This is a genomic window from Lederbergia ruris, assembly GCF_018332955.1.
Lineage (GTDB): Bacteria > Bacillota > Bacilli > Bacillales > Bacillaceae_C > Lederbergia > Lederbergia ruris.
This window is the reverse complement of record NZ_BORB01000010.1, coordinates 1-57,671: the sequence shown is the minus strand read 5'-3', so window position 1 is coordinate 57,671 and position 57,671 is coordinate 1. Positions and strand designations below refer to the sequence as shown.

The 57,671-nt window shown below is 40.2% G+C and carries 61 protein-coding genes (1 of these 61 running past the window's edge); 14 read left to right on the top strand and 47 right to left on the bottom strand.

Annotated elements, in window-relative coordinates:
• From atpB to KI363_RS07405, 20 genes are all read right to left on the bottom strand, one after another.
• Positions 1-710: the 5' portion of a F0F1 ATP synthase subunit A gene (gene atpB, locus KI363_RS07500; RefSeq protein ID WP_158320710.1), read on the bottom strand. It extends 4 nt beyond the left edge of the window; 710 of the gene's 714 nt are visible here — the first part of the coding sequence; it begins with the start codon at positions 708-710; the stop codon falls past the left edge of the window.
• A gap of 22 nt (positions 711-732) precedes the next feature.
• Positions 733-1,110 carry an ATP synthase subunit I gene (locus KI363_RS07495; protein ID WP_158320709.1) on the bottom strand — a complete coding sequence of 126 codons (378 nt, stop codon included), beginning with the start codon at positions 1,108-1,110 and terminating at the stop codon, positions 733-735.
• 436 nt (positions 1,111-1,546) lie between these two features.
• Complete coding sequence (gene wecB / locus KI363_RS07490) at positions 1,547-2,689, bottom strand: non-hydrolyzing UDP-N-acetylglucosamine 2-epimerase (protein ID WP_158320708.1); 1,143 nt, start codon at positions 2,687-2,689, stop codon at positions 1,547-1,549.
• Between the two features lie 131 nt (positions 2,690-2,820).
• Positions 2,821-3,450: a uracil phosphoribosyltransferase gene (gene upp, locus KI363_RS07485; RefSeq protein ID WP_158320707.1), complete on the bottom strand. Its 630-nt coding sequence runs from the start codon at positions 3,448-3,450 to the stop codon at positions 2,821-2,823.
• A 290-nt stretch (positions 3,451-3,740) separates the two neighbouring features.
• The gene (glyA, locus tag KI363_RS07480; protein ID WP_158320706.1) at positions 3,741-4,976 is read right to left on the bottom strand and encodes a serine hydroxymethyltransferase; all 1,236 of its coding nucleotides are present in this window, start codon (positions 4,974-4,976) and stop codon (positions 3,741-3,743) included.
• A gap of 198 nt (positions 4,977-5,174) precedes the next feature.
• Positions 5,175-5,726 (bottom strand): TIGR01440 family protein, encoded by a 552-nt coding sequence (locus KI363_RS07475; RefSeq protein WP_158320705.1) that lies wholly within the window; start codon positions 5,724-5,726, stop codon positions 5,175-5,177.
• Positions 5,723-6,193 (bottom strand): ribose 5-phosphate isomerase B, encoded by a 471-nt coding sequence (gene rpiB / locus KI363_RS07470; protein WP_158320704.1) that lies wholly within the window; start codon positions 6,191-6,193, stop codon positions 5,723-5,725. Before rpiB ends, KI363_RS07475 begins: the two co-directional genes overlap by 4 nt.
• A gap of 65 nt (positions 6,194-6,258) precedes the next feature.
• Positions 6,259-7,548: a methyl-accepting chemotaxis protein gene (locus KI363_RS07465; protein WP_158320703.1), complete on the bottom strand. Its 1,290-nt coding sequence runs from the start codon at positions 7,546-7,548 to the stop codon at positions 6,259-6,261.
• A 34-nt stretch (positions 7,549-7,582) separates the two neighbouring features.
• A complete protein-coding gene (locus KI363_RS07460; protein WP_246516802.1) occupies positions 7,583-8,023 on the bottom strand; it encodes a low molecular weight protein arginine phosphatase in 441 nt (146 codons plus the stop codon).
• 127 nt (positions 8,024-8,150) lie between these two features.
• A complete protein-coding gene (locus tag KI363_RS07455; protein WP_158320784.1) occupies positions 8,151-8,708 on the bottom strand; it encodes a manganese efflux pump MntP in 558 nt (185 codons plus the stop codon).
• Between the two features lie 102 nt (positions 8,709-8,810).
• Positions 8,811-9,872 carry an L-threonylcarbamoyladenylate synthase gene (locus tag KI363_RS07450; protein ID WP_212965989.1) on the bottom strand — a complete coding sequence of 354 codons (1,062 nt, stop codon included), beginning with the start codon at positions 9,870-9,872 and terminating at the stop codon, positions 8,811-8,813.
• Positions 9,873-10,024: 152 nt separating this feature from the next.
• On the bottom strand, positions 10,025-10,816 hold the full coding sequence (gene spoIIR / locus KI363_RS07445; RefSeq protein ID WP_246516801.1) for a stage II sporulation protein R: 792 nt from the start codon (positions 10,814-10,816) through the stop codon (positions 10,025-10,027).
• Positions 10,817-11,270: 454 nt separating this feature from the next.
• The gene (prmC, locus tag KI363_RS07440; RefSeq protein ID WP_212965988.1) at positions 11,271-12,134 is read right to left on the bottom strand and encodes a peptide chain release factor N(5)-glutamine methyltransferase; all 864 of its coding nucleotides are present in this window, start codon (positions 12,132-12,134) and stop codon (positions 11,271-11,273) included.
• Positions 12,135-13,205, bottom strand: coding sequence for a peptide chain release factor 1 (gene prfA / locus KI363_RS07435; protein ID WP_158320700.1), 1,071 nt, complete (start codon positions 13,203-13,205; stop codon positions 12,135-12,137). It lies immediately after the preceding gene.
• 138 nt (positions 13,206-13,343) lie between these two features.
• Positions 13,344-13,973, bottom strand: a complete 630-nt coding sequence (locus KI363_RS07430) for a thymidine kinase (RefSeq protein ID WP_212965987.1) — start codon at positions 13,971-13,973, stop codon at positions 13,344-13,346.
• A 309-nt stretch (positions 13,974-14,282) separates the two neighbouring features.
• Positions 14,283-14,486 carry a 50S ribosomal protein L31 gene (rpmE, locus tag KI363_RS07425; protein WP_158320698.1) on the bottom strand — a complete coding sequence of 68 codons (204 nt, stop codon included), beginning with the start codon at positions 14,484-14,486 and terminating at the stop codon, positions 14,283-14,285.
• Between the two features lie 224 nt (positions 14,487-14,710).
• Complete coding sequence (gene rho / locus KI363_RS07420; protein ID WP_158320697.1) at positions 14,711-15,994, bottom strand: transcription termination factor Rho; 1,284 nt, start codon at positions 15,992-15,994, stop codon at positions 14,711-14,713.
• Positions 15,995-16,518: 524 nt separating this feature from the next.
• Positions 16,519-17,805: a UDP-N-acetylglucosamine 1-carboxyvinyltransferase gene (murA, locus tag KI363_RS07415; RefSeq protein WP_212965986.1), complete on the bottom strand. Its 1,287-nt coding sequence runs from the start codon at positions 17,803-17,805 to the stop codon at positions 16,519-16,521.
• A gap of 371 nt (positions 17,806-18,176) precedes the next feature.
• Positions 18,177-19,031 carry a class II fructose-bisphosphate aldolase gene (locus KI363_RS07410; RefSeq protein WP_158320695.1) on the bottom strand — a complete coding sequence of 285 codons (855 nt, stop codon included), beginning with the start codon at positions 19,029-19,031 and terminating at the stop codon, positions 18,177-18,179.
• 144 nt (positions 19,032-19,175) lie between these two features.
• Positions 19,176-19,559: a response regulator gene (locus KI363_RS07405; RefSeq protein ID WP_158320694.1), complete on the bottom strand. Its 384-nt coding sequence runs from the start codon at positions 19,557-19,559 to the stop codon at positions 19,176-19,178.
• Between the two features lie 181 nt (positions 19,560-19,740).
• On the opposite strand from KI363_RS07405, the gene KI363_RS07400 reads away from it, so the two are divergent.
• Complete coding sequence (locus tag KI363_RS07400) at positions 19,741-20,262, top strand: DUF2529 domain-containing protein (protein WP_212965985.1); 522 nt, start codon at positions 19,741-19,743, stop codon at positions 20,260-20,262.
• 196 nt (positions 20,263-20,458) lie between these two features.
• Here KI363_RS07400 and rpoE read toward each other — a convergent pair whose 3' ends face one another.
• The 6 genes from rpoE to KI363_RS07370 form a co-directional block, all read right to left on the bottom strand.
• Positions 20,459-21,004, bottom strand: a complete 546-nt coding sequence (rpoE, locus tag KI363_RS07395) for a DNA-directed RNA polymerase subunit delta (protein ID WP_212965984.1) — start codon at positions 21,002-21,004, stop codon at positions 20,459-20,461.
• Positions 21,005-21,524: 520 nt separating this feature from the next.
• Entirely contained in the window at positions 21,525-21,725 is a 201-nt protein-coding gene (locus KI363_RS07390) for a hypothetical protein (RefSeq protein WP_212965983.1), read from the bottom strand.
• Between the two features lie 151 nt (positions 21,726-21,876).
• Positions 21,877-23,991: a (Fe-S)-binding protein gene (locus KI363_RS07385; RefSeq protein WP_212965982.1), complete on the bottom strand. Its 2,115-nt coding sequence runs from the start codon at positions 23,989-23,991 to the stop codon at positions 21,877-21,879.
• A 700-nt stretch (positions 23,992-24,691) separates the two neighbouring features.
• Positions 24,692-25,921: an ABC transporter ATP-binding protein gene (locus tag KI363_RS07380; protein WP_212965981.1), complete on the bottom strand. Its 1,230-nt coding sequence runs from the start codon at positions 25,919-25,921 to the stop codon at positions 24,692-24,694.
• A 2-nt stretch (positions 25,922-25,923) separates the two neighbouring features.
• On the bottom strand, positions 25,924-26,979 hold the full coding sequence (locus KI363_RS07375) for a FecCD family ABC transporter permease (protein ID WP_158320688.1): 1,056 nt from the start codon (positions 26,977-26,979) through the stop codon (positions 25,924-25,926).
• Positions 26,942-27,937 carry an ABC transporter substrate-binding protein gene (locus tag KI363_RS07370; protein WP_158320687.1) on the bottom strand — a complete coding sequence of 332 codons (996 nt, stop codon included), beginning with the start codon at positions 27,935-27,937 and terminating at the stop codon, positions 26,942-26,944. Before KI363_RS07370 ends, KI363_RS07375 begins: the two co-directional genes overlap by 38 nt.
• 140 nt (positions 27,938-28,077) lie before the next feature.
• Here KI363_RS07370 and cls point away from each other — a divergent pair, with 140 nt between their 5' ends.
• Both cls and KI363_RS07360 read left to right on the top strand, forming a co-directional pair.
• Entirely contained in the window at positions 28,078-29,274 is a 1,197-nt protein-coding gene (cls, locus tag KI363_RS07365; protein ID WP_212965980.1) for a cardiolipin synthase, read from the top strand.
• Positions 29,250-29,396: a hypothetical protein gene (locus KI363_RS07360; protein WP_191967336.1), complete on the top strand. Its 147-nt coding sequence runs from the start codon at positions 29,250-29,252 to the stop codon at positions 29,394-29,396. The genes cls and KI363_RS07360 overlap by 25 nt, the downstream gene beginning before the upstream one ends.
• Before the next feature lie 147 nt (positions 29,397-29,543).
• Here KI363_RS07360 and argS read toward each other — a convergent pair whose 3' ends face one another.
• Complete coding sequence (gene argS, locus KI363_RS07355; protein WP_212965979.1) at positions 29,544-31,214, bottom strand: arginine--tRNA ligase; 1,671 nt, start codon at positions 31,212-31,214, stop codon at positions 29,544-29,546.
• Complete coding sequence (locus KI363_RS07350; protein WP_158320684.1) at positions 31,211-31,654, bottom strand: YwiB family protein; 444 nt, start codon at positions 31,652-31,654, stop codon at positions 31,211-31,213. The genes argS and KI363_RS07350 overlap by 4 nt, the downstream gene beginning before the upstream one ends.
• A gap of 245 nt (positions 31,655-31,899) precedes the next feature.
• On the opposite strand from KI363_RS07350, the gene KI363_RS07345 reads away from it, so the two are divergent.
• On the top strand, positions 31,900-33,894 hold the full coding sequence (locus tag KI363_RS07345) for a transglycosylase domain-containing protein (RefSeq protein ID WP_158320683.1): 1,995 nt from the start codon (positions 31,900-31,902) through the stop codon (positions 33,892-33,894).
• 341 nt (positions 33,895-34,235) lie between these two features.
• Here the strand turns inward: KI363_RS07345 and KI363_RS07340 are convergent, their stop codons facing one another.
• Together KI363_RS07340 and KI363_RS07335 are read right to left on the bottom strand one after the other, a co-directional pair.
• Entirely contained in the window at positions 34,236-34,760 is a 525-nt protein-coding gene (locus KI363_RS07340) for a YwhD family protein (RefSeq protein WP_212965978.1), read from the bottom strand.
• Positions 34,761-34,769: 9 nt separating this feature from the next.
• Positions 34,770-35,435, bottom strand: a complete 666-nt coding sequence (locus KI363_RS07335) for a site-2 protease family protein (RefSeq protein WP_212965977.1) — start codon at positions 35,433-35,435, stop codon at positions 34,770-34,772.
• Positions 35,436-35,589: 154 nt separating this feature from the next.
• Between KI363_RS07335 and thmT the strand changes: the two genes are divergently transcribed.
• The gene (gene thmT / locus KI363_RS07330) at positions 35,590-35,775 is read left to right on the top strand and encodes a 2-hydroxymuconate tautomerase (RefSeq protein WP_212965976.1); all 186 of its coding nucleotides are present in this window, start codon (positions 35,590-35,592) and stop codon (positions 35,773-35,775) included.
• A gap of 274 nt (positions 35,776-36,049) precedes the next feature.
• On the opposite strand, the gene KI363_RS07325 is transcribed toward thmT, so the two are convergent.
• On the bottom strand, positions 36,050-36,571 hold the full coding sequence (locus tag KI363_RS07325) for a YwgA family protein (RefSeq protein ID WP_212965975.1): 522 nt from the start codon (positions 36,569-36,571) through the stop codon (positions 36,050-36,052).
• A 203-nt stretch (positions 36,572-36,774) separates the two neighbouring features.
• Positions 36,775-38,076 carry an HD domain-containing protein gene (locus KI363_RS07320; RefSeq protein ID WP_158320677.1) on the bottom strand — a complete coding sequence of 434 codons (1,302 nt, stop codon included), beginning with the start codon at positions 38,074-38,076 and terminating at the stop codon, positions 36,775-36,777.
• A gap of 404 nt (positions 38,077-38,480) precedes the next feature.
• On the opposite strand from KI363_RS07320, the gene KI363_RS07315 reads away from it, so the two are divergent.
• Positions 38,481-39,197 carry an RsfA family transcriptional regulator gene (locus tag KI363_RS07315; RefSeq protein WP_158320676.1) on the top strand — a complete coding sequence of 239 codons (717 nt, stop codon included), beginning with the start codon at positions 38,481-38,483 and terminating at the stop codon, positions 39,195-39,197.
• A 393-nt stretch (positions 39,198-39,590) separates the two neighbouring features.
• On the opposite strand, the gene lipL is transcribed toward KI363_RS07315, so the two are convergent.
• Complete coding sequence (gene lipL, locus KI363_RS07310) at positions 39,591-40,424, bottom strand: octanoyl-[GcvH]:protein N-octanoyltransferase (RefSeq protein WP_158320675.1); 834 nt, start codon at positions 40,422-40,424, stop codon at positions 39,591-39,593.
• Between the two features lie 13 nt (positions 40,425-40,437).
• Positions 40,438-41,430: a phosphate acetyltransferase gene (pta, locus tag KI363_RS07305; RefSeq protein WP_212965974.1), complete on the bottom strand. Its 993-nt coding sequence runs from the start codon at positions 41,428-41,430 to the stop codon at positions 40,438-40,440.
• Positions 41,431-41,623: 193 nt separating this feature from the next.
• On the opposite strand from pta, the gene hemQ reads away from it, so the two are divergent.
• Complete coding sequence (gene hemQ, locus KI363_RS07300; RefSeq protein WP_212965973.1) at positions 41,624-42,373, top strand: hydrogen peroxide-dependent heme synthase; 750 nt, start codon at positions 41,624-41,626, stop codon at positions 42,371-42,373.
• A gap of 302 nt (positions 42,374-42,675) precedes the next feature.
• On the opposite strand, the gene KI363_RS07295 is transcribed toward hemQ, so the two are convergent.
• Positions 42,676-42,912 carry a hypothetical protein gene (locus tag KI363_RS07295; RefSeq protein ID WP_212965972.1) on the bottom strand — a complete coding sequence of 79 codons (237 nt, stop codon included), beginning with the start codon at positions 42,910-42,912 and terminating at the stop codon, positions 42,676-42,678.
• A 151-nt stretch (positions 42,913-43,063) separates the two neighbouring features.
• Here KI363_RS07295 and gerQ point away from each other — a divergent pair, with 151 nt between their 5' ends.
• Entirely contained in the window at positions 43,064-43,519 is a 456-nt protein-coding gene (gerQ, locus tag KI363_RS07290) for a spore coat protein GerQ (RefSeq protein WP_373306747.1), read from the top strand.
• Between the two features lie 101 nt (positions 43,520-43,620).
• Here gerQ and KI363_RS07285 read toward each other — a convergent pair whose 3' ends face one another.
• Positions 43,621-43,992 carry a DUF423 domain-containing protein gene (locus KI363_RS07285; RefSeq protein ID WP_158320671.1) on the bottom strand — a complete coding sequence of 124 codons (372 nt, stop codon included), beginning with the start codon at positions 43,990-43,992 and terminating at the stop codon, positions 43,621-43,623.
• Between the two features lie 273 nt (positions 43,993-44,265).
• A complete protein-coding gene (locus tag KI363_RS07280) occupies positions 44,266-44,556 on the bottom strand; it encodes a YwdI family protein (protein ID WP_158320670.1) in 291 nt (96 codons plus the stop codon).
• 180 nt (positions 44,557-44,736) lie between these two features.
• Here KI363_RS07280 and KI363_RS07275 point away from each other — a divergent pair, with 180 nt between their 5' ends.
• Positions 44,737-45,060, top strand: a complete 324-nt coding sequence (locus KI363_RS07275) for a YflT domain-containing protein (protein ID WP_158320669.1) — start codon at positions 44,737-44,739, stop codon at positions 45,058-45,060.
• A gap of 48 nt (positions 45,061-45,108) precedes the next feature.
• Here KI363_RS07275 and KI363_RS07270 read toward each other — a convergent pair whose 3' ends face one another.
• From KI363_RS07270 to mobA, 5 genes are all read right to left on the bottom strand, one after another.
• Entirely contained in the window at positions 45,109-45,894 is a 786-nt protein-coding gene (locus KI363_RS07270; RefSeq protein ID WP_158320668.1) for a YhfC family intramembrane metalloprotease, read from the bottom strand.
• Between the two features lie 62 nt (positions 45,895-45,956).
• Positions 45,957-46,976, bottom strand: a complete 1,020-nt coding sequence (locus KI363_RS07265) for a ThiF family adenylyltransferase (protein ID WP_212965971.1) — start codon at positions 46,974-46,976, stop codon at positions 45,957-45,959.
• A 37-nt stretch (positions 46,977-47,013) separates the two neighbouring features.
• Entirely contained in the window at positions 47,014-47,241 is a 228-nt protein-coding gene (gene moaD / locus KI363_RS07260) for a molybdopterin converting factor subunit 1 (protein ID WP_212965970.1), read from the bottom strand.
• A 1-nt stretch (position 47,242) separates the two neighbouring features.
• Positions 47,243-47,698, bottom strand: coding sequence for a molybdenum cofactor biosynthesis protein MoaE (locus KI363_RS07255; protein WP_212965969.1), 456 nt, complete (start codon positions 47,696-47,698; stop codon positions 47,243-47,245).
• A 1-nt stretch (position 47,699) separates the two neighbouring features.
• Positions 47,700-48,281 (bottom strand): molybdenum cofactor guanylyltransferase, encoded by a 582-nt coding sequence (mobA, locus tag KI363_RS07250; protein ID WP_212965968.1) that lies wholly within the window; start codon positions 48,279-48,281, stop codon positions 47,700-47,702.
• Between the two features lie 82 nt (positions 48,282-48,363).
• Between mobA and KI363_RS07245 the strand changes: the two genes are divergently transcribed.
• Positions 48,364-48,939: a YdcF family protein gene (locus tag KI363_RS07245; RefSeq protein WP_246516799.1), complete on the top strand. Its 576-nt coding sequence runs from the start codon at positions 48,364-48,366 to the stop codon at positions 48,937-48,939.
• 177 nt (positions 48,940-49,116) lie between these two features.
• On the opposite strand, the gene KI363_RS07240 is transcribed toward KI363_RS07245, so the two are convergent.
• The 5 genes from KI363_RS07240 to KI363_RS07220 all read right to left on the bottom strand — a co-directional run bounded on the left by KI363_RS07240 (position 49,117) and on the right by KI363_RS07220 (position 53,718).
• The gene (locus tag KI363_RS07240; protein ID WP_212965967.1) at positions 49,117-49,851 is read right to left on the bottom strand and encodes an ABC transporter permease; all 735 of its coding nucleotides are present in this window, start codon (positions 49,849-49,851) and stop codon (positions 49,117-49,119) included.
• A gap of 1 nt (position 49,852) precedes the next feature.
• On the bottom strand, positions 49,853-50,563 hold the full coding sequence (locus KI363_RS07235) for an ABC transporter permease (RefSeq protein WP_158320662.1): 711 nt from the start codon (positions 50,561-50,563) through the stop codon (positions 49,853-49,855).
• The gene (locus KI363_RS07230; protein ID WP_212965966.1) at positions 50,560-51,474 is read right to left on the bottom strand and encodes an ABC transporter ATP-binding protein; all 915 of its coding nucleotides are present in this window, start codon (positions 51,472-51,474) and stop codon (positions 50,560-50,562) included. The genes KI363_RS07235 and KI363_RS07230 overlap by 4 nt, the downstream gene beginning before the upstream one ends.
• Positions 51,475-51,661: 187 nt before the next feature.
• Entirely contained in the window at positions 51,662-52,912 is a 1,251-nt protein-coding gene (locus tag KI363_RS07225; protein WP_212965965.1) for a sensor histidine kinase, read from the bottom strand.
• 134 nt (positions 52,913-53,046) lie between these two features.
• Complete coding sequence (locus KI363_RS07220; RefSeq protein ID WP_212965964.1) at positions 53,047-53,718, bottom strand: response regulator transcription factor; 672 nt, start codon at positions 53,716-53,718, stop codon at positions 53,047-53,049.
• 207 nt (positions 53,719-53,925) lie between these two features.
• Here KI363_RS07220 and pdxK point away from each other — a divergent pair, with 207 nt between their 5' ends.
• The 4 genes from pdxK (at position 53,926) to bshB2 (ending at position 57,443) form a co-directional block, all read left to right on the top strand.
• A complete protein-coding gene (pdxK, locus tag KI363_RS07215; protein ID WP_212965963.1) occupies positions 53,926-54,747 on the top strand; it encodes a pyridoxine/pyridoxal/pyridoxamine kinase in 822 nt (273 codons plus the stop codon).
• 132 nt (positions 54,748-54,879) lie between these two features.
• Positions 54,880-56,316, top strand: a complete 1,437-nt coding sequence (locus KI363_RS07210; protein ID WP_212965962.1) for a carbon starvation CstA family protein — start codon at positions 54,880-54,882, stop codon at positions 56,314-56,316.
• Positions 56,317-56,391: 75 nt separating this feature from the next.
• Complete coding sequence (locus KI363_RS07205) at positions 56,392-56,742, top strand: YojF family protein (protein WP_158320656.1); 351 nt, start codon at positions 56,392-56,394, stop codon at positions 56,740-56,742.
• 17 nt (positions 56,743-56,759) lie between these two features.
• Positions 56,760-57,443, top strand: coding sequence for a bacillithiol biosynthesis deacetylase BshB2 (bshB2, locus tag KI363_RS07200; protein ID WP_158320655.1), 684 nt, complete (start codon positions 56,760-56,762; stop codon positions 57,441-57,443).
• Positions 57,444-57,671 lie beyond the last annotated feature (228 nt).

Below are 57,671 nucleotides of genomic sequence, written 5' to 3'. Positions count from 1 at the left end.
TGGTCGGAACTCACTTTATGTGAGATGTAAACCATCGTTAACATTGTAAAAATAAAGGCCTGTAGTGCACCTACAAAAATACTAAATCCTTGCCATACCATGAGTGGTATAAAACCACCAATTGTGCCTACTATTCCAGTAGAAGCCATAAGTGCTAATAAAGAGATCAAGACCTCTCCGGCATAGATGTTACCGTAAAGACGTAGCCCCAAGCTAATCGTATTGGCCACTTCTTCAATAAGTTTAAAAGGAAACATAAATCCTACTGGTCTAAAATAATCCTTCCCATACTCTTTGAATCCTTTCATTTTCACACCGTAATAATGTGATAAAGCGATCACCATCGCGGATAGTGTTAAGGTTATGACGGGGTCAGCTGTTGGTGATTTCCACCAAAGATTATCATGAACAACGACAGCTGCTGGTAACCCTAGCATATTCGCTACAAAGATAAACATGAGTAGCGTGATCCCTAGTAGATGAAAGTTACCACCTGTCTTCCAATCCATATTACTATTAATAATACCTTTTACGAAATCCATAATCCATTCCATAAAGTTCTGCATGCCCCTTGGTTTCATTTCTAGTTTCCTTGTGGCAATCACAGCAATAAGAATGACGATCAGAGCCGTAACGGTAATCATTAACACATTGGAAAGGTTAAACCAAAGCCCCGCTATCTTGACTAATGGTGCTTCATGTTCTTCCAAATCAGATTCACCTCTCTTCCCATTACTTTCGGGATTTGAAAATTTGCTGGACAATAAAATCTATCATAATAACTGCATAAGCAGTCACTATTCCAATTATAACACTTATCAAATGAAATACATCAGGGAATTTCATTGCCACATAAACGGCTAATATGACAGCAGCCATTCGTATCAACATTCCCATACCATATACCTTTTTTCCCTCTGTAACAGCCAGTCCAAGTCTTTTTGTTTTTCGATAAAGATTCCAGTGATTGTAGAGACTTACGGAGGTCCCTAAAATTAGACCCATAAATATAGTTTTATATTCTGTAAATCCCCAGCCTAATACATAGATGGCTAGAAAATAGAGCATATATTTACAATGTCTAATAAATACTTGTTGAAGTTCTGACATTTAGATATCTCCCAAAGTCGTGAGCTTGGAGGCTAACCTGTAGAAAAACAGCAGAATGGCGAAAGCTTGCCGACCACCAGAAAAACGTTACTTAGATCTCTACTATTTTTACTTAGTAAAATGGAATAAAGATCACATCTAACTGAGATTCTGATTCGACGAACTACGACATAATGTGCGTAAAAGGTATGACCTTATACACAGAAAATGAACCCCTATATGTAAGTGGTCCCATTGCCTAATATTACGTGGATTTGACTGTTTATCTACAGCCTTTTTCAGCATACAATAGCACTATATCAAAGTCAATTGATTTTCTATTAATTTAGGATACAATGTTTTTATTTTATTCTAAATTTGTTCACAAAATTACCATAAAATTCTTTCCTTATTTTTGGCATTTAGTGACTTCGATCTACAATCACCCTAACACCCTTTACTCAAAGGTTTCTGGTCTTTTCAGACTTTGATTAAAATGATATAAAATAGCCTCACAAATTCTTTCAGAAGCTCGCCCATCTCCATAAGGATTAGAGGCATGAGCCATTCTATTGTATTCCTCTTGATTCGTCAGTAATTCATTCGCAAACTCATAAATCTTATCCTCATCTGTTCCTGCAAGTTTTAAGGTCCCTGCTTGAATACCCTCTGGCCGCTCTGTTGTATCCCTAAGCACAAGAACTGGAACACCTAGGGAAGGGGCTTCTTCTTGAACACCACCGGAATCTGTCAAAATTAAGTGAGCTCGATCGGCAAAATTATGAAAATCAATCACATCTAAAGGGTCAATCAAATGGATACGCTTGTTTTCCCCTAATATTTCTTCAGCTAATTCCCGAACGACCGGATTGAGGTGAACAGGATAAACGACTTGTACATCGGAATGCTGTTGCACAATTCTTTTAATCGCCCGGAACATATTTTTCATTGGCTCACCCAGGTTTTCGCGCCTATGCGCGGTCACGAGAAGAAGTCGGTCCTCACCAATTCGGTCAAGTACTTCGTGATGATAGTTTTTCTTCACGGTCGTTTGTAAGGCATCAATCGCTGTGTTCCCTGTAACAAAGATGCTTTCACTCCGCTTATTTTCCTGCAATAGATTATTTGCAGCGGCCTCGGTTGGCGCAAAATGCAGGTCCGCCAATACACCTGTCAATTGTCGATGAATTTCTTCTGGAAACGGCGAAAGCTTATTCCAAGTCCTTAAACCTGCCTCCACATGACCTACCTCTATCTGGTTGTAAAAAGCAGCTAAACTAGCGATAAAACTCGTCGAAGTGTCCCCATGAACAAGCACAATATCCGGCTTTGCTTCCTTCATAATTCGATCTAATCCCGTCAACCCTCGAGTGGAAATATCAATTAATGTCTGCCGATCTTTCATAATATTTAAATCGTAGTCAGGATGGAGAGCAAATATCTCTAAAACTTGATCCAACATTTGGCGATGTTGGGCTGTTACCGTTAGAATCGATTCAAATTGAGTGACTCTCTTTTGAAGTTCTAAAACTAACGGAGCCATTTTTATCGCTTCTGGCCTTGTCCCGAAAACAGACATGACTTTGATTTTCTTCTCCATTTTCAAATCACTTCCTTCACCTTAGAAAAGTGCCTATACCCGATTAATGAGTGCTATCATTCAAACGGTTTCAGGCCTCTATATAAAAATTAACCCGGCAGATTCTCCACCTGGATTAATTTTTACGTTCATTACTTCGTTCCAAATAAACGATCACCGGCATCTCCCAAGCCCGGAATAATATAGCCTTTTTCGCTAAGTTTTTCGTCTAATCCCGCAATATATATATCTACATCTGGATGAGACTTTTTCATCGCTTCGACGCCTTCCGGAGCAGCAATGAGACACATGAATTTAATATTTTTAGCACCACGCGCTTTTAAAGAATCGATCGCAGCAACGGCTGAACCACCGGTTGCAAGCATAGGATCGACGAGAATTAATTCTCGCTCCTGAACATCACTTGGTAATTTCACATAATATTCTACAGGTTTAAGTGTTTGAGGATCACGATAAAGACCAACATGGCCTACCTTTGCAGCAGGAATAAGATTTAGTATTCCGTCTACCATCCCAATTCCAGCGCGAAGAATTGGCACAATTGCTAGCTTCTTCCCAGATATCACCTTAGCTTTCGCAGAAGCTACAGGCGTTTCTACCATAACTTCTTGAAGGGACATTTCTCTCGTAATTTCAAACATCATTAAAGTTGCTACTTCATCTACAAGCTCCCGAAATTCCTTTGTCCCCGTGTTCTTATCCCGAATATATGTAAGTTTATGTTGAATGAGAGGGTGATCAAACACATATACTTTGGCCATGGTATCTCTCCTTTAAATTTAAATATTGCCGAACCTATTTGATTTTTTGCCTTAGCTTCAACAGTCCTTGATTATTTTACAGAAAAGGAAGTGGTAGAGCAAGGGAAATAATTAGAAGTTCCTTTTGAATCCTCTTGCATAGGTTTAGTATGTTCCATTTGTTTGAAATCGACTAAAGAAATAAGCATTCGTAATTTTTGGTGTTCTCAGGTTTACTTGCGATAAAACCAGCCAGGAGCAATTTTGCATAGTAAAAATCCGCCCCCTAAAAAGAGAAGCGGATTTCCAATTTATTCATATAATGGGAATTTTGCTGTGAGGTCCGCTACACGTTGGCGCGCCTCCTCTAACTTGGTTTCATCTTCGTGATTCTTTAAAACCAATCCAATAATCGAAGCAATTTCATCCATTTCTTCCAGTCCAAAACCACGGGATGTTACCGCAGGTGTACCAATTCTAATTCCACTCGTTGTAAACGGACCTTCTGGATCAAAAGGAATAGTATTTTTATTCACCGTAACGCCAATATCATCTAATACTTTTTCTGCTACTTTTCCTGTTAATCCAACCGAACGAAGATCAATTAAAAGCAAATGATTGTCTGTGCCATCTGAAACGAGTTTTAATCCTGCTTTTTTAAGGGACTCACCAAGACGCTTTGCATTATCAATCACATTCTGACTATATGTTTTAAACTCGTCTGTCAATACTTCACCAAAAGCTACTGCTTTAGCTGCAATCACATGCATAAGTGGGCCACCTTGAATGCCAGGGAAAACAGATTTGTCGATTTTCTTACCGAATTCCTCTTTACATAAAATCATTCCACCACGAGGGCCTCTCAATGTTTTATGAGTGGTCGTTGTAACGAAATCGGAATAAGGAACTGGGTTTGGATGATGGCCAGTCGCGACAAGGCCTGCTATATGTGCCATATCCACCATTAAATATGCACCAACTTCATCTGCAATCTCACGAAACTTCTTAAAATCGATTGTCCGAGGATAAGCACTGGCTCCAACAACAATCAATTTCGGCTTATGTTCCACAGCTTTTTGACGAACATCCTCGTAGTTAATATATTGAGTTTCCTCGTCTACACCATATTCTACAAAGTTGTATAAAACGCCACTGAAATTGACAGGACTTCCATGGGTGAGATGGCCGCCGTGTGAAAGATTCATTCCAAGCACCGTATCACCTGGCTCTAGAATCGTAAAGTAGACAGCCATATTGGCCTGTGCTCCTGAATGTGGTTGAACATTGACATACTCTGCTCCAAAGATTTCCTTCGCTCTATCCCGAGCAAGGTTTTCGGCGACGTCTACATATTCGCAACCACCATAATAACGACGGCCCGGATATCCTTCCGCATATTTATTCGTTAGGACAGAACCTTGAGCTTCCATCACAGCAGGACTCACAAAATTTTCTGATGCAATGAGTTCAATTTTTGTTCGTTGACGTTTTAATTCATTTTGAATCGCTTCATACAACTGTGGATCTTGTTTGGCAATGATGCTCATTTCTCATTCCCCCTATTATTTGACCGAATCAACTTTTGGATATTCTTTCTTATTCTACCATGTAAAAAAATCCTTGCAAACAAAAATTTGGATTATCTTCCGTTATTTCTTAACATTCCCATCTAAAAACCAAATAATGTTCAGGTTTTAAGAAAGAGGGGGTGCCTCAATAGGAGGAACGGCTAAAGAATTTATTTACTATTCATAAATAGCCCGTGCTCCACCTATTAATTTCGGCCGAGTGATAGCGCTCGTGACATGAGCATGTCCAATTTTCTTTTGTTCTATTCTCACTGGAACCGCGACGGGTTTTAAATGCATGCCAATAAAAGTATCCCCTATATCAATCCCCGCATTAGCTTGTATAGATTCTACTACAACGGGATCTTTGAGATGTTGATAAGCATAGGTTGCCATGGAGCCTCCTGCATGAGGAGCCGGGATAACAGATACCCTTTCCCAACCCTTTTTTTCAGCAATCTCTTTATTTATAACCAAAGCCCTATTTAAATGTTCACAACACTGAAAGGCTAGTGCGAAGTGTTCCTCATTTGCATATTTTTGGAGCGCTTCAAATAGAACCGATGCGACCTCCATTGTGCCGGATGTTCCAATTTTTTCGCCGATAATTTCTGATGTTGAACACCCAATAACTAGAACGTCTCCTCGTCCAAGTTGAAAATGTTCTTTGCAACCTTGTATAAGCTGATCCACTTCTTGGATCCACTTACCTCTAGAATCGTTGCTCATTCCCCTTTTTCACTTCCCGAAGAGGCTTCTATTTCCTCATACTTGTTAATCTTTTCAATTCTATTTTGATGCCGTCCACCTTCAAATTCAGTCAATAGCCAAGTCTTGGCAATTTCGCTAGCTAGCCCTGCCCCAATGACTCTTTCTCCCATAGCCAACATATTGCTATTATTATGGAGTCGGGTCATTTTAGCACTGAAAACGTCATGTACGAGCGCACAACGAATTCCTTTTACTTTATTAGCTGAAATACTCATACCAATGCCTGTTCCACAAATTAGGATCCCACGATCAAATTCACCATTCGCTACCTTTTCAGCTACAGGCATTGCATAATCAGGGTAGTCAACAGATGTTTCACAATCGCAACCGAAATCTTGATATTCTATTCCTAGTTCCTCTAATAATTCACGAATTACTTCACGAATATGAATTCCACCATGGTCTGACGCTAGTGCTACTTTCATTTTTAGATTGCCTCCTTAAAAGTAAGGACCGTTCTTATATAAACGGTCTGATCATCATAATACTATTATAAGTAAAAACGGGCGATTGTGTCTTTTAATTTGCTGGCCTGATTTTCTAAAGCCATCGCTAATTGGTCGATTTCTTCCATGTCTTGAGCTTGCTTATTTGCAACCCGTGCTACTTCTTCCGCACCTGCCGAGGTTTCTTCAGCAATCGCAGCAACCTCTTCTGCTTGTCCTGAAGTTTCTTGGACATTTTCCATTTGCCGATCGACTAGCTGTAATATATCAGCGACAGATGTGGCCGATTGATGGATGGTTTCTGTCATTTTTGCAATGACAAGATTGGTTTGTTTTCCTCTCTCTACCTCTTCATCCGCAGAAGTCACTTGCTCAGAAATTTGTTCTACTACCTGTTTAACCTCTGTTTGAATATTATGTAGGAGCTCTGTAATCCCATGTACGGCATTTGCACTTTCATCTGCTAGTTTTCTAACTTCTTCTGCAACGACTGCAAATCCCTTTCCATGTTCTCCTGCCCGAGCTGCTTCAATTGAAGCATTTAGTGCTAGCAAGTTTGTCTGATTGGCAATGTCTCCCACGAGATGAATAATTTCCCCCACCTTAGAAGCATTGTCTTCTAATCTTTTAACAGACTTAAGGGATTGACCATTTCTATCCGCTAATTGGCCGATCCCAACTACAAGGGACTCCACTACTTTTTGGCTTTCTTTTAATTCTGTCACCATTTCTTGAGAGATATTTTCTGACCTTCTTGCCTTTTCTTGTACAAGCTGGGCGAGCTTGGTAATGTCTTCTACTGATTCCGCTGTTGCCTGAATAGCAGCAGCTGAGCTTTCAGCACCAGAAGATATTTCCGAGATCGTATGGGCGACACTTTCCGCCTCTTCTGAAACCTTTTTAGACTTTTGCGAAATCGCAATCACATTTGTATTTGTTTGGGTAACACTTCCTTCAATCTGCTGTACAATTTCACGTAAACTACCCAACATTTGGTTGAAAGCAAGACCTAACGCCCTAATCTCGTCATCTGTTTTTCCTACCGCAACATCCGTCCCAATATCTCCCTCTCCAGCCTTCGATGCAGCCTCTTTCAACCTTTGAAGTGGCTTCGTCATGATGGTGGCGCTTAAATAAGCTAGAATCCCAGACCAAATGATTCCTAATAATAAGGTAATAATGGTAAACGCATGCTCATTTATATATGGATCAACAAACGGATAAACAAAATATAAGAAAATAGCACTCGTTGAGAATGTAATCACTGCCAATGTAGTCGTAAATACGACTAGTTTTTTCTGTAAACCAAAACGATATCGCTGCTTCTTTGTCATACTCCCTACTCCCGTCAATAATAAGAATTTCGTTTTATTCCGTAAACATCTTGCTAATTAACTCATTTAATTCCGCAAAAGTCCTTCGATAGACAGCGTCATCTCCTCCATAGGGATCCGCAATATCTAGTGAATGTTCCCCTTCCCCGATAAATTCCTTGAGTGTAAAAATTTTATCAGCATAAGCCGGATAGGAATTCATAACTAGGTCTTTATGCATAGTTGTCATAGTGAAAACATGGGTAGCCCAATCCAGATCATCCTTATTCAATGCTCTAGATTGATGCATACATTTAATTCCATTTTCCTGTAAAACTCGAATTGTATTCTGGGCAGCATTTTCTCCTTCGACAGCAAATAAACCTGCTGATTTCGCCATTCCCTTCTCTCCCCATTGATGATTGAAGATTGCTTCAGCCATCGGACTTCGGCAAGTATTACCGGTACAAATAAAAAGCACCTTCCATCCGTTCAATGTATGATCCCTCCAAATTCTTCACATGCCCATATCTTTCCTACACATAGGTCAAAAGGCCGCATATTGCTTTGTAAAGATTATGCCATACTTCCACAAAAAAAGACAGCATTTTCCAGCTGTCTTTTCACCACGGAAACGGCACTAACAACTTTATTCCATAAGCAATGAGGATAATTCCTCCTAATAATTCACCGTATACCCCGAGCATGTTTTGCATTTTACGGCCAATTAGCAAACCACACCATGTCATTCCAACCGACATAGCGGAAAAGCAAATGACAGCGAGCGCGGCCTTTGCGCCAAAGATCCCGAGGCTTAAACCTGCTGAGAAACTATCAATACTGACTAAAAAGGAAAAGAGTAATACCCCCCAACCAACAGGCATGAAAGTTGAACCAGCATCAGATCGAAATATAGTAAGTACCATTTGCAGTCCCAATATAATGAGTAAGATTCCACCTATATAAATGGCAATCCCTCCAAAAGTACCTGACAATAAATGACCAGCAAATATTCCTAGTAACGGCATTAATAAGTGAAATATGCCCACGACTAGCCCAATATAGAATATCTGTCTTAATCTTATTTTATATGCACCCATACCAATCGATATCGAAAAAGCATCCATACTTACCGCAAAGGCCATGATCATAACTGTCACTATCTCCGCAAGCAATCTAATTTCCCCTTTCCCTTCGGACATGCCTATAAGGGAAACATATGCGGAAATGTGTAAGACTAGAAGGTGGTTAGCAGATAAAAATAATTATATTAGACGATAAAATCATGAATCCTGTTTTTCTTGAATCACCCAATGATGGCCAGCTGCTTTTTCAAGGCGATTCATGATCGCCACCCCTACGTCCGATTGAGGAAATATTTCTGAATAAATGAGATCAACATTAGATTGATCAAATTCACGTAAAGTGTGATAGAGTTGATGGGCTACATGATCAAGGTTGTTTCTACTGCCGACATCAAGTACAAGGTCAGCCTTATACTTCGACTGTGTTTCTGTTGAAGCTAGCATCCCCACTTTAAATCCCTGCTTGCGTTTCTCATCAATTAAGCTTTGAATCCATCCCACTTCCCCATCTACTAAATATAATGGGGCACTAGGGGAATAATGTTTATATTTCATCCCAGGTGCTCGCGGTACATCCGTTTTTTCCAGCAAATGAGAAGCAACTTCAATTTTATCCTTTACAACCCTTTCTAACTCTTCCTTCGTAATTCCACCAGGTCGCAAAATGACCGGAAACGGGCCAGTGCAATCTAAAACCGTCGATTCAAGACCTACACCTGTTGCGCCACCATCTAAAATTCCTGCAATTCTTCCATCAAGATCCTGTTCAACGTGCTTGGCAGTTGTCGGACTTGGTTTACCTGAACGATTTGCGCTTGGTGCTGCAATTGGAAGTCCGGATGTACGAATTAAAGCTAGAGCAACTGGATGACTAGGCATGCGAATCGCTACAGTATCCAATCCTGCTGTCACTAAATCAGATAAAACTCCAGACTTTTTAGGGAAAATCAAGGTAAGAGGTCCCGGCCAAAAAGCAGTTATCAACAATTTCACTTGCTTCGATATTCCCGCTACTAGTTTTTCTAACTGTTGATATTCGGCTATGTGGACAATAAGTGGATTATCAGATGGTCTGCCTTTCGCCGCGAAAATTTGAGCGACAGCTTCATCTGAATATGCATTTGCCCCTAATCCATACACTGTCTCGGTTGGAAAGGCCACAATTTGATTGTCCCGTATGTACTGGGCAGCTTCAGCAACCTGTGGATAATCTTCGAAATTATCCACATTATTTTCCACAGACCAGTGAGTCGTGTTCATAATTTGTTCCCCATTTCTATTCAATCTATAAATGCCGTTATATTTGGTTTTTTTGTTGATAAGTAACAAAAAGGCGAACTAGTTATACACATTTGTGGATAACTAGTTGGTTATTGTGGATAAAACCTGTTGATTTTGTGTATAAATGGTATTTAAAAAATTTTATCCCATAATTCAACTAGGAAAAACTTCACTTCTACTTCGTCTTCTTGGCTGACCACTACGCCCGCTTTCGTTTCGTTATCCACAGTTTCTTTGTTATCCCCAGATCCCTCTGGATCCAGCTCTGTTTCTACATCCTGTTCATCCTTCTTTTCAGCATTCTCTTGCTTTTCAGGTGCTTCCAATTCCTCCTCCGATGGGGATTCTGTTGGTTCCTGTTCAACGGCTTCTTCTGATTCTTCACTTACTGCTAAACTATTAGAGAAATCTAAAAAGCATAACGGCGGAAAGAGTACACACCACCAATTCGCTCCTTTTCCCTCTCCGATTGTAATCACAATCGCCTCATATGTTCCTGCTGGATAAAGATATTGCCCATAAAGTTTTGTCGGAAATTGCGCTTCACCAAAGTTCACTTGTACAGTATCATCTATATTTGCTTCTTTTAGTTTTTGTTCGGCAATTTCTTCAATGATATCTAAACGCGAAATCATCAACGCCCTAGCTTCGTCAAGGGAAGTTAATTCCGCCACCCACTCATTAATCTCTTCATTTACAGCATCCCGAATTTCCCGTTTAATCGCCTGATCCTTTTCTTTGTCACTATTCGCCAATATACGTAAACGAATCGCTTCATCAGGAATGACCAAAGGATCTGTTGCCTGCGCTACTTCCATTTTAGGTAAGATTAGGCTTGCCACTGTCCCGATAACTAAAACCAATATATACATCCACGCAATGTTTTTTTGATAGAATCTCTTTTTCATATATTCCTTTTTCATATCCATCTGCCCCCTCTACAAAAGCAGTATAGACAGAAAAATAGAATCGTATACACACGAAATGCGGAAGGCGTTTGCCTAGGGGCGACAAGCAAATGTTCCTGAACCTAGGAAGGGTGCCTTTTCCCTTCCTAGGTTCAGGGTTATTTGACCTCGAGCCCCTAACGCCTGGAGCTAGACACAGAAAAGCGGAAGTCTCCGTTTAGCATCGTACAAATTAAAAGATTTCTGACGAGATAAAGGAAACACGATGAACCTGAAAGGTGAATCGATGTTGACTTATCGTAGGAAGAAAACGTTAATTTGCTAGATGCTGGAGACTGGAGCTAGACACAGAAAAGCGCAGGCGACTGTTTTAAGGAAGAACGGCTAAAAGCGCGACATCCTGTCGGCAGGCTCAAGCGGCGACGTCCTGTCGCTTCGCTTGCACTAGTACAACCTGTCCGTCGCAACACTATTCTGACCCACATTGGATTAATACAATTCTATCTTTTCCATTAATATCAAATAGTATTTCCGTAAGCGCTGTTGGAAACACTTCCTTCATCAAGGCGACGACTGCTTCCCCTTGTCCTGCTCCAATTTCAAAGGCAATCAACGATTTTTCATGAACAACCTTCGGCAACTCCAAGGCGAATCTCCTGTAAAAATCAAGGCCGTCTTCCCCGGCAAATAAAGCCAAAGAAGGCTCATGGTCTTGGACAATTTTATCTAGAACATCATGGGCCGGAATATAAGGTGGATTGGACAAAATAATATCCCATTTTTCGCCAGTCTGCAAAATCGGCATAAGTAAATCCCCCTGCCGAAAAGTGACATCTGCGCCAAGAACCTGCGCATTGCTATTGGCTACTTTTAGAGCGTCTTGAGAAATATCCGTTGCCATCACTTCCAAATCCGGACGTTCTAGTTTTATTGTAATCGCAATAGCTCCACTACCTGTCCCAATATCTGCCAACTTCAAATGTTGATTTCCGGGGAATAGATGATTGATCCTGTGCAAAACAGCTTCGATTAACTCCTCTGTTTCTGGACGCGGAATCAACACATGCTCATTCACCATAAATCTTCGCCCGTAAAATTCCTCATACCCGATAATATATTGAATTGGTTTTCCTAAGGCATGTTGCTTGACCACTTGTTCAAAATGATGCCACTGATCCTCTGTCAAGGACATTCTTTGTTCTGCTAACAACTTAGATCTATCCATATTTAAAATCCACAGAAGGAGCCATTCCCCAGCATTTTCATCCCGATTATGTTTCTTTAAATAAGAAGAAGCCCATTTCAGGGCCTCAAATACTTTTTTCGTTACCATTTATTCTTCCATGCTCTCGAGTTTTTTCGATTGGTCTTCAATCACTAAACTATCAATCACTTCATCAAGCTTTCCCTCGAGAATTTGGTCCAACTTTTGGATCGTCAAACCTATGCGGTGATCTGTTACCCGGTTTTGCGGGAAATTATAAGTACGAATTCGTTCAGAACGATCCCCAGAACCTACAGCTGATTTCCGGTTCGCATCATATTCCGCCTGGGCTTCCTGCTGGAATTTATCATAAATACGAGCACGTAAAACCTTCATCGCTTTTTCTTTATTTTTAATTTGCGACTTTTCATCCTGACAGGAGACAACAATGCCAGTGGGAATATGAGTTAAACGGACAGCAGACATGGTGGTGTTTACACTTTGTCCCCCCGGACCACTAGAGGCAAATGTATCAACACGAATATCTTTTTCATGGACATCCACTTCTACCTCTTCCGCTTCAGGTAGCACAGCTACAGTGGAAGTGGAGGTATGAATCCGCCCACCCGATTCCGTTTCAGGGACACGTTGAACGCGGTGAGCACCATTCTCATATTTTAGTTTTGAGAATGCCCCATTTCCCGTAATCATGAAAATAATTTCTTTAAAACCTCCAAGACCAGTAGAATGGGATTCAATCACATCTGTTTTCCAGCCTTGCGCCTCTGCATAGCGGCTATACATGCGATACAAATCACCCGCAAATAAAGCGGCCTCATCCCCGCCCGCAGCACCGCGGATTTCCATAATGACGTTTTTATCGTCATTTGGATCTTTTGGAATAAGGAGAATCTTCAAGCGTTCTTCCAGATTCCCTAGTCTCTCCTGAAGTTCATTGACCTCCTCTTTAACCATTTCCCGCATATCTTCATCTAGTTTTTCATCTAACATTTCTTTAGCATCTTGATATTCTTCTTGTGCGGTTTTGTATTCTCGGTATACTTCAACTGTTTCTGCAATACTGGATTGTTCCTTTGAATATTCCCTTAGTTTATCGGAATCACTAACCACTTCCGGATCACTTAATAATTCATTTAACTTCTCATAACGTTCTTCAACCGATTGCAATTTATCAAACATGTTTTTCACCTCAAAAATTGGCTTCCATGATTACTATAATATAACGTTGGCCTTGTTCAAAGCAAACCATTCCACGAAAAAAACGGAAAATTCAGCTGCTGACTTCCCAGCACCATTGTCCATCTTTCATTTTAGCAACTAGATAGACTCTTCCTGGTTTTCAAGTGGTCGATCATACTTATGTGAGGATCGTTTTGTAGGAACTTCATGATGGTGACGACAGCGTGCTTCATAGGCCTCAGCAGCACCTACCATAATAGTCGGATCTTCATAATAGGCCGGTTTACCATTGATTAATCGCTGGGTACGACTTGCCGGTGAGCCACACACCACACAAACGGCTTGGAGTTTTGTTACTTGTTCCGCGATCGCCATTAATTTAGGCATCGGTCCAAATGGCTCTCCACGAAAGTCTTGATCCAACCCAGCAATAATAATGCGATGCCCCAGGTTTGCCAGTTGTTGCACAATATCCACAAGACTCTCATCAAAAAATTGCGCCTCATCGATCGCAATCACATCTATATCTTCATCTACTCTTTGAAGTATATCTACTGGAGATATCATTGTTTCCGCCATAATCGCCGTTCCATTATGAGAAACCACTTCATTTATGCTATAGCGGTCATCTAATTGCGGTTTAAATACAAGGACAGATTGATTGGCGAAAATAATTCTTCTTACGCGGCGGATTAGTTCTTCAGACTTTCCCGAGAACATACTCCCACAAATAACCTCCACCCATCCCGACTGTTTCATCATTTCCATGAAGTTAAAGCTCCTTCCTCTACATCAACAAGCACATTTTAATCGTATTATGATAAGGGGTATATTTCGTTTCTATCTTACATTTTCCATTTTCAAGCATTAAAAAAACAGGCAAACGTACTTGCCTGTTTTTTTCCAGCCTACAAATCTTATTTCTCTTTGGTCTAGCTACAGCGCCTAGCTGCTAGCAAACTTTCGGTGCCTTCCTACGATAAGTCAACATCGGTTCGTCCTTCGTCCTCACCGTGTTTCCTTTATCTCGTCAGGCCCCTAAAAAGTTTGTACGCAGCTGAACAGGCACTTCCGCTTTTAGTGTTTGAGGCCGTATTTTTTATTGAATCGGTCAATACGTCCATCTGCAGAAGCAAATTTTTGACGTCCTGTATAGAATGGGTGACATTCTGAGCAAATTTCAACTCGCACTTCGTCTTTAACAGAACCACTTTCAAATTCGTTCCCACATGCACATTTAACCATAACTTTTTTATATTCTGGATGAATTCCTGTTTTCATTCTTTTCAGCTCCTTATGCCCTGAATCATTTGCTGAAACAGAGTTAAATTACAATCCGAAAAACCCGTGTTCATGCTTTGCAATAAAAACACATTTTTTATTATAACAACTCTACATGTGGAATGCAATTATTTTCAATGAATTTCTATCGGAAACATCTTCCTTTTCTTAAGTAACCGCACTCTCTATTAAAAACAGTGGGAATTGTATAGAAAAAGAAGGAATTAAACTAATGTTTTACTGTTTGTCCGTCCTTTTAATTCTTCCGTAAGCATATTAAAGAATTCCTCATTTGTTTTAGATTTCTTTAATTTACGCATGAATTTTTCCATGAAATCTGGTGTATCAGACATTGCTTTACGCAATTTCCAAAGTTTATCCAACTGCTCTTTTGGAATGAGTAATTCTTCTTTTCTTGTTCCAGAGCGTTGAAGATCAATTGCAGGGAAAATTCTTCTTTCTGCAAGCGAGCGATCCAAATGCAGTTCTAAGTTCCCTGTCCCCTTAAATTCTTCATAAATCACATCATCCATTCTTGACCCCGTATCGACGAGAGCAGTTGCTAAAATCGTTAAACTCCCACCCTCTTCAATGTTTCTAGCCGCACCAAAAAAGCGTTTCGGGCGATGAAATGCTGCAGGATCAATTCCTCCTGAGAGAGTTCTCCCACTTGGTGGTATAACTAGATTATAAGCACGCGCTAACCGTGTAATACTATCCATCAAAATGACAACATCACGACGATGTTCCACCAGTCGCATCGCTCTTTCTAACACAAGTTCCGCTACTTTAATGTGGTTCTCTGGTACCTCGTCAAAAGTCGAACTAACCACATCCGCATCAACGGAACGTTCAATATCCGTTACCTCTTCAGGACGTTCATCTATCAATAAAACAATTAACTCTGCTTCCGGGTGATTGGTTGTGATAGAATTGGCAATTGACTTTAATAGCATTGTTTTTCCAGCTTTTGGCGGGGCAACAATTAATCCCCGTTGACCAAAGCCTACAGGTGAAACCAAATCCATGATTCTTGTTGATAGATTGGTTGGGGTCGTTTCCAATTTTATCTGACGGTCAGGATACAGAGGAGTAAGCGCAGGGAAATGAACGCGTTCCTTTGAACTTTCAGGATCTGCCCCATTGACCGCTTCGACATGAAGCAATCCAAAATAACGTTCGTTTTCTTTCGGAGGCCGAACTTTACCGGAGACTTTATCACCATTTCTTAAATCAAAACGACGAATTTGTGAAGCCGAAATATAAATATCTTCCGAGCTGGCCGTATAATTTATTGGCCTTAGAAAACCAAATCCCTCAGACTGAATGATTTCCAAAACACCTTCCATAAAGAAAAACCCTTCTCGTTCAGCGCGAGCCTTCAAAATTGAAAAAATCAATTCTTTTTTCGTTAATTTACTATAGTAAGAAATTTTGTATTCCTTAGCTAATTCATATAATTCTTTTAATTTCATATCTGCAAGTAAAGAAATGTTTAAATCCGTCATCATGACACCACACTTTTTTAATTTCAAAAAATATTAAAAATAATAAAGACAAATACAACGATTCATAAGAAAAGCGCAAGCGCCCGTTTAGCGACGTACAAACTTTTTAGGGGCCTGACGAGATAAAGGAAACACCATGAGCTTGAAAAGCGAATGGATGTTGACTTATCGTAGGAAGGCACCGAAAGTTTGCTAGTCGCTGGGCGCTGGAGCTAGATCCAGCATTAGCCCGAATACTTTCCTATCCTTTTAATTAAAACTCTTGTTAAAGTACGGGAAGGATGCTTGTTAGCAACACAATGAAGAGTAGGAAGCTTTGAAGATGTCTCTATATTACACGGAAATGGGAAAACTTGCAAAGGGAGTCTAAAGTTTTTATATCTTAGACTCCCCATTTCTATGGTTATTTATACTCTACACTCGCTTTAAAGCACTTTTTTAAAAAATGCGTGCTTGGTAAGGGATGAACCACATAGTTCGCCATGTCCACATGCCTTCACCATTTTTGCCAACATCCTATTGGTCTAAGCATTCTTTATTTGCTCCATTTCTTCCTCGGTCATTTTTTCACGCCAAATGGTCGCACCAAGTCCATTTAACTTTTCGACCAGCCCACTATAGCCACGATCGATATGGTCAAGACCTGAAACTTCAGTAATTCCATCTGCAAGTAAGCCCGCTATCACTAAAGCTGCTCCAGCACGTAAATCAGATGCTTTTACTTTCGCACCTTGCAATTCGGACGGACCATTAATAATAGCCGAACGGCCTTCTACTTTGATATTTGCGTTCATCCTTCTTAATTCATCAATATGCTTAAATCTTCCAGAATAGATTGTGTCTGTTACAATGGATGAACCCGCTGCTTGTGTTAACAGAACAGTTAATGGTTGTTGCAAATCAGTTGGAAAACCAGGATAGACAAGAGTTTTGATATCAATCGGTTTAAACCTATCTCCCTTACCAATAAAAATTTGATCATCTCCAACCTCTACTTGCACACCCATTTCTCGTAACTTTGCTGTTAGAGACTCTAGATGATGAGGGATCACATTATCAATAAGGACTCCTTCTCCTACGGCTGACGCCAGAATCATGTATGTACCTGCTTCAATACGGTCGGGAATAATCGTATGTCGACAACCATTCAATTTTTCAACGCCATCAATACGGATTACATCTGTTCCCGCACCCTTGATTTTGGCGCCCATATTGGTTAATAATGTTGCTACATCAATGATTTCTGGTTCTTTAGCTGCATTTTCAATAATCGTACGCCCTTTTGCTTTGACAGCCGCCAACATAATATTAATGGTGGCTCCAACACTGACAACATCTAAATAAATGCGTGAACCGCGAAGTTCATCTGCTCGTAAATATATCGCCCCTTGTTCATTCGTAACCTTTGCTCCTAGGGACTCAAAACCTTTTATATGCTGATCAATGGGACGTGGCCCTAAATGACAACCACCTGGAAGACCAATGACGGCTTTTTTGAATCTTCCCAGCATGGCGCCCATCATATAATAAGAAGCTCTTAATTTTTTTACCTTTCCATTCGGTAAAGGCATCGAGACCATTTTCGCTGGGTCCACCGTCATAATTCCCTGATCAAAGTGAACGTCTCCTCCGATTTCTTCTAGCAATGCCTTTAAAATATGAACATCTGAAATATCCGGAAGGCCTTCGATTGTTACAGGCGACTCAGCCAAGAGTGTCGCAGGGATCAAGGCAACAGCACTATTTTTTGCCCCACTTACTTTAATTGTACCTTTCAAAGGATAGCCACCTGCAATTTTAAGCTTTTCCATCTTAGTCGTCCTTTCTGGGAATAATAAGGATCAAAGGCTAAGTTCGCGCCGTCCTGACGCAACGCCTTTGTGACCTGCGTCCTGCAGGCCTAGTGTTATATAGTATTATATACGAAATTTGGCGAAACATGTAAAAAAGTAGTAATTTTTAACATTTGTGTAATCAAATCATTATACGAGGCTCAACAATAGATTAACTATCTCTTAGCAGGTCATAAGATTGGAGTTATACTGTGACATTGAGGAACAAAGATACTATTTAAAGTCCCAAAGCCCAAATCGTAACGGGCTTTGTTTTATCTTTTTTTAAACCGCAATGAAAACCGCCCCCCAAACAAGGGCGGTTGCCATCACAATTTGGTTTTCAATAATTAAGCTTTACCAGAAGAACCAAACTCGCGCATTTTACCAATAACCGTTTCTTTAATGGTATCACGTGCAGGTCCAAGATATTTACGTGGATCGTAAAGATCAGGTTTTTCCGCTAACACTTCACGTACTGTTTTGGCAGAAGAAATTTGGTTTTCTGTATTCACATTAATTTTAGCTGTCCCTAAGGAAATTGCTTTTTGAATATCTTTAACTGGGATACCAGTACCACCATGAAGAACTAATGGCATTCCTGTTAATTTTCCGATCTCTTCCATTTCCTTGAATCCGAGATTGGGCTCACCTTTGTAAGGTCCATGAACAGAACCTAATGCTGGTGCCAAGCAATCAATACCTGTACGTTCAACCAACTCTGCACATTCTTTTGCATCTGCATAAATAATGCTTCCTGATACATCATCTTCTTGTCCACCAACAGTACCAAGCTCAGCTTCAACCGATACCCCATGGAAATGAGCAAGTTCTACGACCTTAGCGGTTGTTTCAACGTTCTGTTCAAATGGATCGTGAGAAGCATCGATCATAACAGAAGTAAATCCAGCATGAATCGCTTTAGCACATGCCTCAAAACTGGAGCCATGATCTAGGTGGATGGCCACAGGTACAGTGGTTCCATATTCCTCCATTAGGCATTCTACCATTTTTACAACTAATTTAAAACCACCCATATAACGAGCTGCACCTTCAGAAACACCAAGAATAACTGGTGAATTTTCTTCTTCAGCAGCTTGTAGGATTGCTTGTGTAAACTCCAAATTATTAATATTGAATTGACCTACTGCATACTTTTCCTCTTTTGCTTTATTAAGCATGTCAGTCATAGAAACTAATGGCATTGCTTCTTCCTCCTCTGGGTAAACTGCGCACTGGTGTGCTATTCTAGGACTATATCCTAAGAGTTAGTTTTCTTCCTTTCCTATCATACCAAATTCACATGTTTATTACCAACGATTTTACCACCCAGAATAATGTACCTAACTTTATGAATGATTGTCAGTATTTCCTCCAAATAGATACTCTTTTACAGCACTGCGAACTTCTTCAATATCAAATGGCTTTGAAAAATGCGCAATAACCCCTAATTTTTGGGCATTTTTAATTAATTCATGTTCTCCATATGCCGTCATAATCATAACTCCAATGTCCGCCTTCATCTTTTTCATTTCTGCCAAAATTTCTGGACCGCTCATGCCGGGAATTTTCATATCTAATAATACAAGATCTGGATTATGCTCTTGTGTGATAGAAAGAGCCTCAGGCCCATTGGCCGCTTGATAGATTTGATAACCCTCTTTTTGCAAAATTTCGTTTAATAAAATGCGTATTCCAAATTGATCGTCGACAATTAATATTTTTTTTGTCATTTTATCTCCCTCTCTATTTTTAGTTAGGATAGTAAAATATAAATTCAGCAACACTGTTAGTATTCTATCTTCATTTTACTTAGTCCTTCAAAAATCCCTTTTTTCAGATCTGTTATCTTTTTTTCTTCATTTTCCAACAGTATAATGGGGAGAAGCATAGGGAAAGGAGCAGATTTTTAGTATGCAAAAAATGTTTACTACCCAGTTATCAGGGCTTTTTAACCGCATTATGGATAAGGAAGCTTATTCGATTGAAGATGGGGCGAGATTATTGGCACAAGCTTCTGCGGGAGAGGGAGACATTTATATAAAAGGCTTCGGAGAAATGAAAGGTGTTGTGATAGAAGCTATCAACGGACAAGAAGCTTTACAAAATGTTCAAGTTTTAAAAGATCTCACTGTACTTAAACCGATTGACCGAGTGATACTATTTACACGTTTCTCCGATGATCATGAGGCGATCGAATTGGCAGAACAGCTTAGAGAAAAAGGCATTTCTTTTGTAGCCGTTTCAGGAGTCAAAAAATCAGATGACAAACAACTCCCAGATTTAGCTGATGTTCATATAAATACTTATGTATTGAAACCACTTATTCCCAATGAAGATGGAGAAAGAGTCGGATTTCCCGCTTTAATCGCAGGTCTTTATATTTACACCTCTGTAAAGTTTATTTTAGATGAAATCTTATCTGAATACGAATAAAAATTAGCCTGTTTTGTTCAAAGCTTTTAAACAAAACAGGCTGTTTTTTTATTAAAGAGATATTCAACCTTTTTAACCAATAAAAAAACGCTCCACTACAATATGCGATGGGGAGCGTGTTAATTTATAAAAAAACAGTCCTCTTTCAAGGAGCCCAGATAGAATATTACATATTCACTTTAGGAAGTCAAGTGAATTATTCTTCCTCCTCTTCTTCTTCTTCCTCTTCATCATCATCTAAATCATAGTCCTTATCATCATCAAGAAGATCGTCATCGAATTCTTCGTCATCCTCAAATTCCTCTTCTTGAAGAGCTTCTAGGCTTTCATCCTCCTCTTCATCATCGTCGAGAAGGTCATCATCGTCCTCAAGGTCATAATCAAGTTCTTCCTCTTCCAAATCCACGAGCAAATCATCTTCGTCCTTAACCACTTTTTTCGCTTTCTTTTTCTTCTTCGGTTTAGTTGGCATGGCCACTTCCTCATCAATTTGATCAATAGGATACCATTCACGAAGTCCCCAGCGATTCTCACCAAGTGTCATAAATCTTCCATCTATATTTAAGTCCGTATAAAACTGTACCATTTTTTCTTGCATCTCATTTTGGGATAATCCTAGGTTGGCTCCCATTTCATCGAGTAGTTCTTGAAATGAAATTGCTTTCCCTTTCTCTTCAAAAATTTGAAAAGCAACCTCAATGAGTGACATTTCCTGTAATTCTTCCTTTGATTGTTGCAACATTGAAAATTCGCTCCCTTTATATATATTTGCAGTTTTTATTTACATACATCCACAGCAAGATCCTCTTCCCTTGCAAGTTTGATCGGATTCCAAAATGAACTCATATTATCCTGCTGGCTAAGTATCTGCGTTCTTCTTTATCTAGCTATTTTACGGCTTCTGTTTGCTATAAGTCAACATCGGCTCATCCTTCGCCGATTTCCTTTATCTCAGGCCAACAGGATGTTGGTTAGAACAGCGTTGCGCCAGGACGGCGCGCCCTTAGCCGTTCAACCTTTGATCCGAAATTTGTACGTCGCTGAACAGGCGCTTCCGCTTTTCTTTGTCCAGCTACAGCGCCTAGCGACTAGCAAATTTACGGCTTCTTCCTACGATAAGTCAACATCGGTTCGTCCTTCGTCCTCACCGTGTTTCCTTTATCTCGTCTGAAGCCTTTAAATTTGTACGTCGCTGAACAGGCGCTTCCGCTTTTCTCATTATAAACAAATTGATTTCATTTATGCTACTGTTTTTCCATTTATTATTGGTTTTTGTGATGATCGCCATTTTTTACTGAATTTTCCTTTTCTTCTTTTTCGGATGTGGAGTGGATTTTATGTACTAAAAAGAATAAAAAGATGGATCCAATCAGGAATGGGATGGCCCCTAGCGAGTTTTGATAAAGAAAAAAGCTGGCGACCAGGAATAGACTACCAACAATTATATTAAGCACCATTTTCATATATCCACATCCTGTTCATCGAGGTTTGTTCAGTAGCTTTTTTCATAAAAAACGTTAAAAAATAGATAGGGGGTCTTACCCCTATCTATTTTTACATATTTTGAAGACTTTTTCCTCTTATTTATTCTAGATTATGAGTGAGTCGGTACGCTTATGATGCTTTTTCATTTTTTGGTTTTCCGCAAACAGATCTTTCCAATAGTTCTGCGACATCATAGGTGCCAACATCATCTTCCACTTCTTTCGCTTTTGTGCCATCTGATAACATCGTTAAGCAGTAAGGACATCCTGAACTAATGATCGATGGGTTTACCTCTAACGCTTGTTCCGTGCGAGCGACATTTACACGTTGCCCCACATCTTCCTCCATCCACATTAACCCTCCTCCGGCTCCGCAACACATCCCGTTCTCACGGTTGCGATTCATTTCGACCAACGTAATTCCGGGTATGGCTTTTAAAATTTCGCGGGGAGGATCATACACCTCATTATAACGGCCAAGATAACAAGAATCGTGAAAGGTGATTTTTTCGTCTACTTTAAATTTTGGCTTTAAACGCCCTTCCTGGATCAGTTGGTAAAGGAGTTCCGTATGATGATACACCTCCGCCTGAAAGCCAAAATCAGGATACTCATTTTTAAATATATTATAAGCGTGTGGATCAATGGTCACTATTTTTTTAATCTGGTGTTTTTCGAATTCCTTGATATTGGCCGTGGCTAATTCTTGAAATAAAAATTCGTTTCCTAATCTACGTGGGGTGTCTCCAGAGTTTTTCTCTTTATTCCCAAGGATGGCAAATTTCACCTTTGCTTCATTCAATAGTTTTGCAAAGGCCAGGGCAATTTTTTGACTGCGGTTATCGAAAGCGCCCATGGAGCCAACCCAAAGCAGATAGTCAAATTCTTCTCCCGCCTTTTTCATTTCCTTTACAGTTGGTACATGAACATCTTCCCTGGCTTCTCTCCACATTTCCTTCTCTTTACGATTTAACCCCCAAGGATTTCCTTGCCTCTCAATATTTTGCATGGCACGCTGGGCATCTGGATTGACTTTTCCTTCTGTCAGCACAAGATAACGGCGCATATCGAGAATATGGCTTACATGGTTATTCATGACTGGACATTGATCTTCACAGTTACGACACGTCGTACAAGCCCACAATTCTTCTTCTGTAATAATATCGCCGATCATACTTGGATGATAGTCTACAGATGCGGCTGCTTCTTTTGCCCCTTTTCCCGTTCCTGCCTTCGCCAATTGATTCCCCAACGTTCCTGAAAAAGCATATGTCGGAACCCAAGGCTGCTTACTCGTTACAGCCGCCCCATAATTCGTGAGGTGGTCACGTAATTTGGTCATAATATCCATAGGCGATAAGGCTTTTCCAGTTGCAGATGCTGGACACATATTGGTACAGCGTCCACATTCGACACATGCATAGAGATCGACTAGTTGTAAGTCCGTAAACTCATCAATCTTTCCTACACCAAACGTTTCCTGTGTTTCGTCTTCAAAATCAATCGGTGATAATTTCTTACCTTCATCAGAATGGCTTAAATAAACATTGGCTGGCCCCGCAATCAAATGGGCATGTTTTGATTGGGGAACATAGACAAGAAAGGCAAGCAAAAGAATAAGGTGAATCCACCAAGCGATATAAAACGATACTGCCCCCACTATAGGATCCATCCAACTAAAAACTATGGCTATTCCCGAGGCAACAGGCTCTGTCCATGTTGCAGGCTCTTGATGCCATATGAAAGACATCGCATTTCCAAATAATACGGATAGCATAAGACCACCAATAAATAATAATACAAGGCCTGCATAAAAGCCTCTTTTCAATCTAGCTAACTTTTCAATATATCGACGATAAAAAGCACCCATAACAGCGATTAAAATAAGGAGTGTAACCATTTCTTGGAAGAATTTAAACCCAGGGTACAGCGGACCTAACGGAATATGTGAACCTGGGACAAGACCTTTCCAGATAAAATCAACCGCCCCAAATTGCACAAGAATAAATCCGTAAAAAAACACAACATGGATAAGACCACTCTTCTTATCTTTCAAAAGTTTCTTTTGACCGAAAACATTGTCACCAATTCTCTTCAGTCTCTGTTTCACATCACGATCGAACTCTGCTTTTTTTCCAAGTTTAATAAAAGCAATTCTTGTTTTCACAACATAGACAAAGAGATAAATGGCGTAAGCGGTTACAGACAGGAAAGCAATCCAATTCAGCCAAAACAACGCACTCATTCCTAGCACTCCCTTTTCGTATCTTAATGTATCCATCATATAAAATGAATGGTCATTCAGTCAATAGCAAAATAGACATCTCTAGATCTTTTAATTGGTTTTTATCCAAAGTATGTTGGATCAAACTACTTTATTCCTAGAATGGCAAATTGTTAGCCGGTATATCTAAGCCAAGAACAAAAGCGTAAGCGCCCGTTTAGCGACGTACAAACTTGGATAATAAGGCTGAACGGCTAAAATCGCGCCGTCCTGGCGGCAGACTCAATCGCGACGTCCTGTCGCTTCGTCTGCACTAGTACATCCTTGTACGTCGCAACGCCGTTCTGACCAACATCCTGTTGGCCTGAGATAAAGGAAACACGATGAACCACGAAAAGCGGAAGGCGGCTGCTTAGGGGCGACAAGCAAATGTTCCTGAACCTAGGAAGGGCGGTTTTCCCTTCATAGGTTCAGGGTTATTTGACCTCGAGCCCCTGCCGCCTGTAGCTAGACACCGAAGGGTGAATCGATGTTGACTTATCGTAGGAAGGCACCGAAAGTTTGCTAGTCGCTGGGCGCTGGAGCTGGATGTCAAACCGCAACGTAAACAGTTATCCACAAGTCGAGAATTTTATAATTTCCTAGACCAAAAAAAGCAATTACCTACTTTGGTAAGTAATTGCTTTCGGTTGAAATTTTGTCATGAGGCCTATCCATAACTCTAAAATGAACCAGAGCGATGGATGGAATCTATTTGTCGCTTAATCCCATTATGTAAAATCACACGCAAGTCACTCGGATCTACAGACTGTCCATTTTGCGAAGCAGCTATGATAAACTGCCCTTCATTTTCCCCTAATAGTAGCGTTTTAATTTCACTAACCGCCATTACCGCTCGTACATAACCTTCATTTGACAGGAAGCCATTTACAAAAATGGCATGGTGGAAAAGATGCTTGTCGGAATCCGCCCAGGTCACAATAAAATTCTTTTCATATGTGCCATATTGAAAATCTTTAGAGGACAAGCCTTCTGCTAGCTTGAATTGGCTTTCCCACCCGCTTCTTCCATCCGAGCCCCTTATTTTCAAAGGAATAGGAGATTGGATAAAAAGTGTACCTTCTTTAAGTTGTATGCACTTTTCGTCGATGACCGCTCTATCTTCCCTTCTCCATTCATCTGGAAGCAAAACCATTTGCGGCTTGGGCATTTTAGGATGGTCCTGCATTTCCACCTTTGTTTGATAAACCGCTTCGATCGATTGCTTTTGGATCACTTCTTCCCCATTTCCAATCATATGAACTTCTCCCTTATTCAGCAAAAGCAAGCGATCGCAATAGAGACTGGCAATATTCAAATCATGAAAAATAGAGATGACCGTGAGCTCCTTTTCCCTTAACCATCTTATTAACTGGTCTAATAATTCTTTTTGAAAAGAAAGGTCCAAGTGGTTGGTCGGCTCATCCAATAATAAAATTTCTGGTTTTTGCGCTAAAGCTTGCGCAAGAAAAACACGTTGTCGTTCTCCTCCCGAAAGTGTCTGCAATAATTGGTTTTGAAAGGATTGTACGCCGGTTGCCATCATCGCCTCTTCAATTATTTTTTTATCTTCTTCACGATTAGTCTGAAATAAACCTTTTTGATGAGCATAGCGGCCTAATGCCACTGTTTCCTTCACTGTATAGGCAAAAGCTTCTGACTGAACCTGGGGCAGCACAGCCATTTTTTGAGCTAACTGTTTTGCGGAAAAATAACGAAGGGGCTTGTTTTGCAGAAGAATTTCTCCTTGCTCTGGTTGCAATAAACCGCTTATCATTTTTAATAAGGTCGTTTTTCCACTTCCATTCGGACCAAGTATACCAAAAAGTTCCCCTTTCTCAACTGAAAAGGAAAGATCCTTTAGCACTTGCCGTCCAGGATAACCTCCTGAGACACGATTAATTTGCAGCATCATCATCCTCTACCTTTCAATCTTCGTCTCATCAGTATTACAGCAAAAACGGGTGCGCCTATTAAAGCGGTAATGACACCAATTGGAAGCTCTGCCGGTTGAATGACGGTTCTGGCTACTAAATCAGCTAAGATCAGAAAACCCGCTCCCACAAACGTCGATAAAGGGAGTAAGTGTTTGTGATCAGGACCCCATAATAATCTTGTTAAATGAGGAATCACCAAACCAACAAAACCAATTGTTCCTGAAACAGCGACAGCCGCTCCTGTCAAAAGAGAACCGGCTATTAAGACGATTTGCTTTCGTTTTTGCACATTTACCCCCAAATGTTGCGCTTGTTCTTCCCCAAATGACATGGCATTCAATTCTCGCGTATTCAGTACTAATAGAAAAGCCCCGATTAGGAAAAAAGGAAGGATGATCCACACGTAATTCCACCCCCGCATCGAGACACTTCCCAACAACCAGCCAATAATTTGCCGTAATTCCTGACCAGACAAAGCAATAATCAAGGACAGAAAGGCCCCCAAAAAAGAACTGAAAATGATTCCCGTTAAAATAATCGTCTCTACTTTCATGCTAGGCTCAATCTTTTTAGCGAAAAATAACACGATAAAAATGGTGATAAATGCCGCCATGATACTAGCAATCGGTAAAGTCAATAAGCCCAAGATGGGAAGGCTAAGTTGAAAAAATATCACGATCACTGCCCCGACAGAAGCCCCCGAAGATACGCCTAATGTATATGGATCTGCCAATGGATTCCTGAGTAGCCCTTGAAAAGCAGCACCAGCTAAAGACAGCGAAGCCCCGACAAGCCCTGCTAACATAACGCGTGGCAAGCGGATATTCACCACGATATTATCAAGCATGGGGTCCGTTTGAAATGAAAGAGGAAGAAGATGATTGCCAAAAATCGCAACCATCTCCTTAAAAGAAACCTGCACCGTTCCAACCCCTACTCCTAGAAAAACCGTAATCAGCAAAAAGCCAATCGTAAGGCTATATGAAACGCTTGGCTTATTCACCGTATACTTCTGGATAAATGGCTTTAGCAAGCTCCTCTACTCCTTCAATGATACGTGGCCCCGAGCGGCTCACAAGATCTTCGTCCACTTGATACACTTGAGTTTCTTTAACCGCTGTGACGTCTTTCCAAGCAGCCCGCTGTAACACCTGATCAACTGCATCTTCAATATAACTATAATTCACAATGATCACATCTGGGTTACTCTTAATAACGGCTTCCTCATTTAAAGTGGGATATCCTTCTTCCTCCACTATATTTTCGGCATGAATGGCCTCCAACATTTCATTCATAAACGTTCCTGTTCCAGCTGCATAGATTTCCGGGGCAGGCGAAATTTCAACGAAGACTGTTTTTTTCTGGTCATCTGTAATCTTTGTTGCTTTCTCTGTAATATCTGCTAATTTCGCTTGCATATTCTCTACAATTCCACTAGCTTCATCTTTTTTCCCGAGGGCTTTCCCAATGGTTTCAATTGTTTGGTACACTGCTTCAAAACTTTGTGCGTCATCAATCACGAGTACCGTTACCCCACTATCTTCTAATTGCTTTAGTCCACCTTCCCATGTTGAAAGGTTAGAACCATGAGCAAGAACAAGATCAGGTTTGAGCGCAAGTACCTTCTCTACATTTAATTCAAAGTTAGCGGCCACTTTTTCAATTTCATTCACTTCTTCAGGATAATTATCATATTCGGTAGACGCGCCGACCACGTCATTTCCTTTTCCTAAAGCAAACACGATCTCCGTATTACTTGGCATTAAGGAAACAATCCGTTTTGGTTCCTCTTTAATCTCAACTTCTTTCCCAGTAGCATCTTTAATCGTAACTGGAAAGGTAGCTTCTTCTCCTGATGATGACTCCTCCGTTACCCGGTTTTTATTCACTTCTGGTTGATTTGTGTTAGGATCTGCATTTGCTCCACAACCAGTCAATAACGTAAATAACAGCCCTATTATCGCGATTAGAGTGATGTTCCACTTTTTCATGTGACTTCCTCCATATAAAAATATTAAAAAACACTGCGTTACTTATGTAGTCCCTACTCAACCAGATTATACATCTTTTTTTATCAATCGACATCTTTTTCATGTAGAAAAGGGAATAATAGACCTAAGGGGGACTTGCAATGGGTTGGATTATCGGAATAATACTTATCATACCTATCCTATTACTACTCGCATATATGAACTTTCATCTTGGCAAACGAGTACATGCCAAGCAATACAAAGAAAATAAATATCCAGATCGCCAAGGCCAAATACAACTGATCACAAGTGGAATGGAGTTATTCCAGTCCTATTTTGAGGATTTAAAGCAAGCCCAATCCTCCATTCAAATTCAATTTTATATTGTGAAAAATGATCTATTAAGTCAGACTCTTTTTACCGTTTTAGAGGAACAAGCCAAAAGAGGGGTTAAAATTCATGTCCTGCTTGATTGGCTTGGAAGTCGAACGGTTCCACGCAAATGGATTAAGAATGCGCAACAACATGGCATTGAATTTGCATTTTGTCATAAACCAAAATGGCTTTTCCTTTTTTTCTCCCTTCAACAACGAAACCATCGAAAAACGACGATTATTGACGGGAAAATAAGTTATTTAGGGGGATACAATGTTGGGATGGAATATATTGACCAAGACCCCAAACTATCCCCTTGGCGCGACTACCATATTCGGATTCAAGGAAAGGGAGTATTTGATTTACAACAGGAATTTAGATTGGACTGGAAGAGGGCTACAGGCAAAAATATTCAAGTAAAAGAAAAGAATTTTTCTCATGAAGGGGAATTAAAATATCAAATCTTCCCTTCTGAAGGCGTAGATTTAGATAAAAAATGGGTCCAGCTCATACAAAAGGCCAATCATACCATTGTCATTGGCACACCCTACTTTATCCCGCCTAAAAATCTTTTTTCAGAACTAACAAACGCTCTAAAAAGAGGGGTACAACTAAAATTGCTCGTCCCCAATACATCCGATCACCCGATTGTAAAAGAAGCTTCTTTTTGGTATTTACGGCGGCTCCTTTCCTTAGGTGGCTCGGTTTATCAATTTGAAAAGGGCTTTTTCCATGCAAAGATTGTAATTATTGATAGTCAACTATGTAGCATTGGCACTGCTAATTTTGATTATCGCAGTTTTTTTCTAAATAATGAGATGACCTGTTTCATTTACGATAAAACCTTTATCACGCACGCGGAGGACACGGTGGAAAAGGATATTCAGCAATCAGAAACTCTCTCCCTTCATAACCTCAAGCAAGTAGGCTGGTTCGTTCGCGTGAAGGAAGGAATTGGTTGGCTAGTAAAAGGATTGCTGTGACCTTTATCTCTCCCCATCTAGAATTCACTGGAATTCGCATTTTTAAAAGCCTAGACGAACATACTGTCTGGGCTTTTACTTTATCGAAGAAGAATGAATATTTGGCTAGTATTTGGATCTAGCTCCAGCGCCCAGCGACTAGCAAACTTTCGGTGCCTTCCTACGATAAGTCAACATCGATTCACCCTTCGGGTTCATCGTGTTTCCTTTATCTCGTTAGGCCCCTAAAAAGTTTGTACGTCGCTAAACGGGCGCTTGCGCTTTTCTTATTACATTTTTTCCGGGGCTGAAACGCCAATAAGGGCTAAGGCGTTCTTCAGTGTAATCTGTACAGCTTTGACAAGTGCTAATCTTGCCGCTGTTTCTTGTTTATTTTCTTCATTCAATACCTTTTCGGCATTATAAAAACTATGGAAGGCAGAGGCTAACTCATAGATATAATGGGTAACACGATGAGGCATTCTCTTTTCAGCCGCATCTGCAACCATTTGCGGAAACTCCCCAAGCTGTTTTAATAATTGAATCGCCTTTTCACTTACAAGGGTATCAACAGGAGTATCTTCGTCGAATGTAAAACCTTTCTCATCAGCAGCGCGAAGGATGCTGCAAATACGAGCATGCGCATACTGGGCGTAATAAACAGGGTTCTCATTGGATTCAGCGACAGCCAAATCCAGGTCAAAATCCAAATGCGTGTCCGCACTTCTCATTGTAAAGAAATAGCGAGTAGCATCCAAACCAACTTCTTCCACCAAATCACGCATTGTGACAGCTTTTCCTGTCCGCTTACTCATCTTCATTTTTTCGCCATCTTTATATAGCTGAACAAGTTGGATAATTTCTACTTCAAGTCGACTTGGTTCATACCCTAATGCTTCAATCGCTGCCTTCATACGGGGGATATAACCATGATGGTCTGCTCCCCAAATATTGATAAGCTGGTCATATCCACGAGCTAGCTTATCTAAGTGATAGGCGATATCTGGCATCAAATACGTATAACTACCATCCTTTTTGATCAACACTCGATCTTTATCGTCACCAAAGGCAGTGGACTGAAACCATGTAGCTCCGTCTTTTTCATAAATAAAGCCTTTTTCCTTTAATTGCTCTAAAGCAGGTAAGATCTTTCCATTTTCATACAAGGACGTTTCCGAATACCAGACATCAAACTTCACTCGAAAATCTTCTAGATCCTTTTTCAGTTTAGCGAGTTCATATTCTAAGCCATATTGACGAAAAATATCAAAGCGTTCTTTCTCATCCATTTGCACATATTGCTGACCTTTTTCTGCTGCTAACTTTTTACCAAGCTCAATAATATCCTTCCCATGATAGCCATCCTCTGGCATCTCCTTATCCAAACCTAATGCTTGAAAATAACGCGCTTCTACAGAATAGGCTAAATTATTAATTTGATTCCCTGCATCATTGATGTAATATTCTCGCGTCACTTCGTAGCCAGCCTTTTCGAAAATATTACATAGTGAATCTCCAACTGCCGCTCCGCGAGCATGGCCAAGATGCAAGTCTCCTGTAGGGTTTGCCGAGACAAACTCAACTTGAACGCTCTGACCTTTCCCAGCTTGAGAGGATCCATATTCATCCTTTTGCTTTAGAATAACCGGCAGAATTTTTGTTAAATAGCTGTTATCCATGTAAAAATTAATAAATCCTGGACCGGCAATTTCTACTTTCTCAATGGAAGCTTTTGAGCGGTCGAAATGAGCTGAAATCTCCTCCGCAATCATTCTTGGCGCCTTTTTCGCAATTCTCGCTAATTGCATCGCCATGTTCGTTGAATAATCGCCATGTGCTTGGTCCTTCGGGGTTTCGATCATCACCTCTGGCAACTGCTCTGCTTCAGCAAGACCTGCTTTTAACACAGCCGCCTGAACTTCTTTTTTTAAATTCTCCTGCATCTGTTCCACAATGTTCATTTGTTTACTTCGTCCTCCTTATACACAATCTCCATCTCGTAAAAACCCGCTAATGTATCTTGCATTGAAAGTTCATAAGCTAAATGTAATCTACCGTCACAATGGTCATTTGTCTCATGATGTACAAACTGTTTTGTGTCTGTTGTTAAAAATAAGGTACCTAGCTCACTCTCGTGTGAACCTCTTTTTTGTTCATTCAATTTAAAATTCAAACGCATTTTCAATAAGCCTGTTCGTAAGATGAATGCTTCATCCTTCGTGATTTTTACAACCGTATGGATCGTTCCTTGTTCTTGTACTTCATCATATTTTAAATAAATTGTATCACCTTTTTGATAATGACGTCCAAAAACTGTGAGTTCATAGGCTTCCTCATCTTGATCCAGTTTGATTTTGGTCGTTAGGTGAATCTTTATGGGTGTTTGTGTGTCAATTAGCAAAGAAAGCACAACCTTTACGTTCTATACAGTTTAAGTAACAGAAACTAGCTAGGCTGGAAAAACATCCTTATCTAATCCTGTTTTTCATGTAATTAGTAACTTTTCTATTATAAGAAAATTTCGGATGAAAGTCCATTATACTCACGGCATAGAATTTGCAAAAAAATCCCTTTTTCATGAATAAAACTGGGAAGCTTTCCTCATACTGGTTGATAGGAGATTACTAGAATACAGGAGGTGGGTTTATGGAGGCAGAAATAAAATTAAAGAAAAAGTGGAGAAATATTCGTTTGCTGTCCTATATTGCCTTGTTGATGATCGGCCTTATTTTTATTCTGTTCATTTCTTTTGTTATTTATCTTAAAATACTTGGGCCTCCACCCTTAGCCATCCCTCAGTCAACATTATATTACACTGCAGATGAAACGGTTTTTGGTGAGAGTCACAATGGGGAACGAAGATATTGGGTCGACATTCAGGAGATTTCCCCTGCTGCCATTCAAGCGACCCTTTCCATTGAGGATCAAACCTTCTATCAACATCATGGTTTTGACTTTAAACGAATCGGGGGGGCGATTTTAGCCAATATACAGGCGGGACAAAAAACGCAAGGAGCCAGTACAATTACGCAACAATATGCCCGCAATCTTTTTTTAACGATGGATAAAACATGGAGAAGAAAAATATCAGAAGCGATTTATGCGGCACGCTTAGAGTTCCATTATGATAAAGAGCAAATTTTAGAAGGTTATTTAAATACGATTAACTTTGGGCATGGAGCTTACGGGATTGAGTCTGCCAGTCAATTCTATTATGGAAAGAGTGCAAAAGATTTAACTCTAGCAGAAGCTTCTCTACTTATGGGAATTCCGAAAGGACCGAGCATCTATTCACCATTAAAATCAGAAGAAAAAGCGAAAAAACGACAAAAACTTATTTTAGATGCGATGCAAGAAAATGGGTATATTCAAGCTGAAGAGGAAAAAGGAGCGCTAGCGGAAGAAATAACTTTGGTAGGCAAACATCCACATCATCGAGCCGATATGGCTCCCTATTTTTATGATATGGTCCAAAAAGAATTAAAAACGACGGTTGGATTAGATGAAAGAGTGATCGCTTTAGGCGGTCTGCAAGTATATACCACTTTGGATGCCGAACAACAGAAAATAGCGGAAGAAGTCGTTGAAAAGGTGATTCCTGATTCATCCGATATTCAAGTGGGTTTTGCTGCGATGGATCCGCAAACCGGATTTGTTACAGCTATGGTGGGTGGAAGAAATTATGATGAAAGTCCATTTAATCGAGCATCCCAAGCGATTCGGCAACCAGGATCAACGATTAAACCGTTTCTATATTATGCTGCCTTAGAGCATGGCTTTACGCCTGCCACTCAACTTCGTAGTGAAAAGACTACTTTTGAATTTGATCATGGAAATTCCGAGTATACTCCCCATAATTTTAATAACAAGTACGCGGATGATGAAATTACGATGGCGCAAGCACTTGCTTTATCGGATAATATTTATGCCGTGAAGACACATCTCTTTTTAGGGGAAGAAGTCCTTGCCAATACCGTTAAAAACTTTGGCATTCAATCTGAAATGAAGCCAGTGCCTTCTTTGGCTTTAGGAACATCTGGATTAAGAGTAACAGAGCTCCTCAATGGTTATAGTATGTTTGCCAATGGCGGGAAAAAGGTGGAACCGACTTTTATTAAAAGGGTAGAAGACCGAAATGGAAAAGTACTTTATAAGGCGAAGCCTAACCAAGAACAAGTGTTAAATCCGCAATTGGCATTTATCATGAGCCATATGATGATGGGTACATTCGACCATCGTTTAAACGGATATGCCTCCGTGACAGGAGCCTCTTTGATAGGAAAAATGAGTCGGGATTATGCTGGAAAATCAGGATCTACGAATACAGATTACTGGATGGCTGGTTTTACCCCCGGATTGGCCTCCGTCGTTTGGACGGGCTATGACCAAGGAGATGAGATTACACTAACAGCCGATAAATTATACGCCAAAAACATTTGGCTTCAATTTATGGAACAATCCATTGACCAACAATCGGAAGAACAACATGTCTTCAAACCACCCTCTGGTGTAGAAGCTGTGCCTATGGATCCGGAAAATGGTCTATGGGCAACCGATATGTGTCCAACCTTCAGGCTTACCTACTTCCTTAAAGGAACCGCACCAGGAGATTTTTGCACGGAACATCTTTTGGGTCTTTAAGTGCCTGGCACGCCCAATATTCTAACAAAACAACCTCGAGGTGTGCGGCCTCGAGGTTGTTTGGCGTAAGCGGCTAAAGACTTCCGCTTTTCTGTGTCCAGCTGCAGGCGGTAGGGGCTCGAGGTCAAATAACCTGGAACCTCGGAAGGAAAAGATCACCCTTCCGTGTTTCCAGAACATTTGCTTGTCGCCCCTAGACAACCGCCTTCCGCTTTTCTGTGTCCTAGTTTGCTGTGCAAACTATATGTTAGTTTACTGATTTTTGTCAAAATCGGCAAGGAAAATGATTGGAACCTTTGAAATGATTATTTTGCACTTTATATGCTTATGTTTATCCTTTTTTAAAGAAAAGCGCTTTTCACGTCTTCTTCCGTTCGCTCCCATATCCCGCTATCATATTCTTTTAAAAATTTCCCTAGTTTGAGTCTCGACTCTTCGTCCATATGCTCCACGATAATATGTCCTTTCATCGCCTTATCCATGTAATTGACGTGTTGTGGCATTGATTTATATCCTCTACGAGCAGGTCGATTGATATATAATTCACAGGCAGACACTCCTGAATAATAAGGCCCCTCAGGTTTCCGCTCTAACACTACCCAGATCACCCAATATTTTTTCGTATCTTCTTCAGGATATTGGGAGAGTAATTCCTCTAATGATTTAACATATCTTACCCCACGTTCCGTCTTACTACGTGCATGCATAACCTGAGGATCAATCCAAACCTCTCCTTCTGCGACATCAATCAATAAAGGTGTCACATTTTCTAAACTAAGTGACCCCACGCCATATCCTTTATGCCCATCAACAGGATCGTTTTTTAAAATATTAAATTCAACTTTGCGCTTATTCGGCTCCATCATCTAAACCTCCTATAAAAATGTCGAAAACATCCGTTGGATACTTTGAATGAAAAAGGGAATGGCCGTATTAATAATCGGATAGATCGTATATCTCCCTAACGGCGTAATCACTAAAATTATGAAAATAAGAGCGCCAAATGATTCGTATTGCGTCATCTTCGCTCGCACTCTCGTTGGTAAAAGATCTTCTAAAATTCGATACCCATCTAAAGGTGGGAGGGGTAGTAAATTAAAAACAAATAATAGTACATTAAAATAAATAAACAGATTAAAAAATTGAATCACGAGTGGATGCAAAGATCCGGCAACTCCTGTTGCAACAAATATGTAGAAAATACCCGTGCCGATAATCGCGAGGATAAAATTACTGATCGGTCCCATCAGAGAGACAAAAATTCCACCTACCCGCGGATTTTTAAAATGATAACGATTAACAGGTACAGGCCGGGCCCAACCAAAGCCAGCAATTAAAATCAATAATGTTCCAATTGGGTCTAAGTGCTGAATCGGATTAAGTGTTAATCTTCCCTGCTCCTTCGCCGTATTGTCCCCCAATTTATAAGCTGTAAAAGCATGGGCAAACTCATGGACAGTAAAAGCTATCAATAAAACCACCACAATCAGTGGCAATTGTTCTAATGGAAATCGCAAAAAACTTTCTAGAAATCTTTCCACATATCCAACTCCTCATTATTAAGAATATCTACGCTTATTACATATTATACAAAAATTTCGGATAAACCTCATTCAATCTGTTCTAAGTATTGCTTCAACTTCACAAAAGGAATACACTTTTAGTTGTACATAACTTGATGGAGAGGTGATGGAAATGCCTTATGTGACAGTAAAAATGCTTGAGGGCCGAACTGAAGAACAAAAAAAGGCCCTTGTTGATAAGGTTACAGCCGCTGTAAGTGAGACCGTAGACGCCCCTAAAGAAAAAATTGTCGTCTTTATCGAGGAAATGAGCAAAAATCATTATGCAGTTGGCGGAAAACGCTTAAGTGATGACTAAGAAAAGCGCAAGCGCCCGTTTAGCGACGTACAAACTTTTTAGGGACCTGACGAGATAAAGGAAACACGATGAACCCGAAGGGTGAATCGATGTTGACTTATCGTAGGAAGGCACCGAAAGTTTGCTAGTCGCTGGACGCTGGAGCTAGACAACATCAACACTCAGTCTTAAAGCAATCCTAAGGAGAAAATTATGCTTTCTACCCTTTTTAACACGAAGACAGCAGTCCGATTTGATGGAGTCCTGCTGTCTTTCTTATCTATAACTAAAAAGGCTAATTTTTTTCGTCGCAAGGAGTTTTTGTCTTTCTTAACATTGCGATATACTGATAAGCTTCCTCAATTTCCTCACTTGTGTACCCTTGTTTTGGCTTTAGTGTCTGGATTTTCTCCTCGACCTCTTCACGCGGATCTTGTTCAAAATAAAGCACCGTTGACACGAGTTCAAGAAAACGGGCGCTTTGCTCATTCATATTGGTCAAGCACTCTTTTAATTTTGGAACTTCTATAGCGTATTCTTCTAAAAATTCACTACCCTCTGCGGTGATTCTATATTTATATTGAGAATATCCACCTTTGTCTTCTTTCGTTTCATCCAAAAATCCAAAATTACATAATTCCTCAACGCGCAAGCTCAATTCTTCAGAATACGGTCCATAAAAGTGGAATTCAAATTTTTCCTGAAAAGGAAAGCCCAATTTCTTCGCTATGTAGATCATTTTCTGTAATTTTTTTCGTCCTGTTACTTCCCCAGATAAGGCAAATACATTCATTAATCTTTGATGATCATTCAGCATGGCAAACGAATCAACTCCTGGTTCAATTATTCAAAGTTTCCTACAAAGGATGTTCAAAAAGTCCGGTAAAAATGACACTTCGAATTTCTTCGTTGGCTTGTTTCTGTGCTGCTCATGTATTTAAAAGCATACATTCCGCTGCTCGAAACTGCACCGCCTCGAACTTCTTGGTCCTTTTTATCCTCCTTTTTGAACCTGCAATTTTAGTGTTTCTCTAAGATGGACAAAATTTGCTGCTTCACTTCTCGATGCTTCGAATCATCTAGAAGCAGTTCACGTGGATAATATAATTTATGATCTGTCCGTCGTTTGCCGGATATCGCTTCAACAATGGCAGATTCTCGAGATAATTCATGTCGCTCCTGATTTGGCATTAATAAATGGATCGGGAGACGTTCCTCTTCCTCACCAGGCCGATAAAAATCATACGGCAAATCGGATGAGGAATCAACAGCCAAATAATAGTCAGGATCAATTTCCGCTTTTTTAAAAAGCTCTTCTAACTGTCCAAGCAGTTTATATTGTTTTGACGGGTCAAACTCCACATATTTAAATAATTTCCGATTCATAAATCGGGAGCATAGATCTTGTAAAATGACGTCTTCCTCTTCTTCCCACATTTGGAAATAATAAAGGATCACAGGCTCATCTAATTTTAAGTAATCCTCTAAACTTATTTTTTCTTCAAATAAGGAAATAAAATGAGTAGGGTAATATTTGAATTGATAAGCATCTTGGTATAAAGCTTTTGCTCGTTGTAATATCTTGGTCAAGATCACTTCAGCACTGCGCGTAACCGGGTGAAAATACACTTGCCAATACATTTGATAGCGACTCATAATATAATCTTCTACAGCATGCATACCGGTCGCTTTAAAGACAACTTGATCTTCTGTTGGCCGCATGACCCGCATGATTCGTTCCATATCAAAATGCCCGTAGCTTACGCCCGTAAAATAAGCATCCCGCTGCAGATAGTCCATACGATCAGCATCAATTTGACTGGAAATCAAACTGACAACAAGCTTATCTGGATAGGTTTTCCCGATAACATCAGCGACTTTTTGCGGAAAATCGGCTCCTACTTTATGTAAAACAGCGTGAACCTCTGTATCACCCAAAATAATGTTCCTTGTAAACTGTTCATGATCCGTATGATACACTTTCTCGAATGAATGTGAGAATGGCCCATGGCCAAGATCATGCAAAAGCGCCGCACATAAGGAAAGAAGCCTTTCATTTTCGTTCCACTCTGGACGTCCTTGAAAGACATCATCGACAATTCTACGTACAATTTCATATACCCCAAGTGAATGATTAAAACGACTATGTTCTGCCCCATGAAAGGTTAAATAAGTCGTCCCCAACTGTTTAATTCGTCTTAAACGTTGAAATTCTTTTGTTCCGATCAAGTCCCAAATAATTTGATCTTGTACATGAACATAGCGATGAACAGGGTCTTTAAATACTTTTTCTTCACTTAATTTTAAATTGGAATGATCCATTGTCTGGCCCTCTTCCTATCTATCATAATTTTATTATAGCGGCTTTACAGACTTATATAAAGCATCGATTTCCTATCAACTTATGTTTAAAGGCATTCAATAAAATTGAAATTAAAGGATGTAGCCGTGTTATTTGCTCAGATTTTCAAGCGATTTTTCATTAAATCCTACACGTATTACAACTATTTACCATAATTTATCATAATTGTTTTTTATTTTGGTATAAAAATGATTTGACCTGTCCATGATAGTACTAATCAAAAAAGTTAGCATTTGTTTAATCTAACAGAAATGAAGTTAGCCAATCTGATTGTAGCTTTGCCTGCTTCAACTTACAAATGCTTAAAAGAAGATGTTCAAAAAGGAAAAATTATTCTGGGAGAAAAAATTAGGAGATGATGAGAATGAAAACAAGACAAGACGCATGGACAGAAGAGAATGATTTATTACTAGCGGAAACGGTGTTAAGGCATGTTCGCGAAGGAAGTACACAGTTAAATGCTTTTGAAGAAGTGGGAGACAAATTAAATCGTACCTCTGCTGCATGTGGATTTAGGTGGAATGCCGTGGTTCGGCACCAATATGAAAAGGCCCTGGATTTAGCTAAAAAGCAGCGGAAGCAACGACACCGCATTATGGGGAAAGAGCAAGGTGGTAAAAAGAAATTACTTTATCAGCCACCAATGACACTTCTCGACGAGGCTGATATGGAAATGGATGAAGCATTTGAAATCTTAAATAGTGCGACGATGAAATCAGAGTCTACTAACTTCCAAGGAAACCTTTTACCCGCACCAGTTGAACCAACTGGCGATATGAATATGCAAAAAGTCATTTCTTACTTACAAAATTTGCAAAACTCAGACATCCAACAAGAGATCTTGCAAAGAGAGAATGAAAGATTGAAAAAACAAATCCGTGATTTAGAGGCCGAAAACAATTCTCTCCAAAAGCAAGTTGCAAAATTGGAGGACAACTCCGTCACAATGCAGGAAGACTATGAGACCCTCATGAAAATATTAAATCGCGCTCGAAAACTCGTTCTATTTGACGAAGAAGAAACTCCCCCCACATCCTTTAAAATGGATCGAAACGGCAACCTAGAAAAAATGGCGGAGTGACAAGAAAAGCGGAGGCGACTGTTTAGCTGCGTACAAACTTTTTAGGGGCCTGACGAGATAAAGGAAACACAACGAGCCAGAGGCGAGTTGATGTTGACTTATCGTAGGAAGGCACCGAAAGTTTGCTAGCAGCTAGGAGCCGGAGCTAGACACTAGAAAAGCGGAAGTGCCTGTTCAGCGACGTACAAACTTGATGAGTAAGGATGAACGGCCAAACTATGGATCAAAGGCTAAATACGCGCCGTCCTGGCGCAACGCCTTTGTGACCCACATCCTGTGGGCCACCGTCCTGTGGCAACGCCGTTCTAGCCCACATCCCGTGGGCCTGATTATGTATAACTGTTTTTATAATATAGATGTAAAAATAGAGCCGTGACTCCCCCTGTCTCGGCTCTATTTTTCTATAACGATCTGTTCATTCCGCCTGATCATTCGCTCATAATATTCTTGGAACCATTCCAATTCCACGCCATGAAGTTGATCCATAAATAGTTTGTCACACTTACCATTCATGACATGAAGAAATCTTTGCATAACGGATTGAATTGAAAATTCTACTCCTAATAATTCTGATATCGAAGCCATTACATTTACCCGGATATCTGGAAACACAAACTTTGTAGATACTTGATACTGAGCACGTTCGTAAAATTCTTTTACGAGTGCGGCCCGTTTAGTACCACTTCCTGATACGCAAAGATAGATTTGCACGGCCACGGCTTTTCGAATTCTCCGTTGGGAAATGCCGGCGAATTTTTTTCCATTGATGCTGAGATCATAGCTTCCAGGGCAATAGGAACCGACAATTTCTCGCGCCTCAATGTCACAATCCAAATCAGCAAACATCAACTTTACAAGTTCCCACATGGCATCATACCCTCGGTTAATATCAATCCCCTTCTCCGTATCTGGGAAAATTAAGGATAGATTTAACACACCTTCATCTAATGCCACTGCCAATCCCCCGGAATTACGGACAATTCCTTTGTAATTTTTTTCTTCCAAAAATCGCAGCCCTGCATGTAGATCCGGAAGTTTTGTATCTTGGATTCCTAATACTAAAGTGGGCGGATGGACCCATGCACGCAGGGTCGGGGGAGATTCCCCACTCCCCACTGACCTGCACAAAGTATCATCCATGGCGAACGATTGAATCGCATGAAAATACGGATTATATCCCGATTGATCTATAAACCGCCATTCCTTTTGTCTTAATAACTCTGACATTCTTTTTCTCCTACTAGTTTTTCTCCATGGATTGGATAGCTGTAACAAGCGCTAAATTATAGACATCTTCTTCACTACATCCGCGAGAGAGGTCATTGACTGGTGAATTCAGCCCTTGCAAAATCGGACCGACTGCCTCAAAGCCACCTAAACGTTGAGCAATTTTGTAGCCAATATTACCAGCTTCAAGACTTGGGAAAACAAATACGGTCGCATCTCCTTGAAGTGGAGAATCTGGCGCCTTTTTATTGGAAACAGAAGGAACAATCGCAGCGTCAAATTGGATTTCCCCATCAATCACAAGCGCAGGGTCCATTTCTTTTGCCAACCGTAAAGCTTCTTCTACTTTTTTCGTTTCATCCGAAACAGCGGAGCCTTTTGTAGAAAAGCTGAGCAAAGCAACACGTGGATCGACATCAAACATTTTAGCCGTTTTGGCACTCTCTACTGCAATTTCGGCTAAATCTTGTGAATTCGGAGCAATATTGATAGCACAATCAGCAAATACATATTTTTCATCGTCCCTTACCATCACAAAAACACCAGAAGTTTTGCTTAATCCTGGCTTCATTTTAATAATCTGTAAAGCAGGTCTTACTGTATCTGCTGTTGAATGGGCAGCACCACTTACCAAACCATCCGCTTTGCCCATGTAAACCAACATCGTGCCAAAATAATTTTCATCTTGCAATAATTTCTTAGCATCTTCCTCTGTTGCTTTTCCCTTTCTACGTTCCACAAATGCTGCAATCATTTGATCGATTTCAATATAATTTTTCGGATCATAGATCTCCATACGATCTAAAGAAATCTTATGTTCTTTTGCTTTATTTTGAATTTCAATCATATCACCAATTAAAACAGGAGTAAGAACTTCCTCCGAAGCGAGACGTCCCGCAGCAACTAAAACTCGAGCATCCAATGCTTCTGGAAATACGATCTTTCTGTCCCATCCTTGTACTTTTCTTTTCAATTCGTGAAATAAACCATTATTTGATTGGTTCATTATAAAATCCTCCTTCATTTATACCAAAAACTCATTCATACCTAGCATATACCTTTTTACTTAGAAACACATAATGATATGTATATTCTTGTCGTTTTTTCTACATTTATGATTGGAAACTGAATACTTGGAAAAACTATGATATAGTTTGAATAAGTATAAATAAGATATTTTACATATAGGAGTGGATCAAATGAGTGAAGCGGTAGTCACATTAGATGGTTGGTATACACTTCAAGATTTTAGAAAAATAGATTGGGCTTCATGGAAATTACTTTCAAATGATGAGCGCCAGGCCGCGATCCAGGAATTCCAGCAATTTTTGGATAAATTGAATGAAGTACAGGATCATAAAGAAGGAAGTAATACTCTTTATAGCATTTTGGGTCACAAGGCTGACTTTATGTTTATGGTATTAAGACCCACGTTAGAAGAATTAAATGAGATTGAGAATGAGTTTAATAAATTAACAATCACAGAATTTACCATTCCTACTTATTCTTACCTCTCTGTTGTGGAATTAAGTAATTACTTGGCTAAGGATTCTGATGAAGACCCTTATCAAAACCCTTATGTCCGCGGTCGACTCTATCCAATATTGCCTAAGACACAGCATGTTTGCTTCTATCCAATGGATAAACGCCGCGAGGGAAATGATAACTGGTACATGCTGCCAATGGAGGAAAGAAGAGAGCTTATGCGGAGTCACGGTTTAATTGGTCGCAAGTATGCTGGGAAAATTAAACAGCTTATTTGTGGGTCATCTGGTCTCGATGATTTTGAATGGGGCGTCACCCTCTTCTCTGATGATGCTCTTCAATTTAAAAAGATCGTCTATGAAATGCGCTTCGACGAAGCAAGTGCTCGTTACGGAGAGTTCGGTGCCTTCTTTGTAGGAAACCTACTAGAAGACCATGACCTTTCTCGGTTTTTGCATGTATAATTTCTAGGTAACTAATTCTTGGGCCGTCGATAACACCGCCGAAAATCTTATGAAAGATGCTTTGCCTTTCCATAAGATCGAGGTTGATGTTTTGACGGCTCTCTTTGTTTGTTGTAGGCCCAAACTCACTCTCGATCGATGTTTTTGTATTCTTCTTCCGTTTTCGTGCATCCAAACCATCGTTGGATCGGCATTTTCTCGGCTCTCCCCTGTTTTCGTGCATCCAAACCATCGTTGGATCGATGTTTTCTCAACTCTCTCTTGTTTTCGTACATCCAAACCATGGTTGGATCGGCATTTTCTCAGCTCTCCCTTGTTTTCGTACATCCAAACCATCGTTGGATCGATGTTTTCTCAACTCTCTCTTGTTTTCGTACATCCAAACCGCGGTTGGATCGATGTTTTCTCAACTCTTCCTTGTTTTCGTACATCCAAACCATCGTTGGATCGACGGTTTCTTGGCTCTCTCTTGTTTTTATACATCCAAACCATGATTGGGTGAATGTTTTCAAAGCTTTGTTCCGTTTCCAAATACACACTCTGACTCTACATCCTCAATTAATAGAAAGGAATATGGTCTTAAGAAAGGATATCAAATTCCTAATTTAAGGGCATATCTCTGCTTAGAGATACATACAAATGAAAGAGCAACAAATTTCATGGAGAACCTATTTATAAGGAGTGAGATTCTTGTCTAATTCGAATCCTTACCAAGCTAATACTGGCTATTATCCGATGTATCCGATGCAACAACAAATGCCAACCGTTCCACAGGGGCAAAATCCTAATCTGTATCAGCCTCAACCTATGCAAATAGCCAGTCCGACTGCAGGCGCAAAAGGCGGGGCCAATGTTCCAGGTATGCTCCCTATTGAAGAGTCCTATATTGAGAATATATTGCGACTAAACAAAGGGAAACTCGTCGACATTCACGCAACATTTGAGAACAATCGGGAATGGAATGCGAAGATTTTTACAGGCATTATTGAAGCCGCCGGGAGAGATCATGTCATATTGAGTGATCCGGAAACTGGAAAAAGGTATTTAATCCCAATGGTTTATGTGGATTATGTAACATTTAATGAACCGGTTGAATACGAATATCCCTTTGGATCTGGCCCTCTTGCCTCTGCACCACCGCGTTAAGGCAACCGTACTCTGGTGGAACACTAATCATTTCGACTAAAAAATGCACTGAGAAACCTAACTTATTTCCCAGTGCATTTTGATGTTTTTTAGACCACAGCCTACAGATGTTTTACAGCAAAAATAATTAGTAAAACCCATGATACGAGGAATGCGACACCACCTAAAGGGGTAATCGCTCCTAGTACTTTAATTCCCGATGTACTTAATACATATAAACTTCCTGAAAAAAGAATAATCCCGATCAGCATAATCCAACCAGACCAAGACAATAGCGAAGAAGCAGGGTATTTTCCGGAGAGAATCCCAATCGCAATCAATCCGATTGCATGGAACATCTCATATTGAACACCGGTTTTCCAAACTTCCAAGTATTTCGGTTCTAATTTCCCTTCTAAACCATGAGCCCCAAATGCGCCTAATGCAACAGCTAAAAAGGCATTCAAAGCTCCTACGATAATAAAAAACTTCAATGGACACACTTCCTTTACTCATTATTTTATAGCTGATTTCGGTGGATAGACGTTTCCGCCTTTCTTGGTGCGGCTACAGCGCCTAGCGACTAGCAAATTTACGCCTTCTTCCTGCGATAAGTCAACATCGACTCATCCTTCGCCGTGTTTCCTTTATCTCAGGCCAACAGGATGTTGGTCAGAACGGCGTTGCGCCAGGACGGCGCGCCCTTAGCCGTTCAACCTTATTATCCAAATTTGTACGTCGCTAAACAGACGCTTCCGCCTTTCTGTTTAAAAATCAAATATTGAAGTGCCGTTAGCTCCGTCTTCTGTTTGAAGGGGATTCGATTGAGAAATGGATATTGGCTTTGACTGAGGTTGTTGGTTAAAGGTTGACGTAACGTTAGAGACCTTTTCCCTTTTTTCCACATGCCGGTTGGGTTCCTCTCCCCCTATTCCAAGCTCCGCTAATGTTTTCACTGTATACAAATGAGCCTTTCTAGTCGATGTTTCACTAGCTTGTTTTGCTTTATTTATTTCCTCTTCTATTTTTTCCAATAATACTTCATATGAAATACCCATTCTGATCACCTCTTATCCTTTAAGCTTAATTTTTATCTCACGAAAATGCAAAAATTTATATCCATTCACTAGATTTTTCGAAACCTTTCCTATAGGCATGCAAAAAACGATGTTTGAAATGTTAAAAATCGGAAATATACATAATGTGCCGATCATATTTCTTGAGGAGGATGATTGTTGATGAATAGAATCGAAGTTTGTGAAAATGGTGTACAAGCTAATAATATTATTAATCAGTTAACAGCCCAAGGGTTTTCTCACGACAATATCTATTTATTTACCCATGATGATGATCGAACGGAAGATTTAGCGGATGCTGCTGAAGTTGAAACAGTCGGCCTTCAAGAAGAAGGCATTGTGGACTCTGTAAAAAACGTCTTTCGTAAAAAAGGAGACGAGCTACGGTCGAAATTTGAATCAGTCGGTCTGACACAGCAAGAAGCTGAGAAATATGAAAGTATCCTAGATAAAGGCAAGGTTGTGATTGTGGCTCAACAACACTAGGAGAAAATGAAAATACCCCATCTTAACGGGGTATTTTCTCTTACAATCTTATACTTCAGGCGCTGATTCTTTAAATAATTTCCTTGATTTCACGATCCAAATAATGGATATTACAGCAATAATCGCAATGATGATCTCTACAACAAAGATGTTTTCAATTGTACCTGTTTGATAAAGGGCTGCGGGAAAATCAATGATCGCATGGATAAGGATCGCGAGAAAATAGAAGATAATCTTCCTATTTTTCACTCCATACATCACTAGGATCGATAATCCAAGTTGGATGGCAATCGCACTAATTCTTTCGATTCCGCCTAGCCAAACAAGAGCGGAGGAACCTGTTAGTTGCTCTTTCACCACTTCAAGGGATGGATCTACAGCTAGTAACGAATCAAAGGACCCATTATTAATCATAATCGCCATGGCAATCGTGCTAATACTAGTAATCCCCACTAGGACGACCGCTTCAAAACCGCCGTGCCCTAAACCAAAGGCAAGACCATCTTTCCAATTTCGATACTTTTTCAGGACATATTTCATCATGATAAGTCGCCCTGTTTCCTCAAAAATCCCGGCCATTAGGCCACCATACAGCATATACAGCCAAGGATTCTCTAACCATCCTTTTGTAGTCGAATTGACAGTTAGGAAATACACATGCGGAATATTTTCTAAGATAAGTGCAAACGCCAAAAATGTAACCATTCCTATTAAGAGAACGTATAAAGAGATACCGAATTTCTTTTTAAAAATGATCAGTAAAACGATTGGCAGCCCAATAGCCATTATTATAGAGCCAATCAATGCGACAAACATAGAGGTGGAAACCACCATTTACCCTCTCCTTTACCTCAAATTTCACCTTCTTTACCATACGTATGAAAAGAATAAAAGTTTCAGCCAATTAAAGAATGGTACATTTTCCGGGCTTGATCTACATGATTGGTTCCATGAATAAGGGCGCGTCCATCTTGAAAAAAGACCATTCTTTTCCCTTCAACCACTACAGATACTAAAAATGGATTTCCTCCTACCATGAATCCAGCCGAACGCCATTGCTTCGCTAAATCTTCTAAGGACAAGTGTTTCGTTGCAGTCGGACGTATTTGCACGGTGTCCCTGCCGCAAAGAACCGCCACTTTTAAGCCTGTCTCCTCTTGCAAATACGGATAGGTTGCATTATAACCGCAGGAAGAACATTGGCTGTCCTTCAAAGCATCTGCCTTCAGTGATACATATTCATTATGCCAAAGGTCAAAAGAAACATAGGCTTTCCTGACTGCCTCTATATTCCCTGATAAAATCTTTAAGGCCTCTGCCCCTTGATGGGCTGTTACCATTTGCACAGTTGGTTCAATAATTCCAACGGTATCGCAGGTTTGCCCTTGAAGGGGAAGCTTCTTTAAAAGACATTGAAGGCAAGGTGTGACCCCGGGAATGATTGTAAACGCCATCCCAAAGCTACCCACACAAGAGCCAAACAAATAAGGGATCCGATATTTCTGAGCAAGATCATTTAACAGAAAACGCGTCTCAAAATTATCGGTTCCATCCATTAATAAATCCACATCTTGTAAAAGACTTTCCAATAAAGAGGCATCTGCATGGCCGACAATTGCTGCGATCTCTACCTCATGATTCACTTTTTGTAATCTTGCTTTAGCCGCTTCCGCTTTAGGCCATTTCTTCTGAGCATCTTCTTCTGTAAAAAGGTGTTGCCTCTGCAGATTGCTCATTTCCACATAATCTCGATCAATCAGGGTGATCTTCCCCACCCCCGCTCTCACCAGCATTTCTGCAGTGTGAGTCCCGAGCGCACCCACTCCTAGAATCAACACATGCTTTTCTCGAATTTTGGCCTGCCCCTTTGATCCAATCGGTTTAAATAACATTTGTCGGGAATATCGATCATTCATTTCACTTGCCTCCTCCCTGTCTGACTATAAAAAAAGATCATCCACCACTTACTGGAGGAATAAGAGCAATCTCATCTCCAGCTTGAATGATGGTTTCATCTGTCGCAAATTCTTCATTCACCGCGATCATCACGCCATCTAAATTCCCTAGTGACATAACTAATTTGTCACGGAGAGATTGAACAGTTTGGCCAGCTGCGTCGATTTCTAATGAACTTTTCCCAGCTATCTCTTTTAAATGGGCAAATAAAAGCACTTTATTCATCTTATTCTCCCTCCTCAGGTTGACCTGTTTTATATTCTTTTGTACCCTGCTGATTACCGATCCACGCTTCTCCATCTTCCCAATGCTCTTTTTTCCAAATCGGAACCATTTCCTTGATCCGCTCAATCGCATAGCGATTTGCCTCATAGGCTGCGAGGCGATGTGGTGATGAAACCGCAATCACAACAGCAATATCACTAATTTCCAGTCGACCAATACGATGGCTAATGGCTACTTCTACACCAGGCCAGCGCTCTTTCATTTCAAATGCAATTTGCTCTAGCTTTTTCAAAGCCATTCCTTCATACGCTTCATATTCCAGATAAAGTGTCTTGCGACCATGGGTTATTTCGCGTACCGTTCCAATAAAAGTTGTGATAGCCCCAGCTTCTCTCCGCACCACTTTCTGATAAATCTCTTCAATGCGAATCGGGTCTCTTGTAATTTCACAATTCACCTTAAACACCTCTGTCCGTCATTTTTGCTGCTTGCACATAATCATCCATTGTATTCATGTTCCAGAGAATCCCTTCATGTTCATCCATGGGGTAAAATTCCACCTGGATATCGGATACCATCGATTGAACAGAGCGCTTACCATTTAGCAATGTTTGATAAACCTGATCTTTTATCCGAGTATGATAGACTGCAAAAAGGGGATGCATCCGGCCTTCAGCGATCGGTATGACTGCATCTACCTTTTTCTCCATCATCACCCTCTCAAATTGCTGGGCGATTTCTTTTGAAATAAAAGGCATATCACAAGCCACAACCAAACAGGCGCCTTCTTTTGCCAATGTCAGTCCAGTCCATATTCCAACAAGGGGACCTTGTCCTTTAAATTGGGAAAGATCGTCAACTATTAATACCTCTTCGGGGATATCATCAAGATCATGATTAGAGACCAAAATCACTTTTTCAGAAATCGGCAGGCATTCACCGATAATCCGATCGATGAGGCGAATACCGTTCAATTTCATCAAAGATTTATTTTGTCCCATTCGTCTGGATTGTCCCCCAGCTAAAATGATCGTTTTCACTTCTTCCCTCCTAAAAAAATGATGTACTATTTCAGTCATATCAGGTATTCTAAGCTTATCATGGTCTGAAAGGGAATAAAAAATGAACATGAAGATTTTTTTGTTATGTAGCCTGCTCCTTCTATTTCTTTGCGTATTCTTATGGTGGAAAACAGGAGACTGGATACGGAAGGGACAATCTCCTACCGCGAATGGGAAATATCCATATGCCATCATTCTTGGTGCCAAGGTAAATGGCAACATTCCCTCACAATCCTTACAATATCGCTTAGATGCTGCTGTACAATATGCCAATGAATATCCTGATGTTCTATTTATTTTATCAGGTGGCCAAGGGCCTGATGAGCAAATACCTGAAGCAGAAGCCATGAAGAACTACCTAGTTGAAAAGGGAGTCGAAGAAAACCGACTACTCCTAGAAACAGCTTCGACTTCTACTTATGAAAATATTCTTTTTTCCAAACAGCTACTTCCTTCTTCCGTCGACCATGTCACGATCATTACAAGTGATTATCACCTTGCGCGGGCCCGTAAAATTGCGGATCACCTAGCCCTTAAGACCGACGCCCTCGCCGCCAAAACACCGAATGTAGTGAAGTGGAAATCAACCACTCGTGAACGGGCTGCTTTAATCAAAACATATGTAACAGGGCGATAACCGTTTTCTCTTTCATACTCTACCTAAAGTTTATCATTTAGGAGAAGAAACACATAACAAAAACGACATTTCGAATTGTAAAAAGCGTCCTCATTCTGAGAACGCTTTTCCGCTTTAGGTTTCTAGACAGAATACCTTGGCAGTATGCTATTTACTGCTCTTCCTTATCTAAATGGTTCAGACAGCCTTTTTCTGAAAATACAGTAACCCTCCGAATAGAAATAAAAAAAAGCTACCAAATATCACCGATAATAGCAATGAGAGTGAGCGAATAAAAAATTCATCAGCCCCATCTCCTCCTGCCGAGAGCATGGTTAAGAAAGGTTGGACCCAAGGGTAATAGGGTGAGAATTTCTCTGAGTTCGCTACTAAAATATTGGGAATCGTTAAAATTACATTGATAGCAAGTGGAGCGGCGAAACTTGTCCAAGCCGTTGAAATCCAAAGTTGTAAAGCAACTAGTGGTAGGCAGGCCAACCAGCCGAAAAAAACACTTTTAAGCCCAAACAGATAAGGTACTGAAGTCTCAATCCCCTGAATCGTTCCAGCTACGATCCAACCAATATAAAATAATATTTGCGTGATCGCTAAAAAAGTCATGACAATGATCCCTTTTGCCAAGAATACTTGCCCTCTTGATACTGGCAAAGCAAGTAATTGTTTCCATCCCCCACTTTGATGTTCATAGCGAGCGACAAAGGCACTGAACACCCCTGTTAACAAGGGCAGAAAAAGCAGTCCATGGATAAAAACCATCGTTGATAATAGATAAGCCCATTCGACTCCTTTCATTTCCGATACATTCACGGTCATACCGATAATAGTAGCCAATACCGGACTAATGAAAAGCAACAACCATATATTAGATTTGCGAAATTTAAGCCATTCTGATTGAATGATTTTCCATAACATTTTACTTCACATCCCGTCTTGTAAAATCTAGTGCTCCAAGCCCTAAAAGAATGATACCAACGATAAGCCCCATTCCCGCAAACCAAATTGGCTCATGAACATCGCTGATTAATAATGGCCATTTCCACGGAAACCAATCCGCAGCCACAATAGAATACATCGAAACAATCGCACCAAGTATTCCGACCGTTAAGGGTATTGCCTGGTTGGGCATCGTAATCGATAGCCATGTTTGCAAGGCTAGAATCGGCAAAGCAGCCGCTAAGGGATAGAAGCTATTTTTAAAAATCGCGATATAAGGGATATCTGTCCCGAACTTCAAACTAAGTCCTAAAATGATCGTTCCTACAAATAGCAAGAGACAAGCAACCCAAAGTAATAAAATATTTAAAAGGAATTTTGACCCAAACGCAGCTCCTTTGCGAACAGGTAAGGCTAAAAGTTGCTTCCAAGCATTCTGTTGATGTTCCACATTCGCTGTCATTGATGCCAGTATCGCGACACCTAGTAACAGGGAGATTGTCATTAGTCCACTAATATTCTTCAGCAATTCTCCCCAAACATCTGGATTAAGGCCAACTAAGTAATCATATCTTACGCCATAATTGACCGCCTGCAGAGAGATCACGCCAAAGGGACCAAGAAAGACAAGAAGCCATACCCATTTCCGTTTCATTTTCAGCAGATCAGCCTTGAATATCTGGAACATCATAGGCTCATCTCCTCCTTCGTTAAATCGAGGAATATTTCTTCTAAAGACATCTTTTGTTCTTCGACACGATAAACAGATAGATTTCCTTTGACTAAATTCTTTACTGCTTTAGCGGTTAACAAATCATCCGCCTGATCAAGCGTAAGAAATGGATCCTGATCCTGTACTTGAATACCAGAAGACAGAAGAATTTTCTTCGCCTCTTTTTGATCATTTGTATGAATGCGGATCGTAGGAGTGGATCTCTTTCTTAACACCTCGATCGAATCTTGAAAAATAAGTGAACCTTTCGTAATAATACCTACCTGTGTTGCCATTTGATCAATCTCACTTAAAAGATGGCTGGATACGACAATTGTTACGTCATATTTTTTCGGCAGGCTTTTAATTAATTCTCGCATTTCTTGAATCCCAGCGGGATCCAAACCATTTGTTGGTTCATCCAAAATTAACAACTCTGGATTCCCCAAGAGAGCAGATGCTATCCCTAATCTTTGCTTCATTCCAAGCGAAAAACCTTTTACAGGTCGTTTGGCATCCTTTGTTAAACGGACGATTTCCAACACTTCTCCGATTCTTGCTTTAGGCACATTTAAAATTTTTCGTAAAGCCTCTAAATTTTCAATAGCTGTTAAGTGACCATAATAGGAGGGAGATTCCACAAGAGAGCCGACTTTGCTTAAAATCGCTAGTTTATGTTTTTTTAAATCCTGTCCAAATATATGGATCGATCCATCTGTTGGTTTCATTAGTCCAAGTAACATGCGGATCGTAGTTGTTTTTCCTGCCCCGTTTGGACCAAGGAAACCATAAATCTCTCCTTTTTGAATGGCAAGATTCACACCATTCACAACTTGCTTTCCTCTAAATCTTTTCGTTAAATTCGAAGTTTTTAACACTAATTCGCTCATTTCCTTCACCTCATCTCTAAGATTAAGAGATGAAGGTTAAAACAATGGGCAGGCAAGTTTAAAATTTGTTTAAAAAGGTAGAATTACTTCCAACGGCGAATAAAGCGACCATTCAAGATAACAAGGCTTTCTTGACTTTAAGAAAAACCGCTTGAATCATGGATTTTCATGAATCAAGCGGTTTACGTTATTTCGGTATTTGTTTTTTCATGTCCATTGCTGCTGTCATCGTCATTCTCGTTCCTTTATCTGTTGATTGAACATTTAACTTTAGGTCCATTTCTTGCAGCATGAGCGTTACAATCGCCATTCCGATTCCAAGCCCTTTGCTGTTAGAAGAAGTCTCCATGCCCGGTCCACGATCTTCAATCATTAGTTGAAAACCATGTTCCGTTTTTGCACTTTTGATTCTAATATATTTCCCCGAATCGGCATGGCGAAGAATATTTTGAAAAAGGTTATCAAGCACTCGCTCCAACCAACTTGGATCTAGGTACCATTCAAAATGTTGATCTTCGGGCAATTCAATCTCAATCTTAAACCCCTTTTTCTCAAAAGTTGGATACCAAGAAGCAACTATCACGCGAACCGACCGGATAATATCTACCTTTTGAGGGTGGTAAGGATATTTTCCCGCGGTCAGCAGTGTATACGATAGTAAATTATCGATTAACTGACCAAGAAAGGTAATTTTACGATCCATTAATTGAAGGGATTCTTCCCCTTTGTCCGTTAGCTTTTCTTTTTTTAATGTATACAGATGCCCTCTTAATGTCGTTAACGGTGTTCGTAAATCATGAGAAAGACTAGCAATTAATTGTTTTCGCAGCTCTTCTTCCTCATCCTTCTGTTTTTGACTTTCTCCTAACCTCTTGATCATTCGATTGAAGGACTGCTCAAGCTGGCCAATCTCGTCACGTTTTTTAACTTTAATTTTATCAGGAATACCTGCAATTCCTTCCTTTTCCATCGCTAATCCTAAACGTAGTAGTCGTTTGCGAATATGGGAAAAGAACAACCAGGAAATAAAAACAAACAAGAAAAATAGTCCAATATTAATACCGTAATATAGATAGTTATAGCGATCGATTAGCTTTTCTTGCGTATGGTCCATTTCACTTCTAGGAATTTGAAAAGTGACAAAGCCGTTTTCTTTTTCGTCACCTAGAAAGGCTACTGTTGTAAAAGGATCGCTATCATAGCTTTTCTTCATGAATTCGACAATATCAGAAGACGTCCACTTTTTAGGCACAGCAACCGGTTCCGGATAAGCAAAGAGAAGCGTTCCATTTTCATCGACCCAAAACACATTAGAAGTCGGGTATTTCTCTTGGAATTTGGTCAACTTCTTTTTCACGTCTCCCTCATCCAAAGGAGCCAATTTCCCTGTTTCGTAATGCCACTTTTTTTCTAAGTCCTCTCCATTTAGTTTGTTCACATCCGCCTCATCAAATGAGTACCAAACAATGATTGACAAAGGGAAAACAATTGGGATAAATAAAACCGCGAATACAATGATAAACAGATATCTTAGTAATAAAGAGTGACGAAGAGACAAAACTTTTCTTATAATCATGATTTTAATCGATAGCCCAATCCCCGAATGGTTTCAATTAAATCTGGTTTTGCGGGGTCCCTTTCTAATTTCTCGCGTAAATAGCGAATATGTACCATTAATGTTTTATCTCCGTCTATATAAGGTTCTCTCCAAACCCCTTCATATAACTGCTCCTTTGTCAAAATTTGATTTTGATGGCGGAGAAAATATTGAAAAATTTGGTATTGCTTCCCTGTTAAAATAATTTCCTCGTTTTTTTCATGATCTAAAATCCGATTTTCTTCTAAGAAAATATCTAAATGACCTATTCTTACCTTCTCTGTTTGATTCTGCTGAAACCGTCGTAATAAAACTTCAATCCTTGCAACCAATTCCTCTGGATAAAAAGGTTTTGTTACATAATCATCTGCAAACTCGAGTCCCTGAAGCCGATCTTCGACAGAGGTTCTGGCAGATAACATCAAGATTGGCAATGAAGGATATTCTTGCTTTAATCTCCTTCCAATGGAAAAGCCATCTAGGCCGGGTATCATCACATCTAAAATCGCAATTTCTACCTCTCTCGCTATTTTCGTCGCTCCTTCCCCTGATGATAACCAATTTACTTTATGTCCCTTTTCCTCTAGAACTTCTACGACCCATTTACTAATTTCTAAATCATCTTCTATGTATAGAATATTGGCCATTCGTATCCCCCTGATTTTCTTCTACAATAATTGGTATACATTTTTATCTTACCATCTATATACCAAATTATAGGCAATGCCCTATCTTTAGGTAAAGCCACCTATAAAATAAATCTCTTTTATTTTCAAAAAAATTGGTATATCCTAAAAAGAAAAGCTGAAGCTAGACCCAAAGAAACATCATGTAATTGCTAGGAGGAATAACGGATGACAATGAAAAAAGTTTTAACCCTTGCTGGTTCGGATTCAAGTGGTGGAGCCGGAATCCAAGCAGATTTAAAAACATTCCAGGAATATGGTGTCTACGGTATGAATGCTTTAACTTCTATTGTCACGATGGATCCCGGAAATAATTGGAGCCATGACGTCTATCCGATTGATGTCGATACAGTAGAAAAACAATTAAACACGATCCTCTCTGTTGGGATCGATGCGATGAAAACAGGGATGCTCGGCTCTGTTGAGATCATTGAATTAGGTGCTCGAAAATTGGATGAGCATAAATTAGAGAATGTCGTGATTGACCCTGTGATGGTATGTAAAGGCGAGGATGAGGTTTTACAACCCGAAAATACCGATGCCATGCGCGACCTCCTTGTGCCACGGGCTTTAATTGTAACGCCAAACCTTTTTGAAGCAGGACAATTAGCGAAAACAGGCCCTGTTAAAACCATTGACGGCATGAAAGAAGCGGCTGTGAAAATTCATGAATTAGGTGCGAAAAATGTTGTCGTAAAAGGTGGAAAAGCAATCGCCCATGATAAAGCGATCGACCTTTTCTATGATGGTCAAGAATTTACCTTGCTTGAATCAGATAAACTAGAAACGACCTATAACCATGGAGCTGGTTGTACTTTCGCTGCTGCGATTACAGCGAACCTAGCGAAAGGAAAATCGGTCAAAGAAGCTGTTATTTCTGCCAAAGATTTTGTCAGCGCGGCGATCCAACACGGCTGGAAGCTTAATGAATATGTAGGTCCTGTCATGCATGGTGCCTATTTTACATTTGAAGAAAATTCAAAGAAATAAGGATTACGCCCAGAAAAGAGAATTCTTCTTTTCTGGGCGTTTAACATTTCCCTCGATGTTCTAAACTTCCCTCTTCTTGAATAGCATGGGACAGAAACCACTCCAATTCTATTTATATAGGGGGAAATAGAAATGAAGACCTTTTTAGGAGGAATCATTCTCTTAATTCTGGGGTATTTTACATATGGAAAGATTGTTGAAAAGGTATTTGGCATCAAGCAAGATCGCCCTACCCCGGCTTATGTCAACCACGATGGTGTGGACTATGTTCCCATGAGTACCTCGAAAAACGCCTTAATCCAATTACTAAATATTGCGGGGACAGGCCCCATTTTTGGTCCTATTATGGGAGCCTTATACGGACCCGCCGCCTTTGTTTGGATTGTGATTGGATCCATTTTTGCCGGAGCGGTTCATGATTATCTAATCGGAATGATTTCCCTCCGTAATCGTGGAGCTCATTTACCTGCATTAGCTAGCAAATTTTTAGGTCAAACGATGAAATACCTTGTCCATATTCTAGCCGTCTTGCTCCTTCTATTAGTTGGGACTGTTTTTGTCATTACTCCAGCTAGTCTACTTCACGTGTTAATTGATGGAAAACTTGCGTTGGGTATCATTATGATCATCATTTTTAGTTATTATATTCTCGCTACTCTTCTACCAATCGATCAAATCATTGGACGATTATATCCATATTTCGGTGCCTTGTTAATTCTAAGTGCAGTTGGTGTCGGTGTCGGTCTTGTCATAACTAGAGCGCCCATTCCAGAATTGTCCTTTACCAATTTCCATCCTGAACAAACACCGATCTTTCCTCTTTTATTTTTTACGATTACATGTGGAGCCTTATCAGGGTTTCATGCTACCCAAACTCCGATTATCTCCCGCACTATCCAAAAAGAAAGCCAAGGCAGGAAAATATTTTATGGGATGATGATTGCTGAAGGGATCATTGCGATGATTTGGGCTGCAGCAGCGATGAGCCTATTTGATGGGCCCGGCGAATTGAATGAGCTCTTAAAAGTAGGCGGACCTGGTGCTGTTGTCAACGAAGTTTCCACCTCTCTACTTGGCGCACTTGGTGGGACACTTGTCGTACTCGGAGTGGTTGTCCTTCCGATTACGTCTGGCGATACTGCTTTCCGTAGCGCTCGGATGATCATAGCTGAATATTTAGGTTTAGCGCAAAGGAAATTATCCAGTCGTTTATGGGTCGCCTTTCCTTTATTCATCATTGCTTTCCTACTTACAAAAATCGATTTTAACCTGTTATGGAGATATTTCAGCTGGGCGAATCAATCTACTGCAGTAATTACCTTATTCATTGGTGCCATGTATTTGTATATTGCGAAGAAAAATTATTGGATCTCGCTCATCCCTGGCACCTTTATGCTTATCATGGTTTTCACTTATATTTTTCATGCAAAAATTGGCTTTCATTTACCGATGAATACTTCTTGGATTGGCAGTCTGATCGGAACCCTGATTGTGCTTATTTTATTTTTTCATATTGCAAGAAAAGCACGAGAAAATAAATGGCCGATTGAGGAGAAATTTTCCAGGTAGAATACGGACTCAAACTTATTTTTCGTAATTTTGCTTTCCTTTTAGTAAAATAATTTTAGGAAGGAGGTTTATCTTGTGGAAAAGATTCGTATCGATGAAGTCCAACAATTAATCAATACTTTTGCAACAGAACAAGTTTACATACATTTAGAAACAACGAATGGAGCGTATGCTTCCCATAATGACGAAACATTTTTTTCAGCTGGAGCTTATATTCGCAATGCTGAGGTTTGTTACGAATATGGAAAGATTGTCGGGAATGGCCCCTATCGGATCGGTTTGAAACTCGCAATCGGCTGGATTTACGCGGAAGGCCTCACCCATTTTGAGTTAGATGAAGAAGGAAGATTACTTCTTGCCGGCCATGGATATGATGGAAAGCTAGCCGTGGCCTTAGAAATCAGCAAAACACCATTTAAATCTTAATCGAAGGAGGGCTATTTATGGAAAAAGAACGTCACGTTTTAGTTGTATTCCCACATCCAGATGATGAAGCCTTTGGCGTCTCCGGAACGATGGCAAGTCATATTCAAAATGGCACACCTGTTACTTATGCTTGCCTTACTCTCGGAGAAATGGGGAGAAATTTAGGGAATCCCCCATTTGCTACAAGGGAGTCCCTTCCTGAGATTCGCAAAAAAGAACTGCAAGCCTCCGCGAAAGCAATGGGCGTCACGGACTTACGGATGATGGGTTACCGTGATAAAACATTAGAATTTATTCCTGACGAGGAATTAACCAATCTTGTCTTTGACTTGATTGAGGAATTGAACCCTTCTCTCGTCATCTCCTTCTATCCTGGATATTCTGTTCATCCGGATCATGAAGCAACGGGTCGTGCTGTTGTACGTGCAGTGCGCAGACTACCTAAAGAAAGTCGTCCCAAGCTTCACTGTGTAGCTTTTTCTAAGAACCATGAAGCTGAAATTGGTTCACCAGATATCGAACATGATATTAGCGCCGTTTCCGAACAAAAATTTGGCGCATTAAAAGCTCATCTTTCGCAAACGGTATGGATGTTGGCAGATCTAGAGAAGAAAATGGCGGAGGAAAAAACGGGATTACCCGAGCACTTTCTAACAGAGCGCTTTTGGACATATCCTTGGGATCGTGACAATGTTTTGTAAAAACCGGTGGAGAGATTTTCCACCGTTTTTTTGCGGTTGAAAGATTACAACTCCACCGAGTGAACCCTCCCCCACCAAATCAAAGATTTGGTGGGGGCTTCCCTTGACTTAAATACAGCTTACGTCACGCATGTTTAGTTGCCATTGGCACTAAGCGCCTGATGTAAGTTAATGAATGAAGCCAAAGTAAGCCGAGTTCTAGCTGACAGTTCAGGAACCTTTGCCTCA

What these genes read in the sequence shown, in the direction of transcription:
- KI363_RS07495 (WP_158320709.1), bottom strand. Translation starts at nt 1,110, where the DNA reads ATGTCAGAACTTCAACAAGTATTTATTAGACATTGTAAATATATGCTC.
- wecB (WP_158320708.1), bottom strand. Translation starts at nt 2,689, where the DNA reads ATGGAGAAGAAAATCAAAGTCATGTCTGTTTTCGGGACAAGGCCAGAA.
- upp (WP_158320707.1), bottom strand. Translation starts at nt 3,450, where the DNA reads ATGGCCAAAGTATATGTGTTTGATCACCCTCTCATTCAACATAAACTT.
- glyA (WP_158320706.1), bottom strand. Translation starts at nt 4,976, where the DNA reads ATGAGCATCATTGCCAAACAAGATCCACAGTTGTATGAAGCGATTCAA.
- KI363_RS07475 (WP_158320705.1), bottom strand. Translation starts at nt 5,726, where the DNA reads ATGAGCAACGATTCTAGAGGTAAGTGGATCCAAGAAGTGGATCAGCTT.
- rpiB (WP_158320704.1), bottom strand. Translation starts at nt 6,193, where the DNA reads ATGAAAGTAGCACTAGCGTCAGACCATGGTGGAATTCATATTCGTGAA.
- KI363_RS07465 (WP_158320703.1), bottom strand. Translation starts at nt 7,548, where the DNA reads ATGACAAAGAAGCAGCGATATCGTTTTGGTTTACAGAAAAAACTAGTC.
- KI363_RS07450 (WP_212965989.1), bottom strand. Translation starts at nt 9,872, where the DNA reads ATGAACACGACTCACTGGTCTGTGGAAAATAATGTGGATAATTTCGAA.
- spoIIR (WP_246516801.1), bottom strand. Translation starts at nt 10,816, where the DNA reads ATGAAAAAGGAATATATGAAAAAGAGATTCTATCAAAAAAACATTGCG.
- prmC (WP_212965988.1), bottom strand. Translation starts at nt 12,134, where the DNA reads ATGGTAACGAAAAAAGTATTTGAGGCCCTGAAATGGGCTTCTTCTTAT.
- prfA (WP_158320700.1), bottom strand. Translation starts at nt 13,205, where the DNA reads ATGTTTGATAAATTGCAATCGGTTGAAGAACGTTATGAGAAGTTAAAT.
- KI363_RS07430 (WP_212965987.1), bottom strand. Translation starts at nt 13,973, where the DNA reads ATGGAAATGATGAAACAGTCGGGATGGGTGGAGGTTATTTGTGGGAGT.
- rpmE (WP_158320698.1), bottom strand. Translation starts at nt 14,486, where the DNA reads ATGAAAACAGGAATTCATCCAGAATATAAAAAAGTTATGGTTAAATGT.
- rho (WP_158320697.1), bottom strand. Translation starts at nt 15,994, where the DNA reads ATGACGGATTTAAACATTTCTTTACTTGCAGATATGAAATTAAAAGAA.
- murA (WP_212965986.1), bottom strand. Translation starts at nt 17,805, where the DNA reads ATGGAAAAGCTTAAAATTGCAGGTGGCTATCCTTTGAAAGGTACAATT.
- KI363_RS07410 (WP_158320695.1), bottom strand. Translation starts at nt 19,031, where the DNA reads ATGCCATTAGTTTCTATGACTGACATGCTTAATAAAGCAAAAGAGGAA.
- KI363_RS07405 (WP_158320694.1), bottom strand. Translation starts at nt 19,559, where the DNA reads ATGACAAAAAAAATATTAATTGTCGACGATCAATTTGGAATACGCATT.
- KI363_RS07400 (WP_212965985.1), top strand. Translation starts at nt 19,741, where the DNA reads ATGCAAAAAATGTTTACTACCCAGTTATCAGGGCTTTTTAACCGCATT.
- rpoE (WP_212965984.1), bottom strand. Translation starts at nt 21,004, where the DNA reads ATGTTGCAACAATCAAAGGAAGAATTACAGGAAATGTCACTCATTGAG.
- KI363_RS07390 (WP_212965983.1), bottom strand. Translation starts at nt 21,725, where the DNA reads ATGAAAATGGTGCTTAATATAATTGTTGGTAGTCTATTCCTGGTCGCC.
- KI363_RS07385 (WP_212965982.1), bottom strand. Translation starts at nt 23,991, where the DNA reads ATGAGTGCGTTGTTTTGGCTGAATTGGATTGCTTTCCTGTCTGTAACC.
- KI363_RS07380 (WP_212965981.1), bottom strand. Translation starts at nt 25,921, where the DNA reads ATGCTGCAAATTAATCGTGTCTCAGGAGGTTATCCTGGACGGCAAGTG.
- KI363_RS07370 (WP_158320687.1), bottom strand. Translation starts at nt 27,937, where the DNA reads ATGAAAAAGTGGAACATCACTCTAATCGCGATAATAGGGCTGTTATTT.
- cls (WP_212965980.1), top strand. Translation starts at nt 28,078, where the DNA reads ATGGGTTGGATTATCGGAATAATACTTATCATACCTATCCTATTACTA.
- argS (WP_212965979.1), bottom strand. Translation starts at nt 31,214, where the DNA reads ATGAACATTGTGGAACAGATGCAGGAGAATTTAAAAAAAGAAGTTCAG.
- KI363_RS07345 (WP_158320683.1), top strand. Translation starts at nt 31,900, where the DNA reads ATGGAGGCAGAAATAAAATTAAAGAAAAAGTGGAGAAATATTCGTTTG.
- KI363_RS07340 (WP_212965978.1), bottom strand. Translation starts at nt 34,760, where the DNA reads ATGATGGAGCCGAATAAGCGCAAAGTTGAATTTAATATTTTAAAAAAC.
- thmT (WP_212965976.1), top strand. Translation starts at nt 35,590, where the DNA reads ATGCCTTATGTGACAGTAAAAATGCTTGAGGGCCGAACTGAAGAACAA.
- KI363_RS07325 (WP_212965975.1), bottom strand. Translation starts at nt 36,571, where the DNA reads ATGCTGAATGATCATCAAAGATTAATGAATGTATTTGCCTTATCTGGG.
- KI363_RS07320 (WP_158320677.1), bottom strand. Translation starts at nt 38,076, where the DNA reads ATGGATCATTCCAATTTAAAATTAAGTGAAGAAAAAGTATTTAAAGAC.
- KI363_RS07315 (WP_158320676.1), top strand. Translation starts at nt 38,481, where the DNA reads ATGAAAACAAGACAAGACGCATGGACAGAAGAGAATGATTTATTACTA.
- lipL (WP_158320675.1), bottom strand. Translation starts at nt 40,424, where the DNA reads ATGTCAGAGTTATTAAGACAAAAGGAATGGCGGTTTATAGATCAATCG.
- pta (WP_212965974.1), bottom strand. Translation starts at nt 41,430, where the DNA reads ATGAACCAATCAAATAATGGTTTATTTCACGAATTGAAAAGAAAAGTA.
- hemQ (WP_212965973.1), top strand. Translation starts at nt 41,624, where the DNA reads ATGAGTGAAGCGGTAGTCACATTAGATGGTTGGTATACACTTCAAGAT.
- KI363_RS07280 (WP_158320670.1), bottom strand. Translation starts at nt 44,556, where the DNA reads ATGGGTATTTCATATGAAGTATTATTGGAAAAAATAGAAGAGGAAATA.
- KI363_RS07275 (WP_158320669.1), top strand. Translation starts at nt 44,737, where the DNA reads ATGAATAGAATCGAAGTTTGTGAAAATGGTGTACAAGCTAATAATATT.
- KI363_RS07270 (WP_158320668.1), bottom strand. Translation starts at nt 45,894, where the DNA reads ATGGTGGTTTCCACCTCTATGTTTGTCGCATTGATTGGCTCTATAATA.
- KI363_RS07265 (WP_212965971.1), bottom strand. Translation starts at nt 46,976, where the DNA reads ATGAATGATCGATATTCCCGACAAATGTTATTTAAACCGATTGGATCA.
- moaD (WP_212965970.1), bottom strand. Translation starts at nt 47,241, where the DNA reads ATGAATAAAGTGCTTTTATTTGCCCATTTAAAAGAGATAGCTGGGAAA.
- KI363_RS07245 (WP_246516799.1), top strand. Translation starts at nt 48,364, where the DNA reads ATGAACATGAAGATTTTTTTGTTATGTAGCCTGCTCCTTCTATTTCTT.
- KI363_RS07240 (WP_212965967.1), bottom strand. Translation starts at nt 49,851, where the DNA reads ATGTTATGGAAAATCATTCAATCAGAATGGCTTAAATTTCGCAAATCT.
- KI363_RS07235 (WP_158320662.1), bottom strand. Translation starts at nt 50,563, where the DNA reads ATGATGTTCCAGATATTCAAGGCTGATCTGCTGAAAATGAAACGGAAA.
- KI363_RS07230 (WP_212965966.1), bottom strand. Translation starts at nt 51,474, where the DNA reads ATGAGCGAATTAGTGTTAAAAACTTCGAATTTAACGAAAAGATTTAGA.
- KI363_RS07220 (WP_212965964.1), bottom strand. Translation starts at nt 53,718, where the DNA reads ATGGCCAATATTCTATACATAGAAGATGATTTAGAAATTAGTAAATGG.
- pdxK (WP_212965963.1), top strand. Translation starts at nt 53,926, where the DNA reads ATGACAATGAAAAAAGTTTTAACCCTTGCTGGTTCGGATTCAAGTGGT.
- KI363_RS07210 (WP_212965962.1), top strand. Translation starts at nt 54,880, where the DNA reads ATGAAGACCTTTTTAGGAGGAATCATTCTCTTAATTCTGGGGTATTTT.
- bshB2 (WP_158320655.1), top strand. Translation starts at nt 56,760, where the DNA reads ATGGAAAAAGAACGTCACGTTTTAGTTGTATTCCCACATCCAGATGAT.